At 62.7% G+C, this 43275-nt stretch carries 45 protein-coding genes, 2 tRNA genes and 2 pseudogenes; 26 read left to right on the forward strand and 23 right to left on the reverse strand.

Features of this window, described 5'->3' with window-relative positions; genetic code table 11:
- Positions 1 to 269: 269 nt before the first annotated feature.
- A complete protein-coding gene (locus FJ980_RS00845; RefSeq protein ID WP_140541075.1) occupies positions 270 to 566 on the reverse strand; it encodes a nucleoside triphosphate pyrophosphohydrolase in 297 nt (98 codons plus the stop codon).
- Between the two features lie 78 nt (positions 567 to 644).
- Here FJ980_RS00845 and FJ980_RS00850 point away from each other — a divergent pair, with 78 nt between their 5' ends.
- The 5 genes from FJ980_RS00850 (at position 645) to FJ980_RS00870 (ending at position 5872) form a co-directional block, all read left to right on the forward strand.
- Positions 645 to 1262 carry a hypothetical protein gene (locus FJ980_RS00850; RefSeq protein WP_140541076.1) on the forward strand — a complete coding sequence of 206 codons (618 nt, stop codon included), beginning with the start codon at positions 645 to 647 and terminating at the stop codon, positions 1260 to 1262.
- Positions 1259 to 2527, forward strand: a complete 1269-nt coding sequence (locus FJ980_RS00855; RefSeq protein ID WP_140541077.1) for a hypothetical protein — start codon at positions 1259 to 1261, stop codon at positions 2525 to 2527. The genes FJ980_RS00850 and FJ980_RS00855 overlap by 4 nt, the downstream gene beginning before the upstream one ends.
- Before the next feature lie 191 nt (positions 2528 to 2718).
- Positions 2719 to 3717, forward strand: coding sequence for a hypothetical protein (locus tag FJ980_RS00860; RefSeq protein WP_140541078.1), 999 nt, complete (start codon positions 2719 to 2721; stop codon positions 3715 to 3717).
- The gene (locus tag FJ980_RS00865; RefSeq protein ID WP_140541079.1) at positions 3711 to 4859 is read left to right on the forward strand and encodes a DNA methyltransferase; all 1149 of its coding nucleotides are present in this window, start codon (positions 3711 to 3713) and stop codon (positions 4857 to 4859) included. The genes FJ980_RS00860 and FJ980_RS00865 overlap by 7 nt, the downstream gene beginning before the upstream one ends.
- Positions 4856 to 5872, forward strand: a complete 1017-nt coding sequence (locus tag FJ980_RS00870) for an AIR synthase related protein (RefSeq protein WP_140541080.1) — start codon at positions 4856 to 4858, stop codon at positions 5870 to 5872. Before FJ980_RS00865 ends, FJ980_RS00870 begins: the two co-directional genes overlap by 4 nt.
- Positions 5873 to 6118: 246 nt before the next feature.
- Here the strand turns inward: FJ980_RS00870 and FJ980_RS00875 are convergent.
- The 3 genes from FJ980_RS00875 to FJ980_RS35780 form a co-directional block, all read right to left on the reverse strand.
- Positions 6119 to 6195 (reverse strand) — tRNA-Pro (locus FJ980_RS00875).
- Between the two features lie 73 nt (positions 6196 to 6268).
- Complete coding sequence (locus tag FJ980_RS00880) at positions 6269 to 7444, reverse strand: NAD(P)/FAD-dependent oxidoreductase (protein WP_140541125.1); 1176 nt, start codon at positions 7442 to 7444, stop codon at positions 6269 to 6271.
- A gap of 135 nt (positions 7445 to 7579) precedes the next feature.
- Positions 7580 to 8548, reverse strand: a complete 969-nt coding sequence (locus tag FJ980_RS35780; RefSeq protein ID WP_140541081.1) for an NAD(P)H-dependent oxidoreductase — start codon at positions 8546 to 8548, stop codon at positions 7580 to 7582.
- 247 nt (positions 8549 to 8795) lie between these two features.
- Between FJ980_RS35780 and FJ980_RS00890 the strand changes: the two genes are divergently transcribed.
- The 4 genes and pseudogenes from FJ980_RS00890 to FJ980_RS00905 all read left to right on the forward strand — a co-directional run bounded on the left by FJ980_RS00890 (position 8796) and on the right by FJ980_RS00905 (position 9929).
- Positions 8796 to 9101, forward strand: coding sequence for an ETC complex I subunit (locus FJ980_RS00890; RefSeq protein ID WP_140541082.1), 306 nt, complete (start codon positions 8796 to 8798; stop codon positions 9099 to 9101).
- A 55-nt stretch (positions 9102 to 9156) separates the two neighbouring features.
- Positions 9157 to 9233 (forward strand) — tRNA-Arg (locus FJ980_RS00895).
- Positions 9234 to 9315: 82 nt separating this feature from the next.
- Positions 9316 to 9593, forward strand: a pseudogene (locus tag FJ980_RS00900) (type II toxin-antitoxin system RelE/ParE family toxin).
- A gap of 27 nt (positions 9594 to 9620) precedes the next feature.
- On the forward strand, positions 9621 to 9929 hold the full coding sequence (locus FJ980_RS00905) for a HigA family addiction module antitoxin (protein ID WP_140541083.1): 309 nt from the start codon (positions 9621 to 9623) through the stop codon (positions 9927 to 9929).
- A 166-nt stretch (positions 9930 to 10095) separates the two neighbouring features.
- On the opposite strand, the gene FJ980_RS00910 is transcribed toward FJ980_RS00905, so the two are convergent.
- The gene (locus tag FJ980_RS00910) at positions 10096 to 11022 is read right to left on the reverse strand and encodes a hypothetical protein (protein WP_140541084.1); all 927 of its coding nucleotides are present in this window, start codon (positions 11020 to 11022) and stop codon (positions 10096 to 10098) included.
- Between the two features lie 165 nt (positions 11023 to 11187).
- Positions 11188 to 11973 (reverse strand): hypothetical protein, encoded by a 786-nt coding sequence (locus tag FJ980_RS00915; RefSeq protein WP_140541085.1) that lies wholly within the window; start codon positions 11971 to 11973, stop codon positions 11188 to 11190.
- Positions 11974 to 12431: 458 nt separating this feature from the next.
- Between FJ980_RS00915 and FJ980_RS35900 the strand changes: the two are divergent.
- Together FJ980_RS35900 and FJ980_RS00925 are read left to right on the forward strand one after the other, a co-directional pair.
- Positions 12432 to 12659, forward strand: a pseudogene (locus tag FJ980_RS35900) (DapH/DapD/GlmU-related protein); the annotation flags it as partial.
- A 110-nt stretch (positions 12660 to 12769) separates the two neighbouring features.
- A complete protein-coding gene (locus tag FJ980_RS00925) occupies positions 12770 to 13729 on the forward strand; it encodes a glycosyltransferase (RefSeq protein WP_140541086.1) in 960 nt (319 codons plus the stop codon).
- A 279-nt stretch (positions 13730 to 14008) separates the two neighbouring features.
- Here FJ980_RS00925 and FJ980_RS00930 read toward each other — a convergent pair whose 3' ends face one another.
- The 3 genes from FJ980_RS00930 to FJ980_RS00940 form a co-directional block, all read right to left on the reverse strand.
- Positions 14009 to 14251, reverse strand: coding sequence for a DUF982 domain-containing protein (locus FJ980_RS00930; protein WP_095767102.1), 243 nt, complete (start codon positions 14249 to 14251; stop codon positions 14009 to 14011).
- A 227-nt stretch (positions 14252 to 14478) separates the two neighbouring features.
- Complete coding sequence (locus tag FJ980_RS00935) at positions 14479 to 14724, reverse strand: DUF982 domain-containing protein (protein ID WP_095767103.1); 246 nt, start codon at positions 14722 to 14724, stop codon at positions 14479 to 14481.
- Positions 14725 to 14831: 107 nt separating this feature from the next.
- The gene (locus FJ980_RS00940) at positions 14832 to 15026 is read right to left on the reverse strand and encodes a hypothetical protein (RefSeq protein ID WP_140541087.1); all 195 of its coding nucleotides are present in this window, start codon (positions 15024 to 15026) and stop codon (positions 14832 to 14834) included.
- Between the two features lie 430 nt (positions 15027 to 15456).
- Here FJ980_RS00940 and FJ980_RS00945 point away from each other — a divergent pair, with 430 nt between their 5' ends.
- Complete coding sequence (locus FJ980_RS00945; protein ID WP_140541088.1) at positions 15457 to 15816, forward strand: metalloregulator ArsR/SmtB family transcription factor; 360 nt, start codon at positions 15457 to 15459, stop codon at positions 15814 to 15816.
- A gap of 421 nt (positions 15817 to 16237) precedes the next feature.
- Here the strand turns inward: FJ980_RS00945 and FJ980_RS00950 are convergent, their stop codons facing one another.
- The 5 genes from FJ980_RS00950 to FJ980_RS00970 all read right to left on the reverse strand — a co-directional run bounded on the left by FJ980_RS00950 (position 16238) and on the right by FJ980_RS00970 (position 21466).
- Positions 16238 to 17044 carry an ABC transporter permease gene (locus FJ980_RS00950; protein WP_140541089.1) on the reverse strand — a complete coding sequence of 269 codons (807 nt, stop codon included), beginning with the start codon at positions 17042 to 17044 and terminating at the stop codon, positions 16238 to 16240.
- Between the two features lie 5 nt (positions 17045 to 17049).
- Positions 17050 to 17883 (reverse strand): ABC transporter permease, encoded by an 834-nt coding sequence (locus FJ980_RS00955; protein WP_140541090.1) that lies wholly within the window; start codon positions 17881 to 17883, stop codon positions 17050 to 17052.
- A gap of 22 nt (positions 17884 to 17905) precedes the next feature.
- Positions 17906 to 19021, reverse strand: coding sequence for an ABC transporter substrate-binding protein (locus FJ980_RS00960; RefSeq protein ID WP_140541127.1), 1116 nt, complete (start codon positions 19019 to 19021; stop codon positions 17906 to 17908).
- Positions 19022 to 19104: 83 nt separating this feature from the next.
- Positions 19105 to 20199, reverse strand: a complete 1095-nt coding sequence (locus FJ980_RS00965; RefSeq protein ID WP_140541091.1) for an ABC transporter ATP-binding protein — start codon at positions 20197 to 20199, stop codon at positions 19105 to 19107.
- A 379-nt stretch (positions 20200 to 20578) separates the two neighbouring features.
- Positions 20579 to 21466 carry a LysR substrate-binding domain-containing protein gene (locus FJ980_RS00970; protein ID WP_140541092.1) on the reverse strand — a complete coding sequence of 296 codons (888 nt, stop codon included), beginning with the start codon at positions 21464 to 21466 and terminating at the stop codon, positions 20579 to 20581.
- Positions 21467 to 21548: 82 nt separating this feature from the next.
- On the opposite strand from FJ980_RS00970, the gene FJ980_RS00975 reads away from it, so the two are divergent.
- From FJ980_RS00975 to FJ980_RS00985, 3 genes are all read left to right on the forward strand, one after another.
- On the forward strand, positions 21549 to 23141 hold the full coding sequence (locus FJ980_RS00975) for an amidohydrolase (RefSeq protein WP_181181065.1): 1593 nt from the start codon (positions 21549 to 21551) through the stop codon (positions 23139 to 23141).
- 34 nt (positions 23142 to 23175) lie between these two features.
- Complete coding sequence (locus tag FJ980_RS00980; protein ID WP_140541094.1) at positions 23176 to 24108, forward strand: dimethylarginine dimethylaminohydrolase family protein; 933 nt, start codon at positions 23176 to 23178, stop codon at positions 24106 to 24108.
- Between the two features lie 169 nt (positions 24109 to 24277).
- Positions 24278 to 25000, forward strand: a complete 723-nt coding sequence (locus FJ980_RS00985) for a 3-keto-5-aminohexanoate cleavage protein (RefSeq protein WP_140541095.1) — start codon at positions 24278 to 24280, stop codon at positions 24998 to 25000.
- 213 nt (positions 25001 to 25213) lie between these two features.
- Here FJ980_RS00985 and FJ980_RS00990 read toward each other — a convergent pair whose 3' ends face one another.
- Together FJ980_RS00990 and FJ980_RS00995 are read right to left on the reverse strand one after the other, a co-directional pair.
- Positions 25214 to 26272, reverse strand: a complete 1059-nt coding sequence (locus tag FJ980_RS00990; protein WP_140541096.1) for a Gfo/Idh/MocA family oxidoreductase — start codon at positions 26270 to 26272, stop codon at positions 25214 to 25216.
- Between the two features lie 101 nt (positions 26273 to 26373).
- Positions 26374 to 27159 carry a ThuA domain-containing protein gene (locus tag FJ980_RS00995; protein ID WP_140541097.1) on the reverse strand — a complete coding sequence of 262 codons (786 nt, stop codon included), beginning with the start codon at positions 27157 to 27159 and terminating at the stop codon, positions 26374 to 26376.
- A 199-nt stretch (positions 27160 to 27358) separates the two neighbouring features.
- Here FJ980_RS00995 and FJ980_RS35905 point away from each other — a divergent pair, with 199 nt between their 5' ends.
- Together FJ980_RS35905 and FJ980_RS35910 are read left to right on the forward strand one after the other, a co-directional pair.
- Positions 27359 to 27781, forward strand: a complete 423-nt coding sequence (locus tag FJ980_RS35905; RefSeq protein ID WP_348640639.1) for a hypothetical protein — start codon at positions 27359 to 27361, stop codon at positions 27779 to 27781.
- The gene (locus FJ980_RS35910) at positions 27778 to 28116 is read left to right on the forward strand and encodes a hypothetical protein (RefSeq protein WP_348640640.1); all 339 of its coding nucleotides are present in this window, start codon (positions 27778 to 27780) and stop codon (positions 28114 to 28116) included. Before FJ980_RS35905 ends, FJ980_RS35910 begins: the two co-directional genes overlap by 4 nt.
- A gap of 2 nt (positions 28117 to 28118) precedes the next feature.
- On the opposite strand, the gene FJ980_RS01005 is transcribed toward FJ980_RS35910, so the two are convergent.
- The 4 genes from FJ980_RS01005 to FJ980_RS01025 form a co-directional block, all read right to left on the reverse strand.
- Entirely contained in the window at positions 28119 to 29366 is a 1248-nt protein-coding gene (locus FJ980_RS01005) for a glycosyltransferase (protein WP_140541098.1), read from the reverse strand.
- Positions 29367 to 29595: 229 nt separating this feature from the next.
- On the reverse strand, positions 29596 to 31119 hold the full coding sequence (locus FJ980_RS01010) for a tlde1 domain-containing protein (protein WP_246676259.1): 1524 nt from the start codon (positions 31117 to 31119) through the stop codon (positions 29596 to 29598).
- Positions 31120 to 31585: 466 nt separating this feature from the next.
- Entirely contained in the window at positions 31586 to 33442 is a 1857-nt protein-coding gene (locus tag FJ980_RS01015) for a DUF4396 domain-containing protein (RefSeq protein ID WP_140541100.1), read from the reverse strand.
- A 321-nt stretch (positions 33443 to 33763) separates the two neighbouring features.
- Positions 33764 to 34204, reverse strand: coding sequence for a DUF2127 domain-containing protein (locus FJ980_RS01025; protein WP_348640641.1), 441 nt, complete (start codon positions 34202 to 34204; stop codon positions 33764 to 33766).
- 80 nt (positions 34205 to 34284) lie between these two features.
- On the opposite strand from FJ980_RS01025, the gene FJ980_RS01030 reads away from it, so the two are divergent.
- The 4 genes from FJ980_RS01030 (at position 34285) to FJ980_RS01045 (ending at position 36445) form a co-directional block, all read left to right on the forward strand.
- Entirely contained in the window at positions 34285 to 34827 is a 543-nt protein-coding gene (locus FJ980_RS01030) for a phosphatase PAP2 family protein (RefSeq protein ID WP_140541102.1), read from the forward strand.
- 276 nt (positions 34828 to 35103) lie between these two features.
- On the forward strand, positions 35104 to 35337 hold the full coding sequence (locus FJ980_RS01035) for a hypothetical protein (protein WP_095767121.1): 234 nt from the start codon (positions 35104 to 35106) through the stop codon (positions 35335 to 35337).
- A gap of 207 nt (positions 35338 to 35544) precedes the next feature.
- Entirely contained in the window at positions 35545 to 35691 is a 147-nt protein-coding gene (locus FJ980_RS01040) for a hypothetical protein (RefSeq protein ID WP_140541103.1), read from the forward strand.
- Positions 35692 to 36229: 538 nt separating this feature from the next.
- Positions 36230 to 36445 carry a hypothetical protein gene (locus FJ980_RS01045; protein WP_140541104.1) on the forward strand — a complete coding sequence of 72 codons (216 nt, stop codon included), beginning with the start codon at positions 36230 to 36232 and terminating at the stop codon, positions 36443 to 36445.
- Between the two features lie 47 nt (positions 36446 to 36492).
- Here the strand turns inward: FJ980_RS01045 and FJ980_RS01050 are convergent, their stop codons facing one another.
- Positions 36493 to 36909: a helix-turn-helix domain-containing protein gene (locus FJ980_RS01050; protein WP_140541105.1), complete on the reverse strand. Its 417-nt coding sequence runs from the start codon at positions 36907 to 36909 to the stop codon at positions 36493 to 36495.
- A gap of 98 nt (positions 36910 to 37007) precedes the next feature.
- Here FJ980_RS01050 and FJ980_RS01055 point away from each other — a divergent pair, with 98 nt between their 5' ends.
- Together FJ980_RS01055 and FJ980_RS01060 are read left to right on the forward strand one after the other, a co-directional pair.
- Positions 37008 to 37901, forward strand: coding sequence for an NmrA family NAD(P)-binding protein (locus tag FJ980_RS01055; RefSeq protein WP_140541106.1), 894 nt, complete (start codon positions 37008 to 37010; stop codon positions 37899 to 37901).
- On the forward strand, positions 37898 to 38485 hold the full coding sequence (locus FJ980_RS01060) for a dihydrofolate reductase family protein (RefSeq protein ID WP_140541107.1): 588 nt from the start codon (positions 37898 to 37900) through the stop codon (positions 38483 to 38485). The genes FJ980_RS01055 and FJ980_RS01060 overlap by 4 nt, the downstream gene beginning before the upstream one ends.
- 52 nt (positions 38486 to 38537) lie before the next feature.
- On the opposite strand, the gene FJ980_RS01065 is transcribed toward FJ980_RS01060, so the two are convergent.
- Together FJ980_RS01065 and FJ980_RS01070 are read right to left on the reverse strand one after the other, a co-directional pair.
- Positions 38538 to 38789: a hypothetical protein gene (locus FJ980_RS01065; RefSeq protein ID WP_140541108.1), complete on the reverse strand. Its 252-nt coding sequence runs from the start codon at positions 38787 to 38789 to the stop codon at positions 38538 to 38540.
- Positions 38790 to 38908: 119 nt separating this feature from the next.
- On the reverse strand, positions 38909 to 40213 hold the full coding sequence (locus tag FJ980_RS01070; RefSeq protein WP_140541109.1) for a cytochrome c peroxidase: 1305 nt from the start codon (positions 40211 to 40213) through the stop codon (positions 38909 to 38911).
- Between the two features lie 204 nt (positions 40214 to 40417).
- Here FJ980_RS01070 and FJ980_RS01075 point away from each other — a divergent pair, with 204 nt between their 5' ends.
- From FJ980_RS01075 to FJ980_RS01085, 3 genes are all read left to right on the forward strand, one after another.
- Positions 40418 to 41950: an acid phosphatase gene (locus FJ980_RS01075; RefSeq protein ID WP_140541110.1), complete on the forward strand. Its 1533-nt coding sequence runs from the start codon at positions 40418 to 40420 to the stop codon at positions 41948 to 41950.
- A 313-nt stretch (positions 41951 to 42263) separates the two neighbouring features.
- Positions 42264 to 42686, forward strand: a complete 423-nt coding sequence (locus tag FJ980_RS01080; protein WP_140541111.1) for an OsmC family protein — start codon at positions 42264 to 42266, stop codon at positions 42684 to 42686.
- A gap of 5 nt (positions 42687 to 42691) precedes the next feature.
- Positions 42692 to 43255, forward strand: a complete 564-nt coding sequence (locus tag FJ980_RS01085) for a hypothetical protein (protein WP_140541112.1) — start codon at positions 42692 to 42694, stop codon at positions 43253 to 43255.
- Positions 43256 to 43275 lie beyond the last annotated feature (20 nt).

The raw sequence follows: 43275 nt of genomic DNA on the forward strand, positions 1-43275 counted from the left end.
CTATTCTTGCGGCGCACTTTACGAGGCCGCGTCCGGACCGCAACAGGCCCAAATAGGCCGCTCGTCGGAACGCACTCGACGTTAGTGTAAAATACCCATTTCACACTATCGCAGGCCCAAGGGATTTTTCCACATAGGGACCGTTGACTGGCGGGCGGCTTTTCGGCGTACCTGGTCACAAATTGCCGTTTGTTTCCAGTGGCGTTGAAAGTTCCAGTGCATTGCCATTCGGAGACAGTGGCCGGAGTTAAGTTATCATAATGCGCGCGTTACTCGAGGGTCAGTACCAGCCCAGCATCAAATCTGCCGCGCGCAATTGCTTTCTCGTCCCGGCTGGCCTCTAGTTCGTTGTCGGCAATGCCTAGCTCTCGCTGAACCGCGCGAAGCACTTCAAGTGTGTCGGCAAGTTCCTCAATGCTCGGCTTCAGGCGGAACTCGTTTGCCTCCTCTACGAGCTTGGCTGCTAGCAGTTGAAGGCGCTCTTCAGAATGGGCTATCCTGAAGCGGACGGGTAGGCCAGCTTCTTGCATCTTAATCGGAATTAGATCTCGGACCAATTTTTCCACAGTTGTCTCCTAAGTCATCGCGCCTACTGCTCGCGCATCGCATTGTTCGCCCGACGCGGCAGCGGTAATCGTGTCTTTATGATAGAATCAAAGTGCTTTTTGTGTGAACCCGACGCCGACCTGCTGGTAACAGCGGAAGGGCCGGTGTTCACAATGGTTGGACTCGGGCCGGTTAGCCCCACTTATGTGATTGTCGCGAGCCAATTTCACCTGCCTTCGCTGGCCGATCTTGCTATTGAGGTCCCTGCGGTCATCGATTCTATTTTCAGAGTCCGGCGCAAGATCGAAAGCATCCGAGGGCCGCTTGTCATGACTGAACACGGCAGGGTGCCGGTATGTCGTGACTATGACGACCACGAAAAGCATTGCTTCCATGGACATGCGCTGCTCTTTGGGGTCAATAGTGCGGCGCTGGACCCGGCGCGCGACTACTACTCGAGCAGGGTCGAATTTGATGCGATCGGGCCGGCTCTTGCCTACGCTGCGCAGCAGGACGCCTACCTCCTCGTATCCCGTTCGCCGGAAGCGTACGAAATACTTTCGGGGCCGCTGAATGCACCCCGACAGCTTGCCCGAACGCTCGCAGCCATCGGCGCAGACGAAGCTCAGGCCGCGGACTGGCGGATCAGTCCCAGAAGATCGGATGCGGTTATGATGGCCGCAGTGCTCCGAACGGCTATGGAGCTGTCTAAATGACAAAAATCGAGGACCTTAAGGCTCGAGTTCGCGACATCAGCGATGCTATCACCGCACACGTGCGCACCGAGCCGGCGAACAACTCGCTAGCCGGCTGGGGACAGTTTGTCGAGGCTGCATCCCCTGTATTTCAGATCGGCCCGTACGGAACTGCCGCTGGAATAGTTGTAAACCAGATTGCCTTTCCAGACAGTCAGGTCGATGGTCGAGTAAAGACGCAGCTCCGCCACTTTTGGGATATGCGGCCTGCGGGGAAGATGTTTCCTCAGAATGTAAGGCTCGCCTTCACCGTGCTTGCGCTGGGTCGCACAAAGGATCCGGAACTACAGGTCCTAAGCTCCGAGATCGTCGCAACCCTCGTTGAACGCCAGCTCAGTGATGGATCTTGGGGAGATGCACCACCGCATCCTACGTCGCCAGCGGGCGGCCGGACGGATGCTACTGCGTGGACTGTTCTGGCACTGCGAAGGCATGGGGGGCCACGGTTGGCTATGGAAAAAGGCGCGGCGTGGCTGGCCGACCGGGCCGAGCATTTCGGCGACGCCCAGCTTCTGTCCACCATCGGCCTTGCTGGGGCAATCGCGGGGCACGCGAATGCCCATTCAGTCGCCGGCCTCCGAGCCCACGGCTTCGAAGTCATTGCACGTGCGACGGTAAACCGTGAAGAGCTCATCTCCTTTTTCGACTACGAAGAGCAAAGTGAAGGCAAGCAAATCCAGAGCAGGGATTATCTCTGCTATCCAGCCTTCTATCCACTCGCGGTGCTCGCAGCTGCGCTTGCCGAAGGCGCCGGCCCTTTTGAATTGATACGACTAGATGCATTCCGTGCCAACGCCATTGAGAAAATGATATCTTTGTCGAATGGCAGTCCCTACAAAGCACCGTCAGCGCGGTTCTCGTCGACCGTCGATCAAGCAATGTACGCACTTGCCTACGAAGAGCTCGCAGCCTCTGGGTCAGGCAAGGTCAGGGGCACGATAGCCCGGATTTATAAGCGGAGCCGCCGAAGCATTTTTGTCCAGCTGATCCTTCCAATCGTGGGGCTCTTCGCGCTTGCAGCTGCAATCGCCTATCCAACGAGTGTCGTTTCAAGCCTTCGTCCTGTCCTCGGCAACTGGGAGCCGATACTTGCGAACTTCGTGGAAAATCAGAAGGCGGCAATCCAGGTGTTTGCTGGCTTGGCAGCAACGCTCCTGTTCGCGACGCCGAAAAGCGGCCGTCAAATTCTCTGGGATAGGCTGCGGGGGCTGAGACGGGACCAATGATAATTCGCGATCCTTTGTACGGCCAGTTTGATCTTCCCACTTTCCTTGTGCCCTTGCTCACCGCGCCAGAATTCCGAAGGCTGTCGGAGGTAAGGCTAATCAATATCAACTCACCGAGCCTCTCAGGCCTCGCGGAAGTCACGCGGTACTCGCACACCTTGGGCGTCCTTCGCTTGGCCCTAGAGAATCCAATGATCGGCCTCAACGACGACGACTTCCGAGCGCTTCTCGCTAGCATAATCGTGCACGACGCTGGTACACCTGCTTTCGCACATCTCTTCGAATATGCGCTTATGGACCGGTTCGATTGGCACCATGAGACGATTTTGCCCGCCATTGTGAAGCGGCGACACCATCCTGACGCCGAACTCCACCAGTTTCACGCGTCGAGGCGTCCGCAGTTCAAGCGACTTTGTGAAAAGAATGGTATCCAATTCGAGATCGTGCTCGACATTCTCGAACACCGCCATCCCGCATCAAAGCTTGTCTTCGGCTCGGTAGACTTCGACAATTTGGATAACGTGGCCCGGATGAGCTGGATGCTCGGCATGCGCTTCGATATTGGCATGATACTCGCCCTGGCGTCCTCATTGGGTGCCAGTACCACGACTCAACTTCTTTTGCCGGAGACCGAGCGGGCTAACCTCCAGGCGTGGGCCGCGCTGCGCAAGAGCGCCTACGAGGTGCTCGTGTTTGATGGTCCGACCGTCGCCGGGCAAGCCGTACTATCGAAGCTTATCCGCGAGGCTTTGCAAACTGGAGCATTGGCTGAGGAGGATTGGACATATACCGACCACCAGCTGCTGAACGCGCTCCAGTCGTCCTCAGCCTATGCCAAGGATCGCTTACAGCGGGATTTCTTCGGTCCACTTCCTCAGCTTCGCCTCCTCGCTCACTTGACTGCCCACGATCACCCGGTGATGCAGGCGTCGCGGGATGATCTTGCCTGCTCCATCGAGGAATTCCTTAGGCAGCGCCGCGTTCAGCGTCCGTACGGATATTGCTTGCGTGACCGCGGTACTTTTGAAAAACGGATCATGGCGGTTGACCCCGCAACGGGGTCGAGCTGGTCAGTGGGGGAGAAGTCCGAAAGTCTGGTCCTTTACGGTTTCGGAGGAGGGGCGCACGTGCAATCATCGGAGCGCACGGGTCGAGAATTCCTAGAGTGGTATGCTGGGCGGACATGTTGAATACTTCTAGCGCATGCGACGTCGAAACGCGCGCCACCTTTCGCCGTTTCGGAGAAATAGACTGGGACTTTCCCGCCCAAGCAAGTGAATCGGCCTTCTCGGCAGTGCACTGGCATCCATGCCGCTTTCCCTCACAGATACCCGCGCTGTCGATCGGCAGGATGAGTGCCCCCGGTGATCTTGTCCTTGATCCCTTCATGGGCTCGGCGACCACACTTGTGGAGGCGCAGCGCCTTGGACGACGCGCCATCGGGATCGACCTCAACCCGGTTTCCTGTCTTCTTGGCAGCGCGAAGACGCTACCTAATTCCGCCGCCGATATACGCGCGACAATAAACGGAATTTTGGTTCAACTTCGAGGCTACTGGGAGGAGTTCGCCGAGGCTGAGCTGCCGCCCGCAGTTCAGGGGGATAAATGGTACATGCCGAGCACATTATCGACTCTTCGTCGGCTGCGGACGCTGGTCAAAAGGCAGACCTCGGAGAGCGGGTCCCTAATTGCGCGCGCCTGTTTTTCTTCGATCCTACTCCCGGCATGCCGCGAAGATCGTCACTGGGGGTACGTTTGCGACAACACGCGTCCGAAAGGGCATCGAGCCCCCGATGCGCGCGCGCTCTTTTCAACGGCACTGGGAAGGATGGCCGATGCCTATTCCGAGCGTGCCCTACCAAACGGGCCCGTGCCAACGGCAACAATTATCAATGACGATGCGGCATCTGCGTTGGTAGCACTGCCGGACGCGCAGGTAGATTGCGTGGTAACGTCGCCGCCGTACTTCGGCGTGGCGGATTACGTAAAAGCGCAGCGTCTCACAATGGAGTGGGAAGAACAGGAAATTGAGCCGCTCCGCCGTCAAGAGATCGGCGCACGCAGTAAACGACACCGAATAACGGCCTACGAAGAGTACCTAAACGAGTTGGACATCGTCTTCAAAGAGGTTCGCCGTGTTATGAAGGATGATGCGACGGCGGTAATCGTGTTTGGTCAATCACCGAAACGGCCCGACGCACAGACACGCTTTACCGAGAACCTAATTGCGGCCGGCTTTAAGCTCCACCTGGAACGGCACCGGCAGATACCGTCAGGCCGGCGACAAATGCCAAGTCTCGTGCGTGAGACTGTTTTGGTGTTTCGCAAATGAACGGCGACGCCACGCTGGGCGAGCTCGGTGAGAGGCGGATCCTGCGAGAGATCATCCCAGCTTACACGTCGGGCGCCGGTGATGACTGTGCCGCGATAGGTACGCTCAAGGGTCATATTGTTGTTACTACCGATCCGGTGCCGACGCCGGCGGCCCGTGCCATTGCTGGTGACGAAGACCTCTACTGGGTGGGTTGGCTGCTGGCCACCATCAATGCATCGGACATCGCCGCTGCAGGAGCCGCGCCAGTTGGGTTCCTCGCGGCTCTCGAAATGCCTGAGAGTCTCCGCGTCGCCGATTTCCATCGGTTGCTTGCCGGCATCCGCGACTCTTGCAAAGTCAATGGTTTGAGCTATGTGGGCGGGAACCTGCGAGAGGCTGATGTGCTTGCCGGAACGGGTACGGCGATCGGTGTTTCGGCTCGCCCACCCCTTACGCGGGCCGGCGCGGCCTCCGGCGACCATTTGGTCGTGGTAGGTGAAGGAGGCAGGTTTTGGGCCGACGCGGAGCGCATCCGGCGTGGCTTTCCAGTCGACCGAATCAGCAGCCCACTGTATGCCCCTGTGTCGCAAGCCCGGTTAATGCACGAGCTCCACCAGCGAGCTCTGGTGAAGTGTGCAATGGACAGCAGTGACGGTCTCGCCCCGACGCTACAGGAACTCTCCAGGGTAAACGCGCTGGGTTTACGTATTGAGTTGAGCTCAATGGCAGGAAAACACCGAGACCTTGATCCGAGGCCGGAAAGATTTTGGCTTGGCTGGGGCGATTGGACGATCGCAGCAGCTATCTCGCCCCATAAATTTGATGAAGTAGTGAATTTGGTCGAACGCCTTGGCGGGCAGGCGACTTCGATCGGTCGTTTTTTCGATGGCCCCGCCACAGTCGTTCTCGCTTCCAGTAACGTTACCCTGCCGTTAGGCAGACTCGAATCGGAACGCTTCGCAAAGGACTCTTGGTTTGCGAAGGGGGTGCAGGAATACCGCCGGATGCTGCATGAGCTTCCGCTTCCCTAACGGTTTACACTGCTACCTCCTGTGACTGAGCGCCGTGCCTTCGTTCGCGCATGTCGTCCGGATGACCACCGCTGTGCAGCTCGCTCACGAGCGGCTACCGCCGAGCCACACTACCGGGCAGGACACGCTCCGATTCCGGTATCGTTGCGGCCAGGACAAGCTAGATCGGTGACGACCCGGTGACGACCCAGATCAATTTGAAATGCTGATCTGAAATCGATTTCCACGTAAGTCATTGATTTTAAATGGTCGGAGTGGCGTGATTCGAACACGCGACCCCCTGATCCCAAATCAGGTGCGCTACCAGACTGCGCTACACTCCGACGTCCCGCGGCGTATAGGGGGCGCACGCCCGGAAGGCAACATAAAAACCGAGGTCGGAACTGGCGATGCCGCTCAGCGTTGCTGGCCGGCGATCTTCCTGGCGATCGCAGCGCCCTGGATCCTTGCGTTGGCAAAGCAGCCGCGAATGCTCGGCCGCATGCCGGTGAACCAGAGTCCGGGCAGCTTCGGGTCGTTCGCGGCGCCGTTGAACAACGGCACGCCCTTGGCATCGAGCACGCCGAGCCGGCCCAGCATCGTCTCCAGCCCCGTGCGGTAGCCGGTGGCGGCAATGACGATGTCGGGCGCGATCGTCTGGCCGTTGTCCAGCACGACCCCGTCGCGCCTGAATTCGCGCAATTGCGGCACCACGATGATGCGCCCGGCCTTGATGGCATCGACCGCGCCGTCGTCGGCGGCGATCGCCGTATAGTCGGAACCGAGCCGGCTGGCGCCGCCCGCCGGGGCAGGGGGCAGGCCGTATTTCGTCAGATCCCCGAACACCAGGCGCTGCGTTGCCGCCATGGCCGCGTCCGCGAGCCTTGTCGGCAGGCTCGCCATCACCGGCGACAAGCGGTGCACGGCGATCTTGCCGATACGCTTGGGCAGCAGCGAAGGTCCGTTGCGCGCCGAAAGCCACATCTGGCCCGTCTCGGCGCGGGAAAGATGGTTGAGCGTGTCGAAGCCGGAATTGCCGGCGCCGACCACCAGCACCGTCTTGCCGGCATAGTCGCTCGCCTTGCCGAAATCGGCCGAGTGGATGATCGATCCTGAAAAATCTGCCATGCCCTTCCAGGCAGGAATGAAGGGTTGCCTGTCGCGCCCGCTGGCGATCACCACGCAGCGCGCCGCCCTCAAGCCCGCGCTTGTCCGCAACAGCCAGTGGTCGTCACGAAATTCGATCTCGTCGACCTTGACGCCGAAGGCGATCGGCAGCCGGTGCGTTTCGGCGAAATCGTTGAGGTGGCTGATGACCGCGCTGCGGTGCGGGAAGGCCGGCGTTCCCGCCGGAAAGGAAACGCCCGGCAGCGAGGAGAGGTCGCGATGCGTGTTGAGGTGAAGGTTGTCGTGGCGGCGATGCCAGGGCTCGGCCAGCCGTTGCTCGCGTTCCAGGACCTGCGTCGTCACACCGGCCTTGACCAGCGCATAAGCGGCGGCAAGCCCGGCGGCGCCCGCGCCGATGACAATCGCGCCTTCCAGTATCGCAGGCTCGCCGACCCCCGACGGCAAGACTTTCGCTTCCGCGTCCATTGGTGTCTTTATCGTCGCCATCATGCCTTCAACTGGCACGACCATGTATCTGACATATGCCGCTCACGCGCCAAATGAAATAGGCGGATGTCGCGAGACCTCCGGCATTGTGTCGCGGATTTTTACAAGCGCCGGCTAATGAGCCGGGTCGGCGTGGCGATGCACCAGCTTGAACGCGCCATCCTCCAGCCGGAACACTTCCGTCACCCGCAAGGTCATCTCGGTCGCCTCGCCGTTCTTGCCGATGCGCGCCTTGGCATGCTGCAAGCCGCTCCAGAAGGCCAGATCGCCGCTTGCCGAAGCCTGCAGCACCTCAAGGTCGGTGTTGCCGCCCTTGTGGAAGCTTGCAGCGTCGCGTTCGTAGCGGCCGGCGACCGCTTCGGCGCCTTCGAGATGGTCGCCGCGCGGCGAGAAGAACGTCGCCGGTCCGGCGTGGGTGACGATCGCCTTCAGCGAGGTGGCATCGCCATTGACATAGTCCTCGGCGATCTTCTCGCGCTGCTTCATGAAGGCATCGAAGGACGAGCCGCCGGGATGGACCCTCCTGATCCAGCTTTCCAGGCCGGCCATGAAATTCTCGAGGAAGGCGGCGGTGTCGGCATTGGTGACGGCGCCCTTATCGTCGAGCAGCTCCGCGACATTGCCGATATAGGCCTCCGGCTGCTGCATCACGGGCATGTCGAGGAAGACGAAGGTCTGCCGAAGCGCCTGATTGGAACCGAAGGCGCCGATCTTGCTCGGGCTGACGCTGACGACCCCGGCTGGCAGGCCCTTGAACACGCTCTTGCCCGGCGGACGAGAGCCGACATCGAGCGCGTTTTTCAGGCAGCCCGGGATCGAGCGGTTGTATTCCGGGGTGACGAACAGCACCGCGTCGCATTCGCGTATCGCCGCGCGGAAAGCCGCCCACGCCGCAGGCGGGCTGTCGCCATCCAGATCCTCGTTGTAAAGCGGCAGGTCGCCGATCTCGATGAAGCGGCAGCGCACCGAATCCGGCGCGCGGGCGGCGAGCGCCTTGGCGATCTTGCGGCTGAAGGACTGGGCGCGCAGGCTGCCGACAAGCACAGCGAGCTGCAGGACGGCGTGTTCGGTTGCATTGGTCATGGCGAAACGTCCGGTTCTGATGGGCTCACAGGGTTGGGCCGGCCCGGGCCGGTCGGCCGACCTTTCGATAATGTCGCCAGCGCAGCGAGGTTCCCTACGCAGTGGCGGGGGCCTGGCCGCTTGCGGCCTTGCCGCCGCGGCCATTGCGCAGTAATGACGGATTGGCGCGAGATTTCAGGCCTCCTGCGGGAGGCTCTGATGTCGCGCCGAACAAGGTGCCCGGTCTTCGGGCGGCAAAGAGGTGGTCATGTCCGCGCGAATTTTCAGTCCAGCCAAAACCGCGATGCAGTCCGGCAAGGCCAAGACAGGACATTGGGTGCTGGAATTCGACCCCGCCCAGCGCAAGAAGATCGACCCGCTGATGGGCTACACCACCTCGGGCGACATGCTGAGCCAGGTGAAGCTCACCTTCGAGACGAAGGAAGAGGCTGTGGCTTATGCCGAGAAGGAAAAGATCGGCTATCGTGTGGAAGAGCCGAAGGAAACCAAGCGCCGGCAGATTTCCTATTCGGACAATTTCCGCTATGACCGCAGGACGCCCTGGACGCATTGACTCCCGGTCTTGCGCCGCCTGGCGTAACCCGCCTCAGCCGGCCCGGCCGGCCGACGGTCCCGTAGCTCAGCTGGATAGAGCACCGGCCTTCTAAGCCGATGGTCGCAGGTTCGAATCCTGCCGGGATCGCCATTTTTGGCAATCTTGTCGACGCAAATGTACGTTTTTTGCTTACGCCAACTTGGTTTGTGTACGCTATCTGCTTACATGACGCATGATCAAGTCATTCAAAAGCAAAGCGCTGGCAGATCTGTTCTCCACCGGGAAAACTGGAAAGATCGATGCCAAGATGCACAAGCGCATCCTTGTCCGGCTTGACCGCCTTGCGGCCTCTGAGCGGCCAAAAGATATGGACCTGCCAGGGTTTGATTTTCATGCCTTAAAGGGCTTCGATCCGACCCGTTATACGGTCCATGTGAACGGCCCGTGGTGCATCACATTTGAATTCGATGGCGAAGAGGCCGCCGCGTCGATTTCGAACAGTATCATTGAGGCGGACAGACTGGGGAAGTCGGATTTATGAGCGAGCACAAGCCGAAGCGTCCCGTCGAGCGTTGCCCGTCCCACCCGGGAGCTCTGCTTGAGGACATCATCCCGGCGACTGGAAAGACTAAGGTGGAGATCGCCCGGCTGCTCGGGATTTCGCGACAGCAGCTCTACGATATCACTCGCGAAAGGAAGCCGGTTTCGCCGGCCGTCGCGGCTCGGCTCGGAAAGATGTTCGGCGACGGCGCGGCGATCTGGCTTCGCATGCAGGCGGCTCATGATGCTTGGCATGCCGAACGGGACGTGGATGTCAGCGCTATCCCAACGCTGCACGCAGCGTAACAACGGTCCGCCGCTCAGCTGGATTGAGCACCGGCCGTCTAAACCGACGGTCGCGGGTTCGAATCCTGCCGGGATCGCCATTTTTTTGGGCGCGTTCCGGACACATAGGTTACGGTTTATACCGGAGACATGGATAACACTTTTGGCCCGAAGATCTGGTCGGCGCTTAAAAGTCTTCGGCTACCCTGCCGCTCGCGCCGCCAAGATATTTATTCCAGACGTAGTCGCGGATGAGTTTTCGATGGTCAGCTGTTCTGCGGTGATAGCTGGGTCGGTCAGGGTAGGATACGCCGGCAACATGGAAGAACGCTTCCTCGATGATCTCATGGTGCCCGACCGCCCCCGCCATCGTCATCGGGTTTTCCCGCGCGATGGCTACCGCAACGTCACTTGTTCTGTCCAAATGCGAGTAAAGGACGTTCCAGTTTGCGCCGCCAGTATCAAGCCCCTTGTTCAAGCGGGGTTCGAAGTTCAGCTTTCGTCCGGTCGTGGCGGAGAAGCGATAGAAGCAGAAGCCTGCCCATAAATTCCAGTGTCGATCGGTCGGCTTCGGCTCGTGGATATGATTTCGACCTGGAAGGAAGAGCTTGCCGTAGACAACCTTGCCTTTCATCTTGGCCGGGATGTCAAAAGGCACTACCGGGAAACAGTCATGATCAATGAAGCCGAATAACTCAGGCTCCAGGTGCCGTATGATGTTATGACAAGCCCAGTTTATCGCGGTTCCGTGCGATCTGGACAGATGTTTTTCCACCCGCATCGGCAGCGCCAAGTAAGGTACGCCTCTTACCTCACAGATGCTTTCTATTGCCTGTCTCGATGCCGGATCGGTCGAATTGTCGACAACGGCCAGGGTCATTCCCGGCGGGTGCATTTCCCATGCCTTGGCCAGCGCATCTATGACCCAGGGCGTATTGAACGCCACCGTAAAACAGACACGCGATGCACCAGTGGCTTTCAGGCGGTCTGCAAAAATGCGTCCGGCCGCTTTGCCCCGATGCTCGAAAGCCTTGTACACTAAGCCATTTCTGACTTCCTTCGCCGCGATGATTGCCGGCGCTCTGGTTATGATATCAACAATCTTCAGACCCATTTGGCCTGCATAACGTGACGTGAGGAGAAAGGGAAGTTCGCCCCCGATCCCTTGGCCCCTGGTATGGAAAGAGATCGAAGGCGCCGAGTCGGAGCGCTGAAATCAATGGCAGAACTGCTCGATCCGGCGAAACATTCCCCCCTGCCGTCAGTTCTCATAGCCAGTTTAGAGTGACCACCTGTCTCGCTGGCGCCATAGGTCCATGGGAGTTCGCCATAGGCGATACCAGCCGGCTCTTCTTATTTGCTCGGCAATTGGAGCGTCGCTGTACATCTTGAAGAACTGCAGCACGCGCGGGCTGGCGAAAGCCTTTTTGCCGCGTGTGTTGTAGTCGCTGACCGGGAGGCGGTGTCGGCTCAGAGTCAAGCCATTTCGAGAGAGCGCGACCCCGATGCAAAACTGCTCCGGTGCGTCCGTATTGGTCAATTCGCGTACGGCCAACATCGCGGAATAGGCCTCGGTCAATGCACCGGCATTGGCTCGATGAATGCCGAGGATTCCGCTTTGCCACATCGGTTCGCGGCCTGTCAGGGTGTAGTCTCCGATTTTGACGCCTTTGCCTGTGAGAACCGGGTAAAGCCGATGCTCGCCCTCACACTTACGCATGAAAGAACGTGTCGGAGAAATCTGTCGGAACCCTCTGGATGGATCGACATAAGCATAATGGTCCGAGTCCATGAAGATCAGGCGGTCCGCTCGCTTCAGGATCTCGATCAGGAAAGCAGCCTTGATGCCGAAATGATAGCGCCAGCCGAAAGACATCAACTCTTTCTGGTCGGCGGTTATAGCGATCGTCTCAACGGGGTATGGGCGAAAGAGTTCGGGCCTGTCGGTTGCGACGATTATCCTGGCGCCTGGGCAATTGTGCAGAAGCTTAAGCGCGCTGAGCAGCGCGCCGAAGTGATAAACCTCGTTATCGCCATAGGCGATATAGCCAAAAACGTCGTTCATTCGATCTATGGGAGATGTGTCTGAGACGCTCCCCTCTACCAACAGAGGCAACCTCAATCCACTCGAAATTTCCCCAATGTCGTTGCGCGGATAACAGGTTTTCGGTGGATCGCTCCCTTGCGCCGACCGAAGTTCCCGGTTGATGGTTCGGCCGGTCCGAGACTATGTCGCAGAAGTATTGGGGAGGGATCTGGATGTCGGCGCTTTCCAAATGGCTAAGGGACATGCGCTCCGGATTGCCGGAGCATGTGACCGTTGGCCGCCATACCTACGGCGTGACATGGCGAAAAGTCTTGGCCCCCTTGAAGGATGCTCCGTTGCAAGTCGGCGCCTTCTGCTCGGTTGCCGGTCGTGTGGTTTTCATCTGCTCTGGCCAGCATCCGACCGAGAGCGCAACCTCATTTCCAATCTACAGCCGGTTGCTGAATCAGCCGGAGCCAACCGCAAAAGGCGGCAAGCCGGCCGGCATCACCGTTGGCAATGACGTCTGGATCGGCAATGGTGCAATGATCCTGCCGGGCGTGGAGGTCGGCGATGGCGCGGTCGTCGGCGCCGGTGCCGTCGTGACCAAACATGTGCCGCCTTATGCCGTCGTCGGCGGGTCTCCAGCCCGACTGATCAGATATCGGTTCCCCGAGGAGACCATAGCGAAGCTGCTGGCAATCCAGTGGTGGCGCTGGGACGACGATAAGGTCAGGCGCGAGGCGGCCTCGCTCACCGGCCCGATTGAGACTTTCGTCGAGAAGCATTTTGTGGCAGGCACCGCAACGAGATGACGGCTAGCGGTTAGCGGAAAATGAAATCGTGTTTCTTCCTGGCGACCGATGGCAACTACTTTCCATATGCCTGCCTGACAGCGCGCCGGATAATTGATGTCTCCACGCCCATCGACGGCTTTCTGCTCTACACCGGCGCAAGCGAAACGGACTTTGAGGTCGCCCGTCATCTGCTTAAGGGCAAGGTCGAACTGGTCGATGTCACGGATTTCATGACCAATTTCGGCTTTCGCTTTGGAACACACAGCATTGCCGCTTACGTTCGGCTTTTCGCCGACCAGTTTCCGGTTTTCGAGCCGTATGATCGCATCGCATACGCGGATTGCGATGTTCTCTTCAACAGAGATATCAATGACTTGGCCGGGCAGCGGCTGCACGCGCCGCTGCTCGCCGCGCATGACGACTACATGTATTTCAGGCCTTCATACCGGCAAAAGCTCAAGCTGGCGCCCGGAGCGCCGTATTTTAATTCCGGTGTCGTCGTCTTCGACATGAACGCCGTCCGGGAGAACGCCCTGCTGGAGCAGACGCGAAAGACCGCCATTCATGGCCAGATGAACGATCAAAATGCCCTGAACGTCGTCTTCGAGGGCAAATGGCAAACGATGCACCCCAACTGGAATCTGCAATCGCTTGGAGCGAGAGAATTTCGCTTCTCGCAGGCCTGGGCCAGGCATTTCGCGGGCGGCAAGCCGTGGGGCAATCAGGTCGGCGTCGAACTCGAAGCTCTCAGGATATGGCGCGACCTGGCAAAGGACACGCCCTGGCGCAAGCCGTTCGAGCAGCGCATACCCTTCGAACGCGGCGTGATGAAGCGCATCATCCGGCGCTTCGACGCTGTTGCCGGTCTTTTCGGCAAGGACGTGCAGCGCCGCCGGGCCAGATATGACGGCACGAAGATGCATCGGCTCTACGCCCGGCAGGCGGATGAAGGAGCGATGGCGGTCCAGTTTCCGGAAGTGCTTGGCGATTTCGCCTGATCAGGCGCGCAAGCCTGGTTTGCGCCCGCCGCTATGGAACCGATCGTTTACCGGCGCTCGCGTTGCGGCTCCGACTCGCCAAAATGGAACGGCCTGAACCCGTCAGGCAGCCCCGAAGCCCGCGGCCGGCGTTTCTCACGTGTCTCACGGGATGCGTGGTGTCCTGCAGTATGCGTCGGTCGTCGCTTCGCCCGCTTCGAAAACAAAAGCCCGCCGCGGCAATGGGAAACCGCAACGGGCTTGGCAACGCCCCTGATAGGACGCCAATGGAAATCGAGGCTACGCCAGCAGGCCGGCGACCTTGGCCGCCTTGCGCAGTGTCTTGCGGGCTTCCACCGGGCTGCGCAGCCCGTCGAGCGCATCGCGGCAGACACGGCTTGCCGAGCGCCAGGCGCCGCCGCGCGCCGGCCCCGGCCAGCGCTGGTCGAGGCATTCCATCGCCTCGAAACAGCTTGATACCTTGCGCTGGCCGTTTGGCTGGAAATCGATCACGACTGGTTCGGAAAACCAGACATCGTTCATCACTTCCTCCGTTCTTGTGATTGTCTTTAGAGCAAGCAATCGGCGCCGGATGGGCGCCCGATGCAGGTCCGCGGGGCGATGCGGAACCCGCGCGTTAACCAACCACCGCGCATTAGGTTCCGAAGAATCTTAAGGTAGCGACAGGCCGCGTTCGGACCGGCTCATGGGCACCGGCTGGCGCGCGATCCGGGCCGCTAAATCGCGCGACCAAAGGGCCTTGGAACGCTCTATTCCACCAGCACATGCGCCTCGCGCGCGGCGACGATAAAAGCCTCCCTGGCGTTGTCCGCCGCGATGTCGCCGCGGATCGCCCGGCGGCAGGCGCGCAGCGCCGCGCCATGCAGCGCGCTGCCGGCATCGCGCCATTGGCCGGTCAGCAGTTCGACGGCTTGCTCCGCGTTGGATATATGCCGGATAGAGCCGGAAACGCCGACGGCGACTTCGACCGGCCTGGAAAACCATCCCTGGATCATCGCGAAAGCTCTCCCGAAATATGTCGGAACACGAAATTTTGCCGCGTGGTTCCGATCCGGAACGTCAACTTAACGTGAAGCCGTCTCACGAAGGTGGCGCACGCTGCTCATCTGCCAAGCGGCCGCCGCGAAAGCTCCATCAATTCCGCCTCGTCGGTGATGCCCGCCATGTAATTGGCGATGATGCGCGAAGCGCGCGCTTCCTTCTGTTCGGCGGTCTCGCCCTCGATATTGCCGTTCGCGTAGACACGGCCAAGCATGGCCGTCTCGTCGGGGGTGAATGTGTTGCGCACAGCGGTCATGGCTTCCTCCTATAGCCCGGCCCCTCTCTGCCCCGGCTAACATATTAGCATGCTTCAAGATCGGGAGTGAGTCGCCGGTACATCGCCGCAGGCCTCGTTGGTAAGCCGCCTCGGCCGGCCTGCTTTCTCGGCTGCGGCTGACCGCTGTTTTTGCCCGCCTCGTTATATTCTTGCCGAATGAGCGCTGCGCTGATACGCATTAGCAGCACGGAATTTTTCCGAGTCTGCATTGACTTGCGTCGAGAAAAGCGCCGTGCGTTCTGTCCGAGACCAGCAACCCCGACGTGGTGGCAACCGGGTTACGAAGGGGTTCTGGTCGAAAAGAAGCAGGGCAGGTCCCGTCCAAATCGGGGCAGGCCCGTCAACGCTCTGGAACTCCGAAGCCATTGCCCCCATGGCCTTCGGAAGAGCATGAACCATGGGGAAATCGATGGTCACCAAGAAACTTACCGCCAACGCAGAAAGCGCGGCAGCCTTTCTTGCGGTGATGGGCAACGAGAAGCGTCTGCTCATCATGAACTACCTCGCTGAGGGCGAACTCTCGGTCGGCGTGCTCGCCGACAAGGTCGAACTCAGCCAGTCGGCGCTGTCGCAACACCTGGCCAAACTGCGCAGGTTTGGCCTTGTCGAAACCCGCCGCGATCGTCAGATGGTCTATTATTCCTGCAAGTCTTCGGCAGCGCGCGAGCTCCTGGCGCTGCTCGATGGCCTGCTGACCATGGACAAGCCGCTTGCCGGACCGGCAAGGCAGGCGTTTGTCGAGAGAATGCGACGGCCGCAAGCCGCCTGAACAGACTGGCACGCACGGACGAGGCCGGGGGGCCTTCGTCCGGCGCGGCGCTTCCATGGCGCAGACTGCGTGCAAGCGGCCGCGTCGTGACCCGCCCACGTTTCCTTGAACCGCTCCTGCCATACCGCTCGCCGGGCGGTTCATCACGTTTGTTTGAGAGGCGACGCTTGGAAGCCCGGTTTTCGCTGCAAGCCCCTGATAGTAAATGATTTTGAGTATGCGCGGGGGCCTGGATCAGCCGAAGATTACAGATTTGTAAGTCGCCTGGTCGGGCGCTGTTGGCTAAATTTCGAGTCGATCCACACCCCCGGATCATGATGGCGCCGAGCTTCCACTTCGGCTCCGTAGGAGGCTCGCCACTCCGGCGGGCCTCTTGCACTTCGGGATGACGACGTGGCTTGCCGCCCGCCGAAGCATCGCTCTAGCGTGCGCCGCGTTGCCTTGTGACGACGCTGCGCACGGCGAGCACCAGCACGGTGATGATGATCAGGATCACCGAGAGCGCGGCGATCGCCGGGTCGATGTTATCACGCAGGCCCATCCACATTAGGCGCGGCAGGGTGATGGCGTTGACCGAGGTGATGAACAGCGTCACGCCGATCTCCTCCCAGGAGAGCACGAAAGACAGCAGCGCCGCGGTGACAATGCCAAACTTGATGTTGGGCATGATGACGCGCGTCGCGCGCTCCCACACGCTGGCGCCGAGCCCGCGCGCGGCAAGGTCGATGCGCCGGTCGAGCTGGCTGAGCGACACGAGGATGAGCACCGTGGCGAAAGGCACGGTCATCACCGAATGCGCCATGGCGACGCCCAGCCAGGTATCATACCCGAAGAAGGAGGTGATGCCGGAAACCGAGGTGAGCAGGAAATAGAGCGTCACCGCCGAGACCACCGGCGGCACTACCATCGGCAACAGCACGAAGCCGACAAGAGCGGCGGTGAAGCGCGGCTGGAACATCCACACACCGAGGCTGAAGGTGAGCGCCAGTGCCGTCGAGAGAACGCTGCTGACGATGCCGATCCTGAGCGACAGCAGGATCGAGTCCAACCAGCGTGGATCCTCGATCAGCGAACGGTAGTGGCGCAGCGACAATTCACCCGCCGGCATGGTCAGCATCCGGCTCGGCGTCAGCGACACCGGGATGACGGCAAGCAGCGGCATCAGCAGGAAGAGCGCCACCAGCACGGCGAGGAGCAGCGAGACGGGGCCGGGGCGGTAGGTCGGCATCTTGGCTACACCAATTGCTTCGGTTTGACGTAGCGGAACAGCAGCGCCATCAGCGCGCCGACGAACACCACCAGCACGACGCTGATCGCCGCGCCCAGCCCCCAGTCAGGGCTCTGGAAGATGCGCAGATAAATCAGCTCCGCGATCATCACGCTGCGGCCGCCACCGAGGATTGCCGGCGTGACGAAGAAGCCCAGCGAGAAGACGAAGGTGATCAGCGCCGAGCCGATGATGCCGGAGCGCGTCATCGGCACGAACACCGTCCAGAATGTGCGCATGCGGCTGGAGCCAAGGCCGCGCGCCGCAAGCAGCACGCGCTCGTCCAGGCTGCGCATTGCGGATGCCAGCGGGAACACCGCGAAGGGGATGAGAAAATGCGACATGCCGACGATGACGCCGAATTCATTGCGTACCAAGGTCAGCGGCTCCGAGATGAAGCCGATCGATTGCAGCCAGGTGTTGATCAGGCCGCGATTGGAGAGCAACGCCACCCAGCCGAAGGCGCGCGTCAGCACCGAGATCCAGAACGGCACCAGGATGCAGAACTCGGCAAGCACGCGCTGCGCCGGACTGCCGCGCACCCACACCACGGTGATGGCATAGGCTGCGGTCACCGAGACCACGGTGACGATCGCCGCGATGCGCAGCGTGCGGATGAACACCGACTGCACAAGGTCGTCGGTGAGCAAGGCGTGGTACTGGCCGAGGCCTGGCGTTGGGAGGGTAAAACTCCACTTCACCACGCCGAGGAAGGGCCAGGCATAGGCAAGGATCAAAAACAGGAGCAGCGGCGCCATCAACAGCGCCGCGCCCATCCTGTCGGAGAGGGGGCCTCTCATCGGTCAGAAAATCTCGGCCCGATCAGGCCGAGATGATCTTGGTGTATTCGTCGAGCGCGGCGCCGTAATTCTTGGCGTACCAATCCATGTCGAGCGGGATCTGCTTCTTCATGTTGTCCGGATCGACCGGGTTGATGCGCTTCTTGTCGGCCGGGATCAGCGCATCGGCCGCCGGATTGGCCGGGCCCTGTCCAAGCTTGTCGAACATCACCAGCTCCTTCTGCGGATCCTGGGTGCTGGCGATGAACTTCATCGCCGCGTCCTTGCCGCCGGGATTGTTCTTCAGCACCGCCAGTGCCCCGGGCGAGATCAGGCCCTGGTCCCAGATGAACTTGATCTGGCCGCCGGAGTCCTGCTCGATCAGCGAGGCGCGGGTCGACCACACGATTGCCATCGAGGCCTCGCCGTTGAGCAGCACGCTCTGGCTTTCGGCGCCGCCGCCCCAATAGGAGACGACGTTTTCCTTGAAGGCGGCGATTTTGTCATGCGCGCGCTTCAGATCGAGCGGATAGAGCGAGGCGGGTGCCACACCGTCTGCCAGCAGCGCCACTTCCCAGCTCGACACGCCCCATTTGTAAAGCGAGCGCTTGCCGGGGAATTTCTTGACGTCGAAGAAATCGGCCATGCCGGTCGGCACGTTGGAGCCGAATTTCTGCGAGTCGTAGGCGATCACATAGGAGAAGAAATAGGTAGAGGCGGCATATTCCCAGCCGAAGCCCGGCCGCATCTTGCTCTTGTCGACGACCTTGTAGTCGATCGGCTCGAGCATGCCCTGGCCGCCGAGCGTGATGGCCGAGAACGGATCGACGTCGACCAGGTCCCAGGTCGGCGCGCCGCTCTTGTACTGCGCGGCGATAGCACCTTCGGTCGGGCCGGAACCGTCCATCTTGACAGGGATGCCGGTGTCCTTGGTGAAGGGCTGGCCATAAGCGGCGTCGTAAGCCGTGATGGCGTCGCCGCCCCAGTTTACCAGCACCAACCCTTTGGTCTCGGCAAATGCGCCGGTCGAGCGCAAAAGCATCGGCGTGCCGGCGAGCACGAGGCCCGCAAGCTGTGCGAACTGGCGGCGCGAGATCTCGCCGCGCCTGGTCCGCTCGGCGAGGGATTCGATGGCCTGTTTCCGAGTCTTGTTGTTCATATCGTCGTTCATGTCAGTTCCCCTTGTTGTCGTTGATTTTGAACCGGAAGCCGGGCGGCGAATTAAGGCCGCGGCGGCGCTCTCTATTGTCCTCCGTCCGGAAGGAGGAAACCCTTCTCCGCCGGCCAGGTCAGCCAGACGGAATTGCCCTTGCTCAGCGCAGCGGCCGCGACCTCGTTCGGCACCGAGACGGTGACCTTGGCGCCCTGGCGCGTGGTGAGGTCGAGCTTGGTCGCGGCGCCGAGATAAGTCGAGGCGACGGCCGTCGCAGCAATGCCGTTTTGGTTGGCGAACGCTTCCGGCGCGATCGACATGTCCTCGGGGCGGATGGCGAGGATGGCGTCGCCTTTGATCGCCACGGCCTTGCATCGCATGTTGACCGCGCGGTCCTCGCAGAGCCCGGTCGCGCCATTGTCGGCGGGACGCACGCCCTTCACCGGCAGCATGTTGATCTCGCCCAGGAACTCGGCGACGAACCGGTTGGTCGGCCGGTTATAGACCTCGTCGGGCCTGCCGACCTGCAACAGCTTGCCGTGGTTGAAGATGGCGACGCGCGACGACAGCGCCAGCGCCTCGCTCTGGTCGTGCGTAACGAAGACGAAGGTGGTGCCGGTCTCCTGGTGCAGCCGCTTCATCTCGGCCTGCATCTGGCCGCGCAGGCTCTTGTCCAGCGCCGAGAACGGCTCGTCGAGCAACAGCACGCCCGGCTCGAACACCAGCGCGCGGGCCAGCGCTACGCGCTGCTGCTGGCCACCGGAAAGCTGCGCCGGCAGCTTCTTCTCGTGGCCATTGAGACCGACGCGTTCGATCATCTCGCCGACACGGTTTTTGATCTCGGAAGCGGATTTCTTGCGCACCTTGAGCGGGAAGGCGATGTTCTGCTCCACGCTCATATGCGGAAACAAAGCGTAGCCCTGGAACACCATGCCGGCGGCGCGCTGCTCGGCCGGCCGGTTGGTGATATCTACGCCGTCGCTGAAAAGCTTGCCTTCGCTCGGCTGCACGAAGCCGGCGAGGATCATCAGGAAGGTGGTCTTGCCGGAGCCGGAAGGCCCAAGCAGCGTCAGGAACTCGCCGCGGCCGATATCGAGCGTCAGATTATCCAGCGCCCGGAACGAGCCGAAGCTCTTGCCGATCCCGTTCGCCTTGATCTCTGCGGCCCGGCCGGGTTGCTGCATCCTGCCTCTTTCCTCACGGTCGATCAAATCGTAGGCACGGCTGCGGCTCACCGCAACCGAATAGTTTTCGCCCGATCGGCAAATTTGATTCACGGGTGGCGAGGGTTGGTGGGCGGCCGGAGCGTTTATGAGCGTTCGACGTGCTCACGAACGTTCGCGATTAGCCAAAGCGTGCGTGCCGTCGTCATTCCAGGGCGGAGCAAGGAGCGAAGCGACGCGCGCAGACCCTGGAATCCATACCGTTACCTACGAGCGTCGCAACGGTCCAGAATTCTCACCCGCCGCACCCTTGGGCCAACGCCACGGCATGGATCCTCGGGTCAAGCCCTGGGACAAGCCCGAGGATGACGACCGGAGAGGGCGGTGGCTCTCAATCCGCCTAAAGCCTGTTCTCCGACAGCTTCGCCCGCAGCCAGTCGCTGAAGGCATTGAGCACCGGATGCCCGGCCTTCGCATGCTCGAAGACCAGGAAATAGGCGCGCGGCGAGGGCACGGTTGCTTCGAATGGCTTGACCAGCCGGCCCTCGCTCAGCGCCCGGCGTCCGGTCAGTTCGTCGCCGAGCGCGATTCCCTGGCCGGCGATCGCCGCCGAAAAGACGAGGTTCATGTCGGAAAAGAAGATGCCGCCCTCGGTATCGGGATTTTCCACCTTGGACAGCGCCAGCCAGCGCGCCCAGTCCTCGGTGTCGCTGAGATGGAGCAGGTTGGCGCGCAGCACGTCGGCTGGTTTGGAAAATCCGCCGACTTTGTTGAGCAGCGTCGGGCTGCAGAGCGGCGTGAAGGAGACTTCGCACAGCAGTTCCACCGCCCGGTTTGGCCAGTTGCCGACGCCGAAGGCGATAAAGGCGTCGGCCTCCGCATTGCTGACATCGTCGAGCCGCCGTGGCGTCAGCACGGAGAGCGCGACGTCCGGATACATCTGCTGGAACTCGCCGATATGGGTGCACAGGAACATCGAGGCGAAGCCCGGCGGACAGGAGATGGCGAAGGAGCCGCCGACGCCGGCGCCGCCGCCCTGCGTCACCGCATCACCGAGCACGGTCAGCGCCTTCCTGACGTCGGCCGCGTAGCGCTGGCCGCGCGGCGTCAGCGCCACGCCCTTGCCGATGCGCTGCAGGAGATCGAAGCCGAGGTCGCGCTCGAGCAGCCGCAATTGATGCGAGACGGCGCTGCGGGTGAGGTGGAGTTCGTCGGCCGCGCGCCAGACGCTGCCGTGGCGGGCGAAGCTGTCGAGGGCGCGCAGCGCCTGCGTGGAAGGTATTCGCAAGAGACCTCAGGTGAACCGAATTTGCACGAGCCGGGAAAACATATCACTTTTTGATGCGCCGCTTCACTGCTTTCTTTAAGGCATGGAGGAACCGGTGACGACTTCAGCGCAAGAAACCGCGCTTGCCTGCATCGACAGCATCCAGCCGCTGCTCTCGGCCTGGACACGCACCATCTTCGATTTCGGCGAGACAGCCTGGCGCGAGTACCAGTCGGCCGCCTGGTATGTGGAGCGGCTCAAGCGCGAGGGCTTCTCGGTCGAGGAAGGCTCGGGCGGCATGCCCACGGCCTTCTGCGCCCATTGGACGAATGGCGACGGCCCGGTGATCGGCATGTATGGCGAATACGACGCCGTGCCCGGCAATTGCCAGGATGCAGCGACGGTGAAGCGCGTGCGGCCGGGTCTCGGCGTCGAGGCGGGTGGCCACACCGATCCGCATTCGGGCCTTGGCATCGGCAGCCTCGGCGGGCTTTTGGCCACCAAGGCGGCGATGCTGGAGCACGGCATCAAGGGCACGCTACGCTTCACCGGCGAGCCGGCCGAGAAGGTGCGGGGCTCCAAGCCTATCCATGCGGCCAAGGGCTATTATGACGGCCTTGCCGGCATGATCTCTTTCCATCCCTTCTACATGCTGCCGCTCTGCAACACCGCGCGCTGGGACACGCATTGCGGAGCCGCCTATGCGATGATCTACCGCTTCATCTGCGACGAACCGGAGAACTGGGTTCGCGCCAGCGACGCAGCACCCATCCCGCAGGCGCATTCGGCGGTCAGGGCGCCCGGCGCCAACGACGCGCTGATGATGATGTACATGACCTCCAAGGCGCTGCGCGATTCCATGCTCACGCATCAAGGCGGCTGGTCGATCAGCGAGGCGATCCTGACCGCGGGGCAGGCGACCGCCGACAACCTCCCGGCCGGCCTTGCCGAAATCCAGTACATGATCCGCGTGCCGACCATTGCCATGGCCGAGCAGGTGACCGCCGTTCTCGACCGCAATGCCGAAGCCGCGGCGACGATGAGCGGCTGCCGCCATGAGCGCCACTGGGTGTCGAAGTCGCGTCCGGGGCTGGCCAATCACGCCATGGCCGGCATCACCTATCAGGCGCTGTCGACCGTCGGCGCGCCGCGCTGGAACGAAGAGGCGAGGGCGATCGCCCGCGAGGTCCAGGTCAATGCCGGCGGCGAGGCGACCGAGAACCCGTTCATCGACGAGCTGGAGCGGCTGATTTCGCCGCAAGAGGCCGAAGCAATCCTGCGCCGCGACCTGCCGCCATCGCAGGTGAATTCCACTTCCGACGATTACACCGATATGAGCTGGCACGCGCCGACATCGCGCTTCTACGTTGCACGCCCAGCGCTGCGCGCGGTCACGGGCCATACTTATCCGTCCTGGGCGATGAACGCGCTGGGCGGCATTCCGGCGACCATCGACCCTATGGTAACCTGCGCCGCGAAGACGGTCGCGCTGACGGCGCTGCGCCTGCTCGAGGACAAGGCCGCGCGCGACGCCGCCATGGACGAGTTCGTCAGGCGGACCGGCGGCGGCGTCGGCGGCTCAAACTGGATCGCGCCGCTCTGCGACTACGAACCGCCGATCAACTTCCGCTGGCCGGAATATGTCACCACGCCGCGTGGGCGCGACTGGTGGATCCCGGCCGCCTCCACCGCATGAACGACCAACGACAATCCATCCCGAGGAGAACACCATGACCGTCCATGACCGCATCGTCGCCGAGCCGTTCTCGCTGCAGCGCCGGAATCCCAATGGCGGCACCAAGCCGCTGACCGCCTGGGGCTTTGCCAACGAAACCGACGTGCTGACCGACGTGCTGCTCGGCTCGCCCAATTTCCTGCGCCACCTGTCGACCAGCTCGCTGTCGCGAAAACATCTGCGCGAGGCGCCCTGCAACGTCCAGATCGCGCAGGCGCAGCATAAGGATCTTGTCGCGGCCTATGAGCATTTCGGCGTCAACATCCACTGGCACGAGCCGACGCCGGAGCTGCCGATGCAGGTCTATTCGCGCGACTCCAGCGTCATGACGCCCTACGGCGCCTTCATCACCGCCATGGCCAATTGGTGGCGGCGCGGCGAAAACTACGCCGCCATCCGCACCTATGAAAAGCTCGGCATTCCGATCTACGACATGGTGACCGCCGGCACCTTCGAGGGCGGCGATTTCAACGTCATCGAGGAGGGCGTGGTGCTGATCGGCTGCGGCGGTGCCCGCACGCAGGAAGAGGGCGCGCGCCAGGTGCAGGCCTGGTTCGACAAGGAAGGCTGGGAGACGCGGCTTGCCTTCATCGACGAATATTATGTCCACATCGACCTGATGGTGGTGCCGATCGCCGAGAAGCTCACCGCCGTCTGCCTCGCCTGCACCGAGCCAGGCATCGTCGATTGGCTGAAGGGCAAGGGCCACGAGATCATCGACGTGCCCTTCCAGGACACGATGGCGCTCGGTTGCAACTTCATGTCGCTCGGCAAGGATAGGGTGATCGCGCCGACGTCGAGCAAGACGCTGATCGAGAAGCTGAAGGCACAGGGCTTCGAGGTCGCGGCCGTCGACATGAGCGAGATCTCCAAGACCGGCGGCGGCATCCACTGCATGGCGCAGGCGCTGAAGCGCGTGCCGGCATAACGGACTCTCGAAGTTCGGCAATCGCCACGAAGAATGTCTATCCCTTTGGCCGATAGGCCAGAGGGATATGACCGCGCGCGGCCTGTCAGGAGATTTCGACGCTCCGGTTCCGACCAATTCGATCCTGGGCTAGGCTCAGGCCAGCCGAAACAGGATTGCTGCAACAACGATGATCGTCCAGGCCTGCATCAACGGCGCCCGAGCCGCCGACTTCCACCCCGCATTGCCGCTCGATGCCGACGCGATGGCGCGCGACGCCGCAGCCTCGATCGCGGCGGGCGCAGCCGAGCTGCATGTGCACGCGCGCGGCACCGATGGCCGGGAGAGCCTTGCGCCGGAGGCGATGGACAAGACGGTCGCAGCACTGCGACGCGCCTGTCCGGGCACGCTGATCGGCGTCTCCACCGGCGCCTGGATCGAGAAGGACGATCTGCGCACGCTGGTCGCCATTTCCGGCTGGCGCGAGCTGCCCGACTATGCCTCGGTCAATCTCAGCGAGACGCCGGCGCCCGTCGTCATGGAAAGCCTGCGCCAGCGCGGCATCGGCATCGAAGCGGGGCTCGCTTCCATTGCTGACGCCGAGCGCCTGGTCGGCCTCGACCATGGCGGCCGGGTGCTGCGCGTGCTGGTCGAGATTTCCGAGCAGGCGATTGATGAAGCCTTTGCCGTGGCGGACGGCATCGAGACGGTGCTGGAACGCGCCGACATCCGCCGCTCCATCCTGCTGCACGGCGAGAACGCCACGGTCTGGCCTTTCGTGGAAAGGGCGGCTGCGCGGAAGTTGTCGACACGGGTCGGGCTGGAGGACGGCAAGGAATTGCCGGATGGAAGCGTGGCGGATGGCAACGCCGCGCTGGTGGCTGCGGCGGTGGCGATTTATCGCTCTCGATAAAACATGGCTAGGCTGGCGGGACAGCGCCCCCCTCTGTCCTGCCGGACATCTCCCCCACAAGGGGAGATTGGCAGCTTCGCGGCTGCGCTTCTTTAGACGCCAACAATAGGCGAAAGCCGGCGCGACATCGATCTCCCCCCTTGTGGGGGAGATGTCCGGCAGGACAGAGGGGGGCGCCGTAGAACGCCACGCTTCCCTGCGTCGAGCGAAACCTCACTGCGTGTCCGCGTGCGCCCTCAACTCGGCGCGCTTCTCATCCGACACCACGGCGAGGTCCAGCACCTTCTGCAGGCCCGCCGCGTGGCGGAAGGTCGGCTCGGTTTGCACGCCGCCCTTCACCGCCTCGACGAAGCGCTGATAGTTGGTTGGCACCGTGCCGGCATCGAGCTCTTCCCATTTGGCGTTCTCGACATTTTCGCCGACGCAGGCCTTCAGCATCGAGCCGTCGAGATTGTGCACCACCTCGATACCGCCCTTGTCGCCATGGATGCGCAGGCGCAACTCGTTGATGTGGCCGGTGGCCCAGCGGCTGGCATGCACCACGCCGAAGGCGCCGTTGGAAAAATCGAGCGTCATGGCGAAACTGTCGTTGGCGTCGAGCTCGTACTCGCCGATGCGGTTGCCCGGCGCCTTGTCGAAGGTGCGCAGCCGGCAGTAGACATGATCGATGCCGAGCGCGGCGCCATAGCTGGCGAAATCGAGGATGTGGATGCCGACATCGCCGAGCACGCCGTTCGAGCCATGGCCGCGCGACAGCCGCCATAGCCATTTCGGGTCGGTGCGCCAGTCGCCCCAGAATTTCGACACCAGCCAGCTCTGCAGGTAGGACGCCTCGACATGGCGCACCATGCCGATCTCGCCGGCCTGCACCATCTGGCGCGCCTTCTGCAGCGCGGCGACATTCCGATAGGTGAGGTTGACCATGTTGACGATGCCGGCGGCTTCCGCGGCATCGGCCATTTCGTTGGCCTTGCCGAAATTTTCCGCCAGCGGCTTCTCGCACAGCACCGGTTTGCCGGCGGCGACCAGCGCCATGGTGGTCGGATGATGGATGCGGTCCGGCGTGACATTGGCGACCGCGTCGAAATCGCCCCAGTCGAGCGCCGCCTCCAGCGAGGTGAAGCGCTTCGGGATCTTGTAGGCGTCGGCATATTCGCCGACGCGGGCCGCATCGACATCGACGGCGCCGACGATCTCGACGCCCTCGATCGCGCCGAAGCGGCGGGCATGTTCCTGCGCCATCCAGCCGGTACCGAGTATCAAAAGCCGCATTTTCTGTCCCTTTGAGCGATTTGGTTCGATTCAATAACAGGGCGAATGTGACCCGGCCGCTGTTTCCGCGCAATCCCAAGCGAAGCGGAGAGGCGCTTTTTTTAGCGGAAGCCGGCCTCGCCATGCGCATGCAGCTTGGGCCCGCGCTCCTCGATCGGCTCCAGCGCCTTCTCGACCGGCACGTTCGGCGCATCGAGGATGGCGGGCTTCGATCCCTGCGGGTTGTGCGCCCACTTCACCGCATTGCACAGCACCTTCTGCACGGTGGCGTCGTGATAGGTCGGATAGGTTTCGTGTCCGGGGCGGAAGTAGAAGACATTGCCGGCGCCGCGCCGGTACGTCAGGCCCGAGCGGAACACCTCGCCACCTTGGAACCAGGAGATGAAGACGGTTTCCAACGGCTCGGGCACGGCGAACTGCTCGCCATACATCTCCTCGTTCTCGAGCTCGAAGAACTCGCCGATGCCGTCGGCGATCGGGTGGCTGGGGCTCGTTACCCAGAGCCGCTCGCGCTCGCCGGCCTCGCGCCATTTCAGCGTGCAGGGCGTGCCCATCAGCCGCCTGAAGATCTTCGAGAAATGGCCGGAATGCAGCACGATCAGCCCCATGCCTTCGAAGACGCGCTTCGCAACGCGCTCGACCACTTCGTCGGCCACCGCGCCGTGGTCCTTGTGGCCCCACCAGACCAGCACGTCGGTTTCGGCCAGGCGGGATTGCGGCAGGCCGTGCTCCGGCTGCTCCAGCGTCGCGGTCGAGGCGGAGATTGCCTTGTCAGCGGAGAGCGCCTTGGCGATGGTCGCGTGCATGCCTTCCGGATAGATGGAGGCCACCACCTCATTGGTCCGCTCATGGATGTTCTCGCCCCAGACGACAGCGCGAATTGTCATGGATAACCTCGTGTGTGATTGGGAGCCGCCCCGACGTTCATACATAAAGGCTTTGGACTGTATTGGAAGGTGCTTTGCGGTGGCGAATTCTCGACTTCGTCATCTGCGGGTCTTCACTCCGCTGCGCGTCGCTCCGCCCTAGAATGACGAACTTACGAAGCCGATTGGCAAGCTTCCTTTCCCGTGCGCAATATTAGCCATGGGCGAAGTGCTTGTAGGCGCAGCGATCTTTGCTTGTCTGGCGGGGGCCTCGCTGGTCAGCCTGATGGTGCACGAGCGTTTCCCTGCTCACCACCTTCAGGACGACACCAGCGCGGTGGTGCGGCTTGCCGCGAACCTGTTCGTGGTGATGTCGTCGCTGATGCTCGGCCTGATGATCAATTCAGCCAAGAACACATTCGAGGCCATCAACGGCAACGTCCACACCTTCGCCACCGATCTCATCCTGCTTGATCGAACGCTGCGGCATTACGGACCGCAAGCGGACAGCGCCCGGCAATCGCTGACCGATACGTCCAGCGCGTCGTCGACACCTCTGCCGCCGACAGCGACACGACCGTCGTCCCGAACAGGCTGGCGGAACTGCTGCTCAACCAGGTCGGCGACATCCTGGCGGGATTGACGCCGGCGGATGCCAGGCAGACCGCCGCACAACAGGCCGCTACACAGCAACTGCAAAAGCTGATCGAGCAGCGCTGGATACTGGCCGAACAGTCCGAGGGCGCCATACCCACGCCGCTGATCGTTCTGCTCGTCGCCTGGCTGACGTTGATCTTCGCCAGCTTCGGCTTCCGGGCGCCGCGCAACGGCACCGTCGTCTTCACCTGCCTCGTTTCCGGGGCGCTGGTCGCCGCGGCGGTCTATCTGATCGTCGACATGGACAGCCCGTTCTCAGGCCCGATCCAGGTCTCGCCGGCGCCCCTACAAAGGGCGCTGGCTGAACTGACGACGCAATGAGTTCACCGGCTGGACCGGCCCAGCAATTCAATCAGCAACCTTGCCGCCGCCCCGGCGCCGTCGGTGCGGATCATGCCGGCGATAGCGCTCGCGCGGGCGCCGGTCTCGGGTGCCAGCGCAGTCTCCAACGCCCTCGACAATGACTGCGCCGTCGGCACCGGACCGTCATGCGCGGCGCCGATGCCGAGCTCGGCCACCCGTCGTGCCCAATAGGGCTGGTCGCCGATCTGCGGCACGATCACCTGCGGCGCTCCCGCCCGCGCGGCGGCAACGGTCGTGCCGGCGCCGCCGTGATGGATGACGGCGGCGACGCGGCCGAACAGCGCCTGCTGGTTGATCTCGCCGACGGCGAAGCAGTCGTCGCCATCGTCGATGATGCCCAACTCTGCCCAGCCATGCGCGAGCACCGTACGGAGGCCCTTGGTGCGGATCGCTTCGATGGCGGCGGCCCCGGCATCCCTGGCGACCGCGATCGAACCGAAGCCGACATAGACCGGCCGCGGGCCGGCATCGAGGAAGGCTTTGAGCCCGTCGGGGAGGGGCCGCTCGTCCGGCAGGATGAAGGCGCCGGTCTGCACAGCGTCGATCAGGTCCGAGCCCAGCCATGGTCCCAGCGTCGGGTCGCAGGCGAGCAGCACCCTATCGCCGTAGACATAGTCCCGAACATTTTGCACCGGAGACAACCCCAGCGACGCGCGATGGCCGTTGATCGCCTCGCCGAAGAGGGCGTTCTTGGTCTGGATGTCCATCTCCCACAGGAGCCGGTTGTCCGTCACGCCGGCCGGCAGCGGATGGCTCGGATATTCATGCGGCCGGTTGTGCGGCGACGGCAGCCAGATGGGGCAGAATGTGCCCAACATGTAGCGCATGCCCCGCTGCTCCGCGACCAGCCGCGCGGCGGCGCAGGATGGAAAGAGGCCGAACGCCACCACGGCGTTGCAGCCTTCGGCGGCCGCGCTCAGCGCCTCATATTGCCTGGCGACGATCTCGGCCGCCTGGCCGGAAATGAGTCTGGCCCGGTCCTCGGGCGACGCCGATCGCGACCGGTTGATCATTTCCTTCGCCCATTCGCGCACCGGCGCGAAGGCCGGGGCCAGCGGCACGCCGGCGCGGGCCAGAAGGGCGCCAAACTCCTTGTCGCCAGGCGCGCTCACCCTGGCCTCGACGCCATGCGCCTGCAACGCCGCGCCCAGCGCCGCCAAAGGCTCGACGTCGCCGCGCGAGCCGTAAGTCGATAACAAGATACGCATTCCATGCTCCGTTGTCGTTTTTCGGAGCAGCGTTGATACGCCATGGCCGGGGGCTTGCCGCAAGCCCGGGCTGCGCCATATCTACCTTCTGGGAAGGGTCGTTGTTGCGTCCTCGTCGCTATCGAAGCGGCGACGACATGCCAAGCATCCGCGCGTCGGCGCGAAGCCCTTCGGATCGGCAAGTGGGGATCGGCAAGTGCCGGCGACAAGCTCGCCGGCCGGATAGGGCTTAACCCTGGCGGCCTTCCTGGGCGACCCGGGTGGGGGAGCTTGTGAGGCGCGGGACGACGACGAGACGCTTGACCTTGCCGTTTTTGTAGGCGGCAAGGAAGCGGTGATAATCCTTGAAGACGACGCAGCCATTGGATTCCGCACGGCCGCCGCGCAGCATATAGGTGTGCGCAAGCAGGCCGTTGCGGCCGTATTTGTTGTTGCCGCTGGTCGGCGTGAGCCTGATTGCCTCGACCCCGTGAAAGCGCGACTCGCGCATCGACAGATTGTAGGTGTCGGGCGGCGTCGGGCCGACATTCTTGCGGTTCACGAAGCGCGGCTGGTCGACCATCGAGCCCAGTCCTGAATGCGCTTCCAGTTTCGAGCCGTCGGGCATGTAAACGGTCCTCGCCGAAATATCGTAGACGGCAACGCCATTGCCCGTCGAGGGCCCGTTGAAAAGGTTGCGGAACGCGCTGCCGAGTCCGCCGCGCTCCGGCGTGTCGGGCTTGGCATAGGCGAGCATCTCGGACGCCTGCGCCTTGCGCTTGCCTGGCTTGGGGTCGGTCACGAGCGGTTTCGAGCCTGTCACGCCCGGCAGGGCCTGGTCGCCGTTCCTCGGCGAGACCGCCGTCGGCGCGCTTTGCGCGGTATCGGCGGCGGCCGGCTTGGCCCTGGCGACCGGCGGCTTAGCGGTTTCGGGCTTCTGCGTCCTGGCGGCGTTTTCTTCGGGCGCTTCGGTAGCCCGTTCGAGCGTGGCGCGCGGGCGAAGGCCGGGCACGGCAATGGTGTCGGGCAGATCGTCTTGCGGCGGCAGCGAGGCGACCTGGTAGGCGCCATCCTTGCCGTTGTCCGGTTTGGCGGCGACATCGGGCGCGTCGCTGTTTTCGACCGCGACGGCGGTCGGAGGGTCGGCCGTGTCCTCCGGCGCTATGTTGGCGAGCGCCAGCGCCAAGTCAGAAGCGCCGGCGATTTCGGCCGGCCGCGAACCGAAGCGGGCTTCCGCCGGGGCTCCCGGCAGCGCGCCGCCAAAGCGGCTCGCCGAAGGCAGGCTGGCCAGCAGGAACGGCGCCTTCTCGGCGCGGGCAAAGGCATCGGCAAGCTTTTGCGGCGAAAGCGCGGCGCGCTTCACCACGCCGTCGAACGGGTCGACGGCCCCGGCGGCCGAAGCCACCACGACGTTTTCATGCGCGACGCTGTCGGGCGCCGGCAGCCTGAGGCGCGCCATCTTACCAGCGTGGCCTTCTTTCTTCAATTTTTCAGGAGCTTGGCCGTCATGCCTGAAGCTTGTCGCGAGGCTGAAGCAGCCGGAGTCGCAGCCGCCGGTGAGCGAGCCTGCCTTGTAGCCGTCATGGGCGGCAAGGTGCGGCGCCCAGGCGTTGGCGATCTGCCGGCGCTGGTCGCCAAGCGCGATGTTGCGCGGCGAAAGCAGACCTTGCGGCAATCCGTTGGAAGCGGCGGTCAGCGAGGTGCTCACCGAATGGAGCCCCGCCAAGGTGGCGGCGGACCACAGCACGAGGGCGGCGCCGACAGCAGGCACCACGACCCAACGATGACCAGACTTTTTCGAAGTTACCCCCCCTTGAGGAGCGTCACCCCGGTTCTTCAAACGCAAAAACGCCATACGACCACTCTCAATCGGCATGCCGGTTTGCGGACCTGGCACCCGTCACGATCACAGTTCGCTGGTGCCCCCTGCACCTTCACGCGTCTGTTGCCGATTGATTCAAAAGATGGACAAAGTTGGTTAACCAATCCCTCCACCAATCGCCGATTTGGCGATGGTCCATACGAAAAAAGAGCCCTCCACGGTCTATGCCACGGTAAAAATGCTCTTCCTCACCCGCTTTGCTGCCCGTTTTTCCGGCCTCTGTCAAGAAAACGTGAAGGCTGGAACCGCAGCATCTCCAGCCGGCTAGAGGCCGATTGGGGTCAAAATGCGACGGTCTGAAGAATTGCGGAACAAGCCGGTCGCAAAACCTTTGGCCGACCGACGGGTCCGGTCTTCATCAACGAACGTCGATGACGACCATCAGACCGCCGCCGCCCTTCTCCTCGGCATTGTTATTCGTGGTGTGATGCGGGATGTGGCAGTGAATCAGCCACTTGCCCGGACGCCTCGCTGTCCAGACGACGTCATATCGCTGGCCCGGTCCGACATTGACGGTATCGGCAAGGAAACGTGCGGTGGCGGGAACCGTCTCGCCGTCGCGGGCGACCACTTCGAACGGGCCGCCATGGATGTGCATCGGGTGTATGAAGCCGTTGTTGGTGCCGATGAAGCGGACCTTTAGCGTCTCGCCGACCTTCATATGGATCGTATCGGTCGACGGATAGGCCTTGCCATTGATGGTGAAGAAGTTCGGCATGCCGCCATCCATCGGCATCGATGGATAGGTCAGGCCTTCCCGGACCAGCCATTCCTGCAGCTCGATGACATAGTCGTGGTCGGCGGCGACCTCGTCGGCGGGATTGGCGGGATCGATGATCAGCGCGCCATAGAGGCCGAGTGCCTGGGTGCGGTCGGGCTTGGCGTGCGGATGATAGAAGTAAGTGCCGTGCTGGGTGGCGGTAAACTCGTAGGAATAGGTCTGCCCGGGCTCGATCGGCGCCTGGGTGATCTCGGCCGGCCCGTCCATCTGATTGGGCAGGATCAGGCCATGCCAGTGCACCGTTGTTTCCTCCGGCAAGGCGTTGGTGACGTTGATGCGCACCCGGTCGCCCTGACGGATATGGATGCGCGGGCCTGGAATCTGACCGTTATAGGCATAGGCGTCGACCGTCACGTCCGGCAGGATGTGCCAGCGGATCACCGACGGCCTCAGCTCGAACACCTTCACGCCGTTTTCCATGCGGAACGGCAGGTCTTGGTCGCCCTTCGCAGCCAGACCGTAAGACGCGCTCACCAGCCGAGGATCGGCTGCCGCCATGTCGCGCATGGCATCGGCCGGCGTGTCACGGTCCATGATCATGCCCTGCGGCATGATCGCTCCGCCGACGTCGCGGGCCGAGAGCCTGAGGTTCAGCCAGTTCGCAGGCGCCGCCATGCCGATCGCCAGGGCGAGCGCAGACACCGTACCGAGTGCCGCGATTTGCGGTGTGGTCGCATCCGAGCGCATGTGAGGGCCGGCGGCGCGCTGTTCGCCCGCCGGTTCGTGGCCCTGTCGGGCATGGCCGTGCCCGCTCGCTTCGGCCGGTTGCGGGCGCTCGGTCATCAGCCCGTGCTTGAGACCACGCGCGACCAGCCAGACATTGGCGGGATAGGCCAGCGTGAAGCCGGCGATGACGCCCAGCGACATCACGCCCCAGAACAGAAGTTCGGTGGGCTCCATGGCGCGCATGTCGCGGCCCATCATCAGGAAGCTCATGACCGGCGCCATGCCGGCCATCATGAAGTTCATGGAAATGAACTCGGGCAGGAAGCTCTTCTTCACATTCTCCCAATAGCTGCCGCCCATCATCGATTTCATGAACAGCGATTGGAAGATGAACAGCCCGAAGGCAAAGCCGGCGAGATATTCGACGATGAGGTCGAGCCACATCGGCAGGCCGAGGGTGGCGGTGACGACCGCGGCAAGGATGATCCCGGTGGCGTCGCCGGCGACACAGTGGATGGTCGAGCCGACGCCCTGCTTCCAAAGGGGCTTTGTGAAAGCCTCATGCTCGCCGGGGCGCGGTTCCTTGTCGGCCAGCACATAAAGCAGCAGACCGAGCGGGCCCATATAGAGCGTCACCAGGATGAAGCCCCATTTCATCACCACCGGCTCGGGATTGTTGCGGTATTGGTCGAACCCAACATAGAGCGTCGAAGCGGCCGCGAGCACGAACCAGGCAACGAGGAAATAATCGATCGGTTGGATGAGCATGACGCGGCCTCTGCTCGATGAAACGGCTGGTTGCATCCCCCGCGGAGCAACGCGGCCGGGGCCACTACGATCCATCTTGCGGAATTTGCGGCCCCAGCCTTCGATCGAGCTTGACCTTCCAGCAACTGGAACCCTTAGCGTCGCCGCGAACCCTGGCGGGCCTCCCAATCGAGATCGAGGAGCGGAAAATCTGCTCGGCAAGCGCCAGGGCGTCGCCGATCCGGCAAAAATGCCGGCGGAGCATCTCCTGCACCTCATTCTGCAGGACTGCACGAACTGCCATTCGAAGTCCCGGCGGAAGTCTAATGAGGCCGGACGCGATCAGGGCGTGATATGGTGGCGCACCGTCTTCCACTCCTGCCAGATCAGCCACATGACGACCGCATCGAAGATCGTCAGCACGAGCAGGCCAGGCGAATGCGTATAGGAGTATCGATAGATCTGATAGGCCATGAAGGCGCCGAGCGCCACCAGCGAGGCGGGGTAGGACCACAGCTTGCCGCGCAGCAGGCCGACGACCAGAAAAAGCTTAATCAGCCCGTGGCTGAGCAGGTAGAAGGCGTAGAATTCCTTGCTCGCGACAGAGAATTCGGCGGCCGTCCGCGACAGGTGACTGGCAATGAAGTCGTTGGGATCCTCGATCAGTTCCTCCTGGGTTAACATGTTGACCCAGGAAGCGATGGTTTCGGTGGTGACGAGGTAAAGCAGCACGCCGCCGACGCACTCGATCAAGGCGTGGGCACCTTTTAGCCATACGCTCACCTCAAAGAGCTGGTGAATGCGATGTTCGGCGGCAGGTTTCAACGATCGACCCCACGTCAGGCCAGGGAAATCAGACAAGAATGGACGCTTCTCTCACGCACTGGATCAACTCCGCCGCCGGCATCAGCCCGCTTCTTGATAGGGTAATGATCACCATCTCACAAATCGGCGTGCCGCTGATGGTGATTGCGGTGGCCCTGCAATGGTGGTCGAGGACCGACCGCACCCATGTGCGCCATGCCTGCTTGTCCGCCGGCGTTTCCTTTCTGCTGGGGCTCGCGATTAACCAGGCGATCCTGTTGTTCATCCACCGGATCAGGCCTTACGACGCTGGCGTCACGCATCTTCTGATCGCGCCCAGCGCCGACTGGTCGTTCCCGTCCGACCACGCGACCGCCAGCATGGCCGTCGTCGCAGCCTTCGCCTTGCAGACGCTGCCGCGCCGCACTCTGGTGCTGTTCGTGCTTGCGTTCGTCATCTGCTGGTCCAGGATCTTCATCGGAACGCATTATGTCAGCGACGTGATCGGCGGCGCCGCCATCGCCGCCATCGCTGCGCTGGCGGTCCGGCTGGCCTATAAGGAGAATTCGCGGCTCGACGCCTTCGCCACAAGGCTCCTCTGAACGCGCCGCCAAGGCGCCCGACTGCGGAACGGGATGATGGGACGGCGCATCACAAAAGTGACGCCTGGCGTCGCAACCGCGCGAACTCCTCCGGGATTAGCCTTGCAATCTAAACTCGGCGACAACGCCAGGGTTCCCACGCCTCACCGGCGTCAAGGCCGACGCTTCGCCGAAATTCTTGCAGAGGCGGCTCCGAGCCCGCGGCGCGCATCACAAAAATGACGCGCTCGCTCCGCTATATGCTAGGCTGGATGCGCTAAAGCAGGGTTCATCGTTATGGATGCCAGTGAATTGCAGGCCATAGGCGATACGCTGATGCGGGTCGTCACCCCCGATATGAAACCGAAAGACCTGCTCAAGGCGGTGCGAAAACTGCACCCGGACGCCAAGAAGAGGGATATTGCCCGCGCGGCCTTCCACGCCATTATCGCCAACGCCGACCAGGATCCCGGCAAGTCGCGCAACCTTCAGGCCTTCGCGCTTGCCGAGCGTACCCAGCAATCGGAATAAATTGCCGCGAATTGTAGTGCTCGGCTTGCCGGAAACTTAATAAGCGATCTCTAATTTAATGGTTCAGCCGGCAGCTGGAGCAATTCCAGGAAAAGTGTGTCACGGTTTTCCGTCCGGAATTGCGAGCACCGGAAGCGCAGGGAACCGCCGTTTGCAGGCCGGCATCACCTGAATATCAACGCACCCTGGCCCCACCGGTAATGAGCCATGACCAAGAACCTCGGCAATGCCAAACCCAGCGCTCCGGCCAAGCAGATGAACCCCTCGCTGTTCGGCAAGGCCGCGCCGGCATTGTTTCCGCTGGTCGTCGCGGCACTTGGTTATCTCGTCGGCCGGCATTTCTTCGGCTTTTGACGCGGCCGGTGTTCGGCACGCTGTTTCCAGCCGGTCCAAGTGCAATTGCCGTCTCGACCATCCTCCTTGCAGCTTTGGTCCTAGGGCCTAGGTCGTTCTTGTCCTTGGCTGGGCCCAAGCGCATGCTGGTGGCAGCCGGCGGCCTCGCAAACTCCGGTCAGGCCCGGCCGCCGAACCCAGTATCACCCCCCAAAGGCTGCCGGGCCGCCGCCATGCGGCGAATTCTTCCGCGCTCGCGCACGCCAACTGCGGCGCGGTGTAATCTGCGGTACCGCTCGGACGCTTTCGAATTCCGTTGCTTCATCGTCTCGCAGACCGAACGCCATATCGAAGTCGAATTTGGCTGCACCTGGGCGCAATGGCATATCTTCGCCGCCATGCTCGTTTTTATTCGTGAAACTTCGCAAATATATCGAATAACGGCGGGTGCTCTTGCACTAAAGACCAATAAGCCACGCTTTTCGGCAATTCCAGACGCGCTACATTGTATTGTGCGTCGGAGATAGGCAGTTCTTCGAATGAAGAGCAGGAGCTGTATATGGTAACAAGCGAGCCAGACAGTGTCCGCGTAAAAACCGTCAATGGCCAATGGATCGTGCGCGTCGTCGACGGCGGCAGGCTGACGCAGCAAGTATTCGACATTCACGCGCAGGCCGAGACCTTCGCCGAGGAGGAGCGGTTGCGACTGGGGCTGCCGGGCGAGCCGCCGGCCGAAGAGCCGGTCGGACCGCTCCCACACGGGCGGGCTCGCTGACGGCGAGGGGTAGCCGGACCACGCCAATCGCCGAGGTCGGAACAGACCTATCCCTGGTGCTCGGCTCTGAGCTTCTCTTTCATCCGTTCAAGCGCCGGCTGACCGCCGGCCGCCAGATCGTTGGCGACCCGGGCCAGCGTATCGTCGGCCTTGCGGTATTTGCTGCCCCAGGCGCCGAGCGTTGCCAGTACCGGCAAAAGGTCGATGCCGGCCTCGGTCAGCCGGTAGATCGCCTTCAGCCCGTGGCTCGGGTCGTCGCTGCGGGTGAGAATGCCTTCGTCGACCAGCGTCTGCAGCCGCTCGGCCAGCGTGCGCGACGAGATGCCTTCGTCGGATTGCAGGAATTCGCGAAAATGCTTTTTCCCGGCGAAGGCCAGGTCGCGAATGATGAGCAGCGTCCAGCGGTCGCCGAGCAGTTCGAGCGAGAGACTGATCGGGCAGCCGGATCGTTCCTTGGTCGACATCAGTATGGTTCCATTTTTAAATCACTTTACTATTGACATCGTTCTTGCTTTGCGTCAAATGGTTCCAGAAGTAAATCATTTGATGAGAGGAGATCGATATGAACCGGCAAGTCAAGCGTACCATGGTGGTCGTCGGCGCAACCAGCGAAGTGGGCGCCGAGGTCTCGGCCAGACTGACCGGGGCAGGGCATGAGGTGCGCGGCATCGCCCGTAGCCTCGGCGTCGCACTCGACGATCAGGCGGCGCTCGACGCCGCCTTCTCGGGTGCCGACAGCGCTTACGTGATGATCCCCTTCGATGTCACCGCGCCCGATCTGCATCGTTTTGAGGACGAGGTCGGCGCACGGCTGGCATCCTCCATCGCCAAGGCGGGCCTGCGCCGGATCGTGCTGCTCAGCGGCCTCAATGCCCATCTCAGAATGGGTACCTCGCTTGGCGCCGCGCTGATGGAAAAGCGGCTTGCCGCGCTGGGCCTGGAGGAACTCGTCTATCTGCGCGCCTCCTTCTTCATGGAGAATTTCATCAAGGGCATGGGCTTTGTTGAGCAGGCGGCGTCCGGCGTCTTCGCTTCGCCCTTCCGCGGCGACCTGCCTATGCCGCTGATTGCCGCCAAGGACGTTGGCGAACGCGCCGCCGAGCTATTGAGCGCCGAACATTTCCCTGCCCGGCGCGTTGTCGAATTGCACGGCGGCGGCTCCTACACGCTCGAACGGGCCACCACGATCCTGGGCAGGGCGATCGGCAAGGATGTCGCCTACCATGAAGCGCCGTTCGCCGATGCGCGGGCCGGTATGGTCGCCAATGGCATATCGGCGAGTTTTGCCGATGCGCTGGGCGAGACGGCGGCAAGCTTCAACAGAGGCGAGCGCTGGGCGCTGGAAGCACCCTCAGCCGAAAATGCCACCCCGACCGGCTTCGAAGCCTGGGCGCAGGCTTTCGCCCGTTCGCCCGCCGCACAGGCAGCAATTCCTGACAAGGGAGACCGGACATGAAAAAGCTCATCCTGCAGATGCAGATGTCGGTCGACGGTTTTGTCGGCGCCGACGAGGACCGTCGCTGGCAACTCTGGGAGTGGGGCGACGACAGCGCATGGGACGAAGAGCTTAAACGGGACTTCAACGCCGTTTTCACGACCATCGACACCATCCTCTTGAGCCGCAAGATGGCTGAGGAGGGCTATCTGACCCATTGGGGCAACGCGGCGAGGAAATATCCGAAGGACCGCTTCTTTGCCTTCGCCCAGCGCATCATCGAGGCCGAAAAGGTGGTGGCGAGCGATAAGCTCGGGGCCTCGCGTTGGGAACGAACGCGCATCGTGAGCGGCGACCTGCCGCGTGAGGTCAACGCGCTGAAGCAAGGCGAGGACGGCGACATCGCCGTGTTCGGCGGCGCCGGCTTCGCCTCGGCGCTGATCGCCGCCGGCCTTGTCGACGAGTTCCAGCTCTTCATCAATCCGGCCGTTCTGGGCAGTGGCCGCCGCATCTTCGACAAGAGCGGTTTTGGCAGGCTGAAGCTCCTCGGCTCGAAGCCCTATGCCTGCGGCATGGTCGTGAGTCGCTACGCGCCGGTGCAATGAGAGGCAGCAACCAAGGGCGCGCCGCCTTGAATCAATCCGGCAGCGCGCCTTCTTAACTGTCTGCCTGGGTTTGCCTTTCCCGGATCGGCAGGCAACCGTCTCCGCTGACCAGCCGCAGGTGTACGGCCGGTCGGCTGAGCCGCGGCCAGGCTGCGTGGTCGTTGCCCACGGCGGCGAACCAACGGGCTTCGCGCGATGTCAGGCCGATAAGCACCCGGCCGGCATATTCGGCCGGCGCGCCGTTGCCCGCGTCGAACACCGCCCAGCTGCTCCCCGGCGGCTCCTGCACCGCGACGAACCTCATAGGAGACTCCATCTGTGAACAGACGGGCAATATAGCAGGCGCGACTTGGCGTTCCTATGACGTGGCTCACATTGGCACACATTTACGGTGGATAGCAGTCCGCTCCAACCGGAAGCGGGTCACTTGCTTCTGACGATTTGCCTTGGCGGCTTGTTCTGCTGCCCGGCCTGGTCGGCGTCGGTCAGCGTGCCGAGGAAGGCGACGATGTCGTCGATCTCGGCGTCGGTCAGCGCCGGCTTGTCGCCGGGCTTTTTGCCGTTGAAGGGCGGGTCCGCGTTGAGGTTTCCCCAGTAAGCCTTTGGCAGATCGTCGAATTTGTCGACCGTGCCGTTCGTCTTCTTCGGATACCAGCGCCCGGGATCCGTATCGCGGCTGGCATAGAAGGCGACCGCGTCGCGCAGCGTGTGAAAATAGCCGTTGTGGAAGAAGCTTTTCCGCAAGGCAACGTTGCGCAGCGTCGGCGTCTTGAACAGGCCGCAATATTCGGCGCGGTCCTTGAGATCGGCGCGCAGCGGACCGCACAGGCCGAGGTCGACATAATTGGGATCGGCGTTGGCCGCAATCGCCGGGTTGCGCGGCACGGCGATCGCGATCAGGCCGTAATCGGTGAATTGCGGCGGCTCGCCGTCATTGGCGGGTTCGCTGAGATGGCAGCTCGCGCAATTGCCCTTCGCAGCGTCCTCGAACAGCATCCGGCCGCGCAATTCCTGCGCGGAAAGCTGCGCCTTGCCGGCGAGGAAGGCGTCGTAGCGGCTGGAATAGGGATAAAAATCGGCGCTGCTCTGCTCGAAAGTGCCGAGCGCTTCCACAGCGGCGTCGAAGGCGTCTTGCGGATGGTCGAAGACATCGGCGCCGAAGGCCGCCTTGAAGGCGCCGGCATAAGGCGCGTTGCGCAGGCTGGCGACCAGCTGGGCCGCGTCCTTGTTGCCCATTTCGAAGGGCGACAGCAGCGGGATGCTTGCCTGGTCCTTGCCGTGGTCGGCGCGGCCGTCCCAGGTCAGGCCGCCGGTCGGGCCATTGTCGACGCTTTCGTCGCCTTCGTCCTCGGAGTCGTAGAAATGCTCGGTGAAGGCGGGCGCCGCCTGCAGGTAGCGCAGCGACGGCACGGCGCGAACGCCGGGCTGGTCAAGGTTGGCTCCGCCCATTTCGACCGGCGCCGCCGAGGCCGGCCCGAAGGCATGGTTGGGATCGTGGCAGGATGAGCAGGCCTGCTTGCCCGAGGCCGAGAGCGAAGGGTCGAAGAACATTTGCCTGCCGAGCGCCGTCAGCGCCTCGGCGCGGGCGAAGGCTTCCTGGCGCGTCATCGGGCCGGGATGGACACTGGATCGCTCCTCGGTGTTGGCGGGCGCGGTGGAGGCGACGATCGTGGCCGCTGCAATGGCGATTGCGTGATTTTTCCGACGTCCCATCGTCTTCGGCGACATCCCTGATTTCTTCGCCCGGTTTCTTTGGCGGCGTAAGGATCGAGTGCAACGGATTGATGACCGGTCTTCCCGCTCACGAAACCGTGTTCGGCCGGGGCGGAACTGTCACAAAGGTGACAAGGCGTCGAAGTAGCTGGGCATTGATGCAGTTGCGTTCCTGCATTGCCGTCCTCCAGCCATCCCCAAGCCACGAGGCATTTCCCAATGATCCGGTCCTTTCTCTCCCTTTGCCTCGCCTCCACGGCGCTGGCATCGCTCTCTGCCGCTGCCCAAGCGGCGCCTCCCGGTTACGACAAGATCGACACCGTCGTCGTCATCTACGCCGAGAACCGCAGCTTCGATAACCTTTATGGCGGCTTCCCCGGCGCCAACGGCCTGGCCAACGTTTCGCCCGACCAGGCGCGCCAGCTCGATCGCGACGGCAAGCCGCTTTCCGAACTGCCGCCGGCCTGGGGCGGACTGACCGGCAAGGGCGTCACGCCCGCGGTGACCGAAGCGCAGACCGCGCATCTGCCCAATGCCGTCTTCGCCATCGACGATCCCAAGGGCTTCAACGAAAACACCGGCGTCGTCACCCATGATCTCTGGCACCGCTTCTACCAGGAGCAGATGCAGATCGACGGCGGCCGGAACGACAAGTTCGTCGCCTGGGCTGATTCCGGCTCGTTGGTGATGGGTCATTATGACGGCTCCATCCTGCCGATGTGGAATATCGCCAAAAAATACGTGCTGGCGGACAATTTCTTCCAGGGCGCCTTTGGCGGCTCCTTCCTCAACCACTTCATGCTCGCCTGCGCCTGCGCGCCCTTCTATCCGAATGCCGACACCAGCCCGGCAAAGGGCCAGATCGCCGTCGTCGAGCCGGACGGCGTGACGCTGAAAGCAGCCGACAATGCGCCGCCCTCGGCCTTGGGCGGCGTGCCGAAATTCGTCAATGACGGCGCCATCACGCCCGACTTCTACGCCGTCAACACCATGCAGCCGCCATACCAGCCGAGCAACAACAAGCCGGCCGAAGGCGGTGACAAGGCGCTCGCCGATCCCGCGCAGCCGAACACGCTGCCGCCGCAGCACGAGATCACCATCGGCGATCTCCTGACGCTCAAGGGCATTTCCTGGGCTTGGTATGCGGGGGCCTGGCAGGCGGCGCTCGACGGCAAGAACGCCACCCCGGTGCCGAACTTCCAGTTTCACCACCAGCCCTTCAACTATTTCGCCGCTTATGCGCCGGGCACGGCCGCGCGGACCGAGCACATCAAGGATGGCGGGCTCGGCGGCACCGAGTTCATCAAGGCGATCGACGACGGCAAGCTGCCGGCGGTCTCTTTCTACAAGCCGCAGGGCAACCTCAACGAACATGCCGGCTATGCCGACGTGACCTCCGGCGACCAGCACCTGGCCGACCTCGTCGCGCATCTGGAGAAGAGCCCGCAATGGGCCCATATGCTGGTCGTCGTCACCTATGACGAGAATGGCGGCTTCTGGGATCACGTCGCGCCGCCCAAGGCCGATCGCTGGGGCCCGGGCAACCGCATCCCGGCTTTCATCATCTCGCCCTATGCGAAGATGGGGATGGTCGATCACACGCAGTACGACACGACCTCGATCCTGCGTTTCATCACCGCCCGCTACGACCTGCCGGTTTTGCCTGGCATCGTCGCCCGCGACAAGGCGCTGCGCAACCACGACCAGCCGCCGATGGGCGATCTGACGGCGGCGCTCGATCTGACGAAGTAGCCTCTCAGAACCCGGGTTCCTCGCCCCGCCCAAAGGCGGGGAGAGGTGGCCGCGCAGCGGACGGAGAGGGGGCTTCGCAGGGCGCTTAGGCTAATCACCTGGCGTCGCGCCGCCCCTCATCCGCCCTTCGGGCACCTTCTCCCCCGGGAACGGTGAGAAGGAAAAGGCGCGACGCCCGCGACAATGCCCTTTCTCCCCGTCACTATACGGGGAGAAATGTCTGGCAGGACAATGAGGGGCAGCGCCGTGCCTTAGCGATTGCCGAGATGAATCTCCGTCCGCTATCAATGACCTCGCAATCGGAGGCCATGCGATGGCGGACCTTAAAATCAGAACCCGAAACGTCGGTGCTCTAGCCACCTTGCCGCCGGGCGGCCTGCCCACCATAACCACTCCGACCGGCGGCGCCATGGATGTGGTCACGCAGGTCAGCGCGCCCGGCTTCAGCCCGCTTGACCTGCTCCATGCTTCTTTAGCCGCCTGCATGGTGCTCAGCGCCCGCATCGCCGCCACCCGCCTCGGCGTCGCCGACCGGCTGGGCGAGGTGAGGGCGGATGTGAGCGGCGAGAAGGCGAAGGACGAGCCGTCGCGGGTCGAGACGTTCACCGTCAGACTGGAGATCGCCGGCGACCTTGATGACGCGACGAAAGCGCGAATCCTGGCGGACGCCGAGGACATCTGCACCGTCTCCAACACGCTGCGCGGCGCGCCGGCGCTTCGTTCCACGCTGGGGTGAGCGCAATGGCGCATCTTTCGCCGATCGACCACGCGACCGCCTCGGACGACATCCGCGCCGAGCACGACCGCGAGCTCGCGCTGCGCGGCCGCATGACCAACATGAAACGCATCCTGCTTCACTCGCCGGTCGCCCACCGCATCTACGCCGAATGGTTCACGCTGCGCGACCTTCTCAAGCCGACACTCGACGACCGCGCCATCTGGCTGTTGTCGAAAGCGATAGCCGAGACGATGCGCGCCGAGATTCCCGTGACCTTCTTTCGCCGCGCACTAATCGAGAACGGGCTCGACCCCGAAGCGATCGAACCGACCGCCGACGAGACGCTGCTGATTTCCTTCGGCACGGCAATCGCCGCCGATGCCAATGCCGTCCCGGACGACACCTGGGCCGCGCTCAAGGCGCGCTACGACGAGACGCTGCTGGTCAACCTCACCGCCTTCGCCGGCATCATGGTGGCGACCTGCGTGTTCACCAATGCGGTGAAGGTGGATTTCGATCCGGAGCTGGAGATGTATCGCAGACCTTCTCCCTCTCCCCTTGTGGGAGAAGGTGGATCGGCGCGTTAGCGCCGAGACGGATGAGGGGT

It is taken from the genome of Mesorhizobium sp. B1-1-5 (assembly GCF_006443065.1).
Classification (GTDB): Bacteria; Pseudomonadota; Alphaproteobacteria; order Rhizobiales; family Rhizobiaceae; genus Mesorhizobium.

Excerpts from the sequence above, each read along its gene's own strand:
- FJ980_RS01085 (WP_140541112.1), top strand. The coding sequence starts at position 42,692 with ATGGCGCATCTTTCGCCGATCGACCACGCGACCGCCTCGGACGACATC.
- FJ980_RS00995 (WP_140541097.1), bottom strand. The coding sequence starts at position 27,159 with ATGACAATTCGCGCTGTCGTCTGGGGCGAGAACATCCATGAGCGGACC.
- FJ980_RS00905 (WP_140541083.1), top strand. The coding sequence starts at position 9,621 with ATGAGCGAGCACAAGCCGAAGCGTCCCGTCGAGCGTTGCCCGTCCCAC.
- FJ980_RS00965 (WP_140541091.1), bottom strand. The coding sequence starts at position 20,199 with ATGCAGCAACCCGGCCGGGCCGCAGAGATCAAGGCGAACGGGATCGGC.
- FJ980_RS00960 (WP_140541127.1), bottom strand. The coding sequence starts at position 19,021 with ATGAACAACAAGACTCGGAAACAGGCCATCGAATCCCTCGCCGAGCGG.
- FJ980_RS00915 (WP_140541085.1), bottom strand. The coding sequence starts at position 11,973 with ATGAACGACGTTTTTGGCTATATCGCCTATGGCGATAACGAGGTTTAT.
- FJ980_RS00870 (WP_140541080.1), top strand. The coding sequence starts at position 4,856 with ATGAACGGCGACGCCACGCTGGGCGAGCTCGGTGAGAGGCGGATCCTG.
- FJ980_RS01065 (WP_140541108.1), bottom strand. The coding sequence starts at position 38,789 with ATGAGGTTCGTCGCGGTGCAGGAGCCGCCGGGGAGCAGCTGGGCGGTG.
- FJ980_RS01005 (WP_140541098.1), bottom strand. The coding sequence starts at position 29,366 with ATGCGTATCTTGTTATCGACTTACGGCTCGCGCGGCGACGTCGAGCCT.
- FJ980_RS00935 (WP_095767103.1), bottom strand. The coding sequence starts at position 14,724 with ATGATCCAGGGATGGTTTTCCAGGCCGGTCGAAGTCGCCGTCGGCGTT.
- FJ980_RS01060 (WP_140541107.1), top strand. The coding sequence starts at position 37,898 with ATGAAAAAGCTCATCCTGCAGATGCAGATGTCGGTCGACGGTTTTGTC.
- FJ980_RS00930 (WP_095767102.1), bottom strand. The coding sequence starts at position 14,251 with ATGAACGATGTCTGGTTTTCCGAACCAGTCGTGATCGATTTCCAGCCA.
- FJ980_RS00940 (WP_140541087.1), bottom strand. The coding sequence starts at position 15,026 with ATGACCGCTGTGCGCAACACATTCACCCCCGACGAGACGGCCATGCTT.
- FJ980_RS00950 (WP_140541089.1), bottom strand. The coding sequence starts at position 17,044 with ATGCCGACCTACCGCCCCGGCCCCGTCTCGCTGCTCCTCGCCGTGCTG.
- FJ980_RS01015 (WP_140541100.1), bottom strand. The coding sequence starts at position 33,442 with ATGCTCATCCAACCGATCGATTATTTCCTCGTTGCCTGGTTCGTGCTC.
- FJ980_RS00985 (WP_140541095.1), top strand. The coding sequence starts at position 24,278 with ATGATCGTCCAGGCCTGCATCAACGGCGCCCGAGCCGCCGACTTCCAC.
- FJ980_RS01075 (WP_140541110.1), top strand. The coding sequence starts at position 40,418 with ATGATCCGGTCCTTTCTCTCCCTTTGCCTCGCCTCCACGGCGCTGGCA.
- FJ980_RS00865 (WP_140541079.1), top strand. The coding sequence starts at position 3,711 with ATGTTGAATACTTCTAGCGCATGCGACGTCGAAACGCGCGCCACCTTT.
- FJ980_RS00990 (WP_140541096.1), bottom strand. The coding sequence starts at position 26,272 with ATGCGGCTTTTGATACTCGGTACCGGCTGGATGGCGCAGGAACATGCC.
- FJ980_RS00925 (WP_140541086.1), top strand. The coding sequence starts at position 12,770 with ATGAAATCGTGTTTCTTCCTGGCGACCGATGGCAACTACTTTCCATAT.
- FJ980_RS00855 (WP_140541077.1), top strand. The coding sequence starts at position 1,259 with ATGACAAAAATCGAGGACCTTAAGGCTCGAGTTCGCGACATCAGCGAT.
- FJ980_RS35780 (WP_140541081.1), bottom strand. The coding sequence starts at position 8,548 with ATGACCAATGCAACCGAACACGCCGTCCTGCAGCTCGCTGTGCTTGTC.
- FJ980_RS00955 (WP_140541090.1), bottom strand. The coding sequence starts at position 17,883 with ATGAGAGGCCCCCTCTCCGACAGGATGGGCGCGGCGCTGTTGATGGCG.
- FJ980_RS01080 (WP_140541111.1), top strand. The coding sequence starts at position 42,264 with ATGGCGGACCTTAAAATCAGAACCCGAAACGTCGGTGCTCTAGCCACC.
- FJ980_RS35905 (WP_348640639.1), top strand. The coding sequence starts at position 27,359 with ATGGGCGAAGTGCTTGTAGGCGCAGCGATCTTTGCTTGTCTGGCGGGG.
- FJ980_RS01050 (WP_140541105.1), bottom strand. The coding sequence starts at position 36,909 with ATGTCGACCAAGGAACGATCCGGCTGCCCGATCAGTCTCTCGCTCGAA.
- FJ980_RS00975 (WP_181181065.1), top strand. The coding sequence starts at position 21,549 with ATGGAGGAACCGGTGACGACTTCAGCGCAAGAAACCGCGCTTGCCTGC.
- FJ980_RS00945 (WP_140541088.1), top strand. The coding sequence starts at position 15,457 with ATGGTCACCAAGAAACTTACCGCCAACGCAGAAAGCGCGGCAGCCTTT.
- FJ980_RS01045 (WP_140541104.1), top strand. The coding sequence starts at position 36,230 with ATGGTAACAAGCGAGCCAGACAGTGTCCGCGTAAAAACCGTCAATGGC.
- FJ980_RS01035 (WP_095767121.1), top strand. The coding sequence starts at position 35,104 with ATGGATGCCAGTGAATTGCAGGCCATAGGCGATACGCTGATGCGGGTC.
- FJ980_RS00980 (WP_140541094.1), top strand. The coding sequence starts at position 23,176 with ATGACCGTCCATGACCGCATCGTCGCCGAGCCGTTCTCGCTGCAGCGC.
- FJ980_RS00910 (WP_140541084.1), bottom strand. The coding sequence starts at position 11,022 with ATGGGTCTGAAGATTGTTGATATCATAACCAGAGCGCCGGCAATCATC.
- FJ980_RS01030 (WP_140541102.1), top strand. The coding sequence starts at position 34,285 with ATGGACGCTTCTCTCACGCACTGGATCAACTCCGCCGCCGGCATCAGC.
- FJ980_RS00850 (WP_140541076.1), top strand. The coding sequence starts at position 645 with ATGATAGAATCAAAGTGCTTTTTGTGTGAACCCGACGCCGACCTGCTG.
- FJ980_RS01055 (WP_140541106.1), top strand. The coding sequence starts at position 37,008 with ATGAACCGGCAAGTCAAGCGTACCATGGTGGTCGTCGGCGCAACCAGC.
- FJ980_RS00890 (WP_140541082.1), top strand. The coding sequence starts at position 8,796 with ATGTCCGCGCGAATTTTCAGTCCAGCCAAAACCGCGATGCAGTCCGGC.
- FJ980_RS01070 (WP_140541109.1), bottom strand. The coding sequence starts at position 40,213 with ATGTCGCCGAAGACGATGGGACGTCGGAAAAATCACGCAATCGCCATT.
- FJ980_RS01040 (WP_140541103.1), top strand. The coding sequence starts at position 35,545 with ATGACCAAGAACCTCGGCAATGCCAAACCCAGCGCTCCGGCCAAGCAG.
- FJ980_RS00880 (WP_140541125.1), bottom strand. The coding sequence starts at position 7,444 with ATGGACGCGGAAGCGAAAGTCTTGCCGTCGGGGGTCGGCGAGCCTGCG.
- FJ980_RS00860 (WP_140541078.1), top strand. The coding sequence starts at position 2,719 with ATGATCGGCCTCAACGACGACGACTTCCGAGCGCTTCTCGCTAGCATA.